This is a genomic window from Salipiger bermudensis (genome assembly GCF_017309175.1).
In the GTDB taxonomy this organism is placed as follows: domain Bacteria; phylum Pseudomonadota; class Alphaproteobacteria; order Rhodobacterales; family Rhodobacteraceae; genus Salipiger; species Salipiger bermudensis.
The window spans coordinates 1-55,155 of record NZ_JAEKJV010000012.1 but is presented as its reverse complement, the minus strand read 5'-3'; the positions used below and the strand labels follow the sequence as shown (position 1 = coordinate 55,155).

Genomic DNA, 55,155 nt, shown 5'->3' with positions numbered 1-55,155 from the left:
CCTCGGGCATTACTCGGCGGCTTCCTTGGCGATCTCGGCCTTCAGCATGTCAAACGCCGCCTGCGCGTCGACGCCGGTCTCGGCCGCCTCGTCGAGCTTTGCTTGCACCAGCGGTGACAGCGCGCCTTCCCAGGCCGAGAGCTGCCCCTCGGTGGCCGGGGTGATGGCAATCTCGCCCTCCATGGCGGCTTTGCCTGCGGCGTCGGCGGCATCCCACATCTGGCCCGCCATGCGCGCCAGCGCCTCTCCGGTGACGGTGTCGATGGCGTCCTGCTGCTCGGGGTCGAGGCTCTCCCACTTGGCCTTGTTCATCACGATGTAGAACGAGGTGTTGTAGAGCCCGCCCGGCACCGAGATCGCCTCGTCGAGCTGCGGGATCAGCTTGAAGAAGTTGACCGACTCGTAGGGAAACAAGATGCCGTCGGCGACGCCCTGGCTCAGCAGCTCGTAGGCCTTGGACGACGGCCCCTCGACCGGCACCGCGCCAAGCGCCGAGGCCACCTCGTGCACGATGCCGCCGCCGACGCGCAGCTTGACGCCCTGCAGCACGTCGGGCTCGGAGACCTCACCGGACTTGAGGAAGATCTCGCCGGGTCCATGGCTGAACACCGCGAGCACCTTCACGTCGTCATATTCGCCCGCGTCACGCAGCATCTCGTCGAACACGCGCCAGTAGGCCACCGAGATATTCTCGGCGCTGTCACCGAGGAACGGCAGTTCGACGATGTTGGTGGTCTTGAAGCGGCCCGGGTTGTAGCCCTGCACGCCGAAGGTGATGTCGGCCACGCCGTTGACGGCAAAATCGAAATGCGCCTGCGGCGGCCCCAGCGGCGCGGGCAGGATATTGGCAGTCACCTCGCCGCCGGTGGCCTCGGCGATCTGTTCGGTCATCGGCACGATCAGCTCGGAAACCAGCGGGTGCGACGGCGGCAGCCAGTTGGCAACGGTGAGCACGGTCTGGGCGGAGGCGGCGCCGGCAAGGCTGCAGACAAGCGCGGTGGCGGTCAGGAGATGTTTCATGGGCTGTCCCTGTCAATTGCTCTTCGGCCGGTCCGACCGCCACGCGGGGCCCGTTGCCGTTGCGCTATCTGTTCCGCATGGGGCTACGGAGCGCAAGAGAGGCGCGGCAAAATATGCCGTGCCGCCCGCGACCGCGGCGCGTTGTTGGGCAGCGGATCGCCCTGCCCTCGCCGCCTTCTCCGGGCACCGCTCTACTCCGGCATCTCGATCTCGAGCTGGACAGCCCCGTACCAGTCGGCCACGGCGCGGATCTCTTCATCGGTCATGTCGGCGGCGATGTCCGACATGATCTCGTGCGTCCGCCTGCCAGTGCGGAACGCCTTGAGCTGGGTATCGATATAGATGTTCACTTCTCCCGCGAGGTTGGGCGCGTCGAGCAACTCGGAGATTCCGGTCGCCCCGTGGCACGAGACGCAGGCCGCCGGCGCATCCTCTACGCTCACGCCCTCCGGCAGCGTCGCGCGGGCCTCGTGCGAGGCGTACCACGCCGCCACATCCGAGATCTGCTGCGCACTCAGCCCGGCTGCCACCACCGACATCATCTCATGCTCGCGCGCGCCGGTCTTGAAGGCCATGAGCTGCGCTTCGAGATACTCTTCCGGCTCGCCGCCGATATGCGGCGCGATGGGAATTTGCGCCAGCCCGTCGAGCCCGTGACAGGTGCGGCACATGTTGGCCACCTTGCGACCGGCGGCGGGATCATCCGCCACCGCCGGCCCTGCCCCGGCGAGCATCAGCCCGCCGAGGAGAACAGCCGCCAGCTTCATTCGCTGGCCGGGGCCGGGTTGTAAGCGATGCGCCAGATCGCGCCGGCGAAATCGTCCGAGACCAGCATCGAGCCGTCCTTGAGGAACGCCACGTCCATCGGGCGACCGCGATACTCGCCAGTGCTCTCATCGAGCCAGCCATCGGCAAAGACCTCGGTGCCGGCGGCGTTGCCTTCTTCATCGAGCGCGGTGAACATCACCCGCGCGCCCACCGGCGTGGTGCGGTTCCACGAGCCGTGCTGGGCCGAGAAGATGCCGCCCTGGTATTTCTCCGGGAAGGACGATCCCTGGTAGAAGCTCATGCCCAGATCCGCCGCATGGGCCTGCATCTCGACCTGCGGCTCGACGAACGCGACCCCCTCCGGGCGCTCCACGTCCTTATAATCGGGGATCTCGACCCGCGCATTGGTCCAGGGAAAGCCGAAATGCTGGCCTGCCTCGGTCTGCCGGTTGAGCTCGCCCGGCGGGATGTCGTCGCCCATGCCGTCGACCTGGTTGTCGGTGAACCACAGATCGCCATTGGCCGGGTTGAAATCATGCCCGACCGAGTTGCGGATGCCACGGGTGTAGACCTCGCGGCCCGAGCCGTCGGTGTTCATCCGGATGATGCCGCCGATGCCGATCTGGTCGTACATCTCGAGCTTGTCCTGAGGCTGCACGTTGTGCGGCTGGCCGAGCGAGATGTAGAGCTTTCCGTCCGGCCCGACGCGACAGACCCGCGCGGTGTGGTTGAAGCTCTCCTCTTCCGCCGGCACCAGCTCGCCCTTGGCGACCACGGTGCCCACCGCCGGGTCCGGACCCTCGAAGAAGAACTCCGCCGCCGGGAAGGTCAGCACCCGGTTGCGCTCGGCGATGTAGAGGAAGCCGTCCGGCGAGAAACACGGGCCGTTCGGCACGTCGAAGGTGATCGACGGCGCGAAGTCGAAGACCTCGTCGGCCACCCGGTCTCGGTCGCGGTCGACCACCGACCAGACCTTGTCCTTGCGGGTGCCCACGAAGGTTACCGTGCCCTGCGGCGCCACCGCCATCGAGCGCGCGTCCGGTACCACCGCGTAAAGGCTCACCTCGAACCCGTCCGGCACGTTGATGTGCTCGAGAATTCCTGTCAGCGCGTCGGCGCGGTCGCCGCTCTGGTCGATATTGGTGAATGTCGCGTCGGTACGCTGCATGTTGGATAGCTTGTCCATGTTGTCCTGCGCCACCGCCGGCACAGCAAGGACGGTTCCGAGCACGAGGCCCGGAAGCAATGTCGTCTTGGTCATGATTTTCCTCCCTAAACCGGTTCCCCACGCAATTTCCGATTGCAATCCTCCCGGAGAACTCAGCCTGAGGATTCAAAATTTATCCGAGACCTGTCAAATCTTTTATCCAATTTTGCGAATTTATCCCCGCGGCACCAAACCGCTCAGGAGAACTGACCGCCGCGCGGCCCTTTGCCTGCCGCCTCCCGCGCAACGAAAACGGCCGCCCGGGATACTCCCGCGCGGCCGTAGAAATGCGATTTATCTGCCCGAAGGCAGGCGGCGCTCAGCCCAGGTCTTGGCCCAGGTGCTTGGCGACGGCGAAGATGTCCTTGTCGCCGCGACCGCACATGTTCATCACGAGGATGTGGTCCTTTGGCAGGGTCGGCGCGATCTTCATCACATGCGCCAGCGCGTGGCTGGGCTCGAGCGCCGGGATGATGCCCTCGGTGCGGCAGGAGAACTGGAACGCCTCCAGCGCCTCCTTGTCGGTGATCGAGACATACTCGGCACGGCCGCTGTCGTGCAGCCAGGCGTGCTCGGGCCCGATGCCGGGGTAGTCGAGCCCGGCGGAGATCGAGAAGCCCTCGAGGATCTGGCCATCGTCGTCCTGCAGCAGGTAGGTGCGGTTGCCGTGCAGCACGCCGGGGCGGCCGCCGGTGAGCGAGGCGCAGTGCTCCATCTTCTCGTTCACGCCCTTGCCCCCGGCCTCGACGCCGATGATCTTGACGGTCGGGTCGTCGAGGAACGGGTGGAACAGGCCCATGGCGTTGGAGCCGCCGCCGATCGCCGCGATGACGCTGTCGGGCAGACGGCCCTCGCCCTCCTGCTCGGCCAGCTGCCAGCGCACTTCCTTGCCGATGACGGCCTGGAAATCGCGCACCATGGCCGGGTACGGGTGCGGGCCCGCCACCGTACCGATGCAGTAGAACGTGTCGCGCACATTGGTCACCCAGTCGCGCAGCGCGTCGTTCATGGCGTCCTTGAGCGTGCCGCGACCGGAGGTGACCGGCACCACCTCGGCGCCCAGCAGGCGCATGCGAAAGACGTTGGGCTGCTGGCGCTCGACGTCATGCGCGCCCATGTAGACGACGCATTTCAGCCCGAACTTGGCGCAGACCGTGGCGGTGGCCACGCCGTGCTGGCCGGCGCCGGTCTCGGCGATGATGCGGGTCTTGCCCATGCGCTTGGCGAGGATGATCTGGCCCAGCACGTTGTTGATCTTGTGCGCGCCGGTGTGGTTCAGCTCGTCCCGCTTGAGGTAGATCTTGGCGCCGCCAAGCTCCTCGGTCATGCGCTGCGCGAAATACAGCGGCGACGGTCGGCCGACATAGTTCTTCCAGAGATCATCCATCTCGGCCCAGAAGCTGTCATCGGTCTTGGCCCGCTCGTACTGCTCCTCGAGCTCGAGGATCAGCGGCATCAGGGTCTCGGACACGAAGCGTCCGCCGTAGATGCCGAAGCGGCCCTTCTCATCGGGGCCGTTCATGAAGGAATTGAACAGATCGTCCATCGCGCCTCTCCGTCTGTCAGTTGGCCTTGTCTAAGGCATATCCCAGCCGCTTGACCAGCCCCGCCTCGCATCTTCTCAGCGACAGTTCCGGTCCTGCCGGTGGCGGGGTTGCAACGGGACGATCCTGCGCCCCGCTTGTGGCACGGGCGGACGCCTCCGGCGGGAGTATTTTTGACGAAGAGAAGCCAGAGGCGCAGCGCTCCTGGCTTCTTTGGTTCAAAAATACCTCGGGGGTGAATTGGCGCACAGCGCCAAGAGGGGGCAGCGCCCCTTCCTGTCGGCTGCCCGTCAAACGCAAGAGGGCGGCACCTTCCGGCACCGCTCCCAAGATCTACCAACAGAGGACGATCAGAAGAACGCCTGGATGCCGGTCTGTGCCCGGCCGAGGATCAGCGCGTGCACGTCATGAGTGCCCTCGTAGGTGTTCACCGTTTCGAGGTTGGCCGCATGGCGCATCACGCCGTACTCGATCTGGATGCCGTTGCCGCCATGCATGTCACGCGCCATGCGGGCGATATCAAGCGCCTTGCCGCAGTTGTTGCGCTTGATCAGCGAGATCATCTCGGGCGCTGCCTGGGCACTGTCCATCAGGCGCCCCACGCGCAGCGCCGCCTGCAGGCCGAGCGCGATCTCGGTCTGCATGTCCGCGAGCTTCTTCTGGAACAGCTGGGTGCCGGCCAGCGGCTTGTCGAACTGCTTGCGGTCGAGGCCATACTGGCGCGCCTGCATCCAGCAGGCCTCCGCCGCGCCCATCACGCCCCAGGCGATGCCGTAGCGTGCCCGGTTGAGACAGCCGAACGGTCCCTTGAGCCCTTCGACATTGGGCAGCAGCGCGTCTTCACCCACCTCCACGTCATCCATGACGATCTCGCCGGTGATCGAGGCGCGCAAGGACAGCTTGCCGCCGATCTTCGGCGCGGTAAGCCCCTTCATGCCCTTCTCGAGCACGAAGCCGCGGATCTTGCCACCATGCGCCTCGGACTTGGCCCAGACCACGAAGACATCCGCGATCGGCGCGTTCGAGATCCACATCTTGGCCCCCTTCAGGCGGTAGCCGCCCTCGGTCTTGATGGCCCGGGTCTTCATGCCCGCGGGATCGGAGCCGGCATCGGGCTCGGTCAGGCCAAAGCAGCCGATCCACTCGCCCGAGGCCAGCTTGGGCAGGTATTTCTGCCGCTGCGCTTCGGAGCCGTAGGCGTAGATCGGGTACATCACCAGGCTCGACTGCACCGACATCATCGAGCGGTAGCCCGAATCCACCCGCTCGACCTCGCGCGCGACAAGGCCATAGCTCACATAGCCCGCGCCGATGCCGCCATACTGCTCGGGCACGGTGACCCCGAGCAGGCCCTGCGCGCCCATCTCGGCAAAGATCTCGGGATCGGTATGCTCTTCCATGTAGGCGTGCTCGACTCGCGGCAGCAGCTTGTCCTGCGCGAAGGCGCGGGCGCTTTCGCCGATCATCCGCTCATCTTCCTCGAGCTGGGCGTCGAACAGGAACGGATCCTCCCACGAGAATCCGGCGAGTGCGGGGTTATCCTTGGGACGAAGGTTGGGGGCGTCGGCCATGGTCGGAATCCTTTTCGCGTTTTGACGCGCACCCTACGCCCGCACGGGCCCGGATGGAAACGATTTAATTTGCGCAAGGAATGAGAATTTCTCATAAACCAGCCCATCACCGTTTGTCCCGGAGCCCCGATGCGCAAAGCTTATATCCCGTCCGTCGCCGAGCTCGAGGCGTTCACCGCCTGCGCCCGTCGCGGCACCACCACCATGGCCGCCGACAGCCTCGGCCTGACGCAGAGCGCGATCTCGCGCTCACTGGCCTCGCTCGAGGACCGGCTGGGCGTGGCGCTGTTCAATCGCGTGCGGCAAAGGCTGGTGCTCTCGCCCGCAGGCCATGCGTTCCTCGACCGCGCCGAGGAGCTGCTCGCAGAGCTCGACGCGGCGGCGATGGGTGTGATGGCCTTCGGTGGGCGCGATGCGGTCCTGCGCATGGCGGTGCTGCCGAGCTTTGCGCGGATCTGGCTGATCCCACGGCTCGCGCGCTTTGCTCAGGTCGCCCCGGAGATCAGCCTCGACCTCTCGGCGCGCCTGCTGCCGGTGGATTTCGGTCGCGAGCCATTCGACCTCGCCATTATGCGCAGCCGGCATGATATGCCCGGGGTCAGCACCGAGCCGGTGATTCCGGAAACGATGGTGATCGTGGCCGCGCCGACGCTCCTGGCCGGGCAGGATGCACTCAGCGATGCCGACCTCCTGGAACTGCCGCTGCTGCAGCAATCGACCCGCCCCACGCTCTGGCTCGACTGGTTCCGCGGCTCAGATACCGACCCCCGTCGCATCCTGCGCGGTGCGCGGCTGGACCATTTCGACATGATCGTCGATGCGGCCATCGCCGGGCTCGGCGTCGGCATCGTGCCCGAGATCGTCGCCCGCCCTGCGCTCGAGCGTGGCGCGCTTGCGCTGGCCGCGCCACGGCGTTTCGAAACCGGTGAGCACTACGCGCTGATCCTGCCGGAGCCGGCACTGGCGAGCCCGCACGTGCAACGCTTCCGGGGCTGGCTGCTCGACGAGATCCGGCGCTGATCCCACCGCACATCGCTCGCCGCCTCGGGGCACTCTGCTCGGACAGCCCCCCAAGCCATCTAGTAAGCCCTCAAGGCGGCTTCGCCCGCGCTGGCCGGGATACATCAAGCGCGACAAGGCCGTATTCGAGCAACACACTCGCGCGAAACGACATTTGCGCACCAACGAACCGACAGCACGCAGCCTCTTGAAAATATCCAATATTCGTATTTCTTGACTCGCCACTCAAGCGCCAAGGCCACGCAAGCCCGCGTTTTTTCCGAAGAATCCCCGACCGCAGCGGGTCTTTTCCAATGGTAAAAAACATTTCAATGATATATCTTTTCGGTAGGCCGCTTCTCATTTAAGCGGATCCTGGGGGCGCCGAAATGCGACCGACGGAATGAGGGAGGGCTGCGTCCTCACCGTCGGCAGGAGGAGGAAAAGGAGCGATCCGCGTGCAACCGCCGCACCGGCCGATCTATCAACTTGGAACTGTTAGATCGGGCGCGCACCTTTGACCAAGAATTAAGGAGCAACCCCTTGGGGCTGAATTCGAAGACCGACGACGACACCCGCACGCCCGACTCCGCGAAGACTCATGCCATTCGGGCCGCAACGCTCTCGGGTATCCTGATTGTCCTGCTGCAATCGCACGCGGCGATCTGTGGCGCGTTCGACTGCAATCGCGACTACGTCATTCTGGGCTTCGGCCTGATCGTGCTGGCCGCCTGGCTCTATGGCTGGAGGTCGATCCCCTACCTTCTCCCGGGCATCGCGCTTCAGGCGATACTGGAAGGATACGCGCCGGCCGAGATTCTGAGCTCCGCAGACGGCCACGCGCTCATGGTAACGCTCTGCGCCCCGTTCGCCTTCACCACGATGCGCTGGGCCGGGATCGACACCGAGGTCGACCTGACCGGCGGGCGCCGGGTCTGGAAGATCATCCTGCTCGCCGGGGTCAAGGCGTCGGCATTCGCGCTCATCCTGCGCAGCCTGCTCGACGACCTCTTTCCGACCCACACGCTCTCTTTCTCGATCGCCTACCCCACAGTGCTCAGCGACATCGCCGGCCTGGCGGTATTCATGCTCATTTTGATCGGAATTTTCAGACTTATGCAGCGATCTGAATAGATTGTCACAATCACAAGTCTGCCTTTGCACAAACCGGTATTGCGCCAAATCTTCTGAAAATTTATCATGGCGATACTTTAGGTCGATTTGGACATACAAGATGAGCGCGCTATCCGGCATCGCAAAGCTACGAGCTGCCCTGTGGCAGATGGAGAAAGACCTCGGACTCGAGGATCTGAACCGCAATGAGCGCGACCTGCTATACGCGTTTCACGCCATTGCCGCGCAAGGCGATGGGACAACCGACATTTCCTCCGACCAGGTACGTCGCGCGACGGCGGTCGAGGAGATGAAGCACGCCACCTTTCACCGTGCCATGAAGCGACTGATCGAGCTTGGCTACATCGAGCATTCGCCGAACCACAAGACCAAGGTCTACAGGCTGGGAGCCAACGCCCAGTCTCTCTGATCGTGAGGGGCGGTATCGCCCCGACAGGCACGAAATTGCCTCAACATCACACCGCAGACATCATTCCGCCCCAATATCGCCCAACTCCATAAATATCAATTTGATATAAACATGGAGGAACGGGGTGATGTCACAGTCAAAGCTTCGAGACCGTGCGGCACGCGCCTGGCGCGATGAGGCTGGCAGCGCGACGGTCGAGTTCGCGATCCTGTTTCCGGTCTTCATGGCGATCCTCACCGGCATGGCGTGGCTCGCCCTCTACCTGCTCACCATCGCCAACGTTCAGCAGCTTACCCACGAGGTCGCGCGGCAATCCCTGCAGCATCACGGTGGCGCCCTGAGCCGCGCCGAGTTGTGCGCGACCATCGAGCAGAGCCTGGTGACGGATCTGACCGAGACCTTCGTCATGATCTCTCCCGAGCGCCTCAGCTCGGTGCACTGCAGTGCCGGGACCCGCGCCGGCTGGAGCGAGATCACCCTGACCTATGACGCCTCCTTCATGGGCTTCAACTCGGTGTTCCGGCGTCTGAATGACGGCTCGGACCAGATCACCGCCAAGGCCATCGTGATGGGAGGCTGAGGTGATGCTGCGTGACGAGTCCGGCTCGGTGACTGCCGCGACAGCGGTCCTGCTACCCGGCATTCTGATCGGCATGGCGATGCTGTTCGACCTGCTCTGGCTCAACAACCATCGCAGCCACCTTCAGGCGCAGGCGGACATGGCCGCGCTCGAGGCCGCGCGCTACACCGGCGAACGCCCTTCGGCAGTCCGACAGGCGCGCGTCTCGGTCGCCGTGAACGACAGCTTTCGGGCCGAACGGCTCGCCTCTCGCCAGATCGAGCTCGGCCGCTGGCAGGATGGCAGCTTCAGCGACATGGATGTCGCCGATCCGCGCCGCCCGAATGCCGCGCGCGTCACCGTGCGCTCGGAGGCCAAGACCAACCTCACCGCCCTGCTCCGGCGCGGCTTCGATGCGCCGTTCGAACGCAAGGCCGTGGCGCGCGCGCAGGAGCGCGTGAGCTTCACGCTCTCGAACTGCCTCGCCTCGCTCGATCTGTTTCAGGGCGCCCTGCGCCCACTGCTCGGAAGCGCCGCCGACCTGCTGTGCTCCGACGGGGCTCTCAGCCTGCGGGCCGACCTGCTGCTTGAAACTCTCGCCCTCGATCTCGAGGCGCCGCTGACCTATGGCGACGTGCTCGACGCCGAGATCGGGCTCGCCCGTCTTTGGTCGCTGGCGCTTGGCGCGGATGTACCGGCACCGCCGGGCACCATCCGGCTTGGCGATGTACTCCAGCTCGACGAGGCCAATCGCGGCCTCCTGCTGGGCGCGGGCCTGCCCGCGGGCCGCGTTTCCCGCGCGGACCTGATCTTTGCCTCGCTCGAGCTGCTCGACGATCACCTGATCGATCTGGATTTCGAAGCCGACCTCGGACCATTCGCCCGGATCCCGGTTTCGCTCACCGTGCTCGAGCCGCGCCGGATCGTCCTCGACGCCGAACCCGGCAGCACCGAGGCCTATGCCGAGACCGCGCAGATCCGTCTTGGCGTCGATGGGCTCAACCTGCTTGGCCTTGTCGAGCTCGACCTCGCGCTCGAGTTGGCGCAGGCCTCGGCGCAACTCGGCACAGGCGGCTCGGTCTGCCGGCCCGTCGGCCCGCACCCGGCGGCGGCCTTCACCCCGGTCGAGGCCGGGCTCGCCACGCTCGACATTGGCCTGAGCGCGCTCGGCCTGACGGTACGGGATCGCATCGCGCTGGTGCAAAGCGGCGCCCAGACGCTGTCCTTCAGCGCAGAAGACGTGCGCGACGGCGTGTCGAAATCGCTGTCGCCGCGCCTCGAAGAGGCGCTGGACCAGGCGAGCCGCAACGCGACGGAGCTGCTTGGGCAGATCGATCCGACAGGCTTGTCCGGACTGGCAGGCGGGCTTCTCGCGGCCGCGTCCTCTCTCACCGCGCCGCCGGAGGCCGCTCTGGCCAGCGTGGTGCACGACTTCGTCGGACTGGCCATTGCGCCGGCATCACTCACGGTCCTTGAAGGGACCTGCAAGGTCCGACTGGTCCAATAACAAAGTCCACCACTCACGCGAGACTGGGGCGGCCACGGCCGCCCCCCCCATTTTGTTTCATGGTGATACTTATTGAAATTCAACCCCGAAAAAGGAGAACGAATCGAAGCGACCATAGGACGCGATTGCGGCAAATCATCACCTTATCGGAAACAGTAAATTACAACACATTCTTTTGGACCAGCAGAGCAAACAATAGACCGAGCCACCGCTCACCCCTAGCCCAAATTAAGTATCATTTAGATATTATTTTTGCGTTCGGAGCCCTCCTTCCCGCAGCCTGATCCCATCGAGGTCGCGCCCGCCACGGGCACGCATCAGAGGAGGAAGACACATGGGATTTCTAAGCGGACTGTCACGAACTGTCGAACACCTCACGCAAGAGCCACCCGAGGAGACCCCCGACAGCAACGTTGCGGTGGTCGAAGGCGCGCTGACGCTCAGCACCGAATTCGCCTTCGGGATGGACCCGGATGCCATCAGCGGCAAGCTTGTGCTCCTCGATGGCGACCTGTCCTTCGGACCGGCATCCAGCACCAGCTATGCCGACGCGTTGTTCGCGGCGAATGAGCACAACCTGACCGCTCAGGCCGGCGCGGAGATCTCGGTCGAGGTCAATCTCGACGGCGACCCGTTCGACATCACCGTCGATCCCGACGATCCGGTGGACGGCATCGAGACAATCAGCGATTGCGATCTCATTTCCTTCACACCGATGGATCCGAGCGGCATCCACCTGCCCCACCCATCCGAGCCAGAGGAGGACCACTCGGTGATCTCGCTCTTCGACGAAGACGGCCTTGTCGACGACCTTGCCGGCGACGGTGGCGCGGTCGACACGCTGCTGGGCAATCACGATGGCCCTGATGGCAGCGAGACAGACGGTCTTGGCGACGATCTCGCCGGCGAGGGCGGCATCCTCGATGAACTCGCGGGCGATGGCGGCGTGCTCGACCGCATCCTCACCGGCGACGACATGGCAGATGGCAGCGAAACCGATGATCTGGTCGACGACCTTCTGGCGGAGGGCGGTCTGGTCGATGAGCTGCTCGGCGATGGCGGGACGGTCGATGACCTGCTCACCGGCGACGATCAGGCAGACAACTCGACCACCGAGGGCGTGATCGACGGGCTGCTGGCCGAGGGCGGGACGCTTGATGAAGTCCTCGGCGACGGCGGCACCGCCGATGATCTCCTCGACGATGGCCTGGTCGATATCAACATCGGCGGTGCGGATCACGAACAGGCCGGGCTTCTGGAGGAAGACGGGCCGATCGACGACCTCCTGGGCGACGGCGGGACGGTCGATGCCCTGCTCACCGGCGACGACATGGCCGACGGCAGTGAGACCCACGGGCTGGTGGACGATCTTCTGGGCGAAGGTGGCACCGTCGACGAGCTTCTTGGCGATGGCGGCACCGTCGATGACCTGCTCACCGGCGACGATCACCCCGATCACAGCGAGACCGACGGCGTCGTGGCTGATCTTCTGGGCGAAGGTGGCACCGTGGACGAGCTGCTTGGCGATGGCGGCACCGTCGATGACCTGCTCACCGACGACAACCATCCCGATCACAGCGAGACCGATGGCGTCGTGGACGATCTTCTGGGCGAAGGTGGCACCGTGGACGAGCTGCTTGGCGATGGCGGCACCGTCGATGACCTGCTCACCGACGACAACAAGCCCGATCACAGCGAAACCGATGGCGTGGTCGAGGACCTTCTTGGCGATGGCGGTACCGTGGACGAGCTTCTGGGGTCCGAGGCATTCGACGTCGGCGATGCGGTACGCCACCTTCTTGGCGACTGGAGCGACGACAGCTCGGAGCATGACCCGCATCACGAGAGCGGCGACGAGGATCACGATGACGGATTGCTGTCGGGCCTGTTCGGCTAACTCCCTCTCCCCCTTGAAGCAGACCAACGGGAGCGACAGCAGGGGATCGGGCGAGAGGCCCGGTCCCCGTATTCGCATCTTCAGCACCGAACGGATGCTCATGTATTGCGTCACTTAATGAGGGCAAAGAACTGCACTAAATGAACAATTTCAGATCTGGATAAGAAATGTCCTCCCCGGGCACTTTCGACGCTTGACCGCAAAGCGTGATTTCCTATCCTGCCGACACGTCAGGGGAGTCCCGCCAGAGGGGACTGAGAGGCTGACACCGGCACATTGATGCCGGGGTGACGCGACCCTTCGAACCTGACCCAGTTGACGCTGGCGTAGGAAGACCGAAGGGCATTCCCCCATCGCATCTCGAGGGGCGGCCTTTTCGGGCCGCATGGCCCTGTTGCGCATTGCCGCAACCTGGGCTGTCCGGCCCCTTTCTGCACTACGTTTCACTTGGGTCTCATCGCGAGAGGAGACCGAAATGAAAGACACCATCCCCACCATCACCACGGGCGCGCTGCCCGCCTCGACCAAGGTTTACGTCCACGGCGAGACCCACGAGCTCCGCGTCCCCCTGCGCGAGATCGCCCTCACCGGCGAGGCGCCGCTGCGCGTCTATGACAGCTCCGGCCCCTATACCGATCCGGCGATCGAGATCGACATCGCCAAGGGCCTGCCCGAGGTCCGTGGCGGCTGGCTGCATGCCCGTGGCGACGTCGAGGAATACGAGGGCCGCGGCGTCACCGACGCCGATAACGGCTTTGCCAAGGGCGACCGACTGGTGCCGGGCTTCCCGGAGCAGCGCAAGCCGTTGCGCGCCACCGGCGACCGGGCCGTGACCCAGCTGGCCTATGCCCGCGCCGGGATCGTCACCCCCGAGATGGAGTTCGTCGCGATCCGCGAAAACGAAGGCCGGCTTGCCGCGCATACCCGCGACGGCGCGCCGATGGGCGCCAATCTGCCGGACCTCGTGACGCCGGACTTCGTGCGCGACGAGATCGCCGCCGGCCGCGCCATCATCCCCGCCAACATCAACCACCGCGAGCTCGAGCCGATGATCATCGGGCGCAACTTCAAGGTGAAGATCAACGCCAATATCGGCAACTCGGCGGTCACCTCCTCGATGGAGGAAGAGGTCGAAAAGATGGTGTGGGCGATCCGCTGGGGCGGTGACACGGTGATGGACCTCTCGACCGGGCGCAACATCCACAACATCCGCGACTGGATCATCCGCAACGCGCCGGTGCCGATCGGCACGGTGCCGCTCTACCAGGCGCTCGAGAAGGTCGGCGGCATCGCCGAGGACCTGACATGGGAGATCTTCCGCGACACGCTGATCGAGCAAGCCGAGCAGGGCGTCGATTACTTCACCATTCATGCCGGCGTGCGCCTGCACATGATCCCGATGACCGCAAAGCGCGTCACCGGCATCGTCAGCCGCGGTGGCTCGATCATGGCCAAGTGGTGCCTGCATCATCACCGCGAGAGCTTTCTATACGAGCATTTCGACGAGATCTGCGACATCTGCCGCCGCTACGACGTCTCGTTCAGCCTTGGCGACGGGCTGCGTCCGGGCTCCATCGCCGATGCCAATGACGAGGCGCAGTTCGCCGAGCTGCGCACGCTGGGCGAGCTGACCAAGATCGCCTGGGCCAAGGATTGCCAGGTGATGATCGAGGGCCCCGGCCACGTGCCGATGCACAAGATCAAGGAGAACATGGACGAGCAGCTCAAGCACTGCCACGAGGCGCCGTTCTACACGCTCGGACCGCTCACCACCGATATCGCGCCGGGCTACGACCACATCACCTCGGCCATCGGGGCGGCGATGATCGGCTGGTTCGGCACCGCGATGCTCTGCTACGTGACGCCGAAAGAGCATCTCGGCCTGCCCGACCGCGACGACGTGAAGACCGGCGTGATCACCTACAAGCTTGCCGCCCACGCAGCCGACCTCGCCAAGGGCCACCCCGGCGCGCAGCTGCGCGACGACGCCATCAGCCGGGCACGGTTCGAGTTCCGCTGGATCGACCAGTTCAACATCGGCCTCGATCCCGACACCGCGCGCGAGATGCATGACGAGACGATGCCCGCCGAGGCCCACAAGGTGGCGCATTTCTGCTCCATGTGCGGGCCGAAATTCTGCTCCATGAAGATCAGCCACGACATCCGAGCCGAAGCCGAAAAGCAGGAGGGCATGGAGAAGATGGCCGAGAAATTCCGCGAGGGCGGCGCGCTCTACGTGCCCGCCGAACCGTCGGAATGATCTCGGTTCTGGGCACCGGGGTGGCGGGGCTTTGCGCCGCCACCGCGCTGGCCGAGCGCGGGCTGCCGGTCGAGGTGATCGCGCCCGGGGACGCGCCCGCGCCCGCCTCCCACCTTGCGGGCGGGATGCTGGCGCCGTTCTGCGAGGGCGAGTCCGCGCCGGCGGTCGTGGTATCGAAAGGTCAGGCGGCGCTTGGCTGGTGGGCGGCGCGGATGCCCGGCGTGGTGCGTCGCGGCACGCTGGTCGTGGCGCCGCCGCGCGACGCCGCCGAGCTCGACCGCTTCGCCCGCGCCACCCAAGGCCACCGAGCGGTGTCGCCTGCCGATCTCGAGCCGGAACTGGCCGGTCGCTTTGCTCGTGGGCTGCACTTCCCGGACGAGGCCCACATGGACCCGCGTGCGGCGCTCGCCCATCTGCGCGAGCGGCTCATGGCGCAGGGCGTGGCCTTCCGCGACGGCGGACCGCGCGGCGGCATCGTCGACTGCCGGGGGCTGGCCGCGGCAAGCCACCTGCCCGACCTGCGCGCCGTGCGGGGCGAGATGCTGGAGCTTTGCGCGCCCGACGTGCAGCTCACGCGTCCCGTGCGGCTGCTGCACCCGCGCTTTCCCTGTTACGTGGTGCCGCGCGGTGGCGGCCGCTACATGATCGGCGCCACCATGGTCGAAAGCGCCCGACCCGGCCCGGTCACCGCCCGCGCGGTGATGGAGCTGCTCTCCGCCGCCTACACGTTGCACCCCGGCTTTGCCGAGGCCGAGGTGATCGCCACAGGTGCGGGCCTGCGCCCCGCCTTCCCAGACAACATTCCGGCGCTGCGCCATGCGCCCGACCGAACGCACCTCAACGGCCTCTACCGGCACGGCTTTCTCATGGCCCCGGTGCTGGCCGAGGAGCTGGCCGAGGCGCTCGCATCGCCCTCTTCAAAGGACCTCACCCATGCGCATTGACCTCAACGGCGCGCCGATCGAGACCCGCGCCCGCACCCTGCAAGACCTGATCGAGGAGCACGGCTTTGCCGCCGCCGCCGTCGCCACCGCGGTGAACGGCAGCTTCATCCCCCGCACCGCCCGCGGGACTGCAACGCTCTCCGAGGGGGCGCGGGTCGAGGTGCTTTCACCGATGCAGGGAGGCTGAGCCGATGTTCTACGGAACCGACCTGAAAAGCCGCCTGATGCTGGGCACCGCGCAATATCCCTCGCCGCAGGTGCTGCGCGAGGCGATCGCCGCCTCGGGCGCCGAGGTGATCACCGTATCACTGCGGCGCGAGGGCAGCGAGGGAGACGCCTTCCGCGAGATCCTGCGCCAGAGCGGCTGCCGCATCCTGCCCAACACCGCCGGGTGTCACTCCGTGCGCGAGGCGGTGACCACGGCGCAGATGGCGCGCGAACTGTTCGGCACTAGCTGGATCAAGCTCGAAGTGATCGGACATGCGGACACGCTGCAGCCCGACCCGTTCGCGCTGGTCGAGGCGGCCCGCATCCTCACCGAGGACGGCTTCGACGTGTTCCCCTACACCACCGAGGACCTGATCGTGGGCGAGCGGCTCATCGAGGCTGGCTGCCGGGTGCTGATGCCCTGGGGCGCGCCGATCGGCTCCGGTCAGGGGCTGCGCCATCGCGAGGCGCTGCGCAGCATGCGCGCACATTTTCCCGACGTGCCTCTGGTGATCGACGCCGGCATCGGCGCGCCGTCGCAGGCCATGGCGGCGATGGAGATGGGCTTTGACGCGGTGCTGCTCAACACCGCGGTGGCCAAGGCGCTGGACCCGGTTGGCATGGCCCGCGCCTTCGGCGCGGCGGTGGAGGCGGGGCGCACGGCGCATGACGCCGGGCTGATGCCCTGCCGCGACATGGCCACGGCCTCGACCCCGGTTTTCGGCATGGCGGAGTTGGCATGATGGGCTGGCTCGATCGTTTTTACCTGATCACCGGCCATGTCGGGCGTCTCGAGCTCTTGGTGCCGCAGGGGGTGCGGCTGGTGCAGCTCCGGCTCAAGGATCTGCCCGAGGCCGAGCTGCGCCGCCAGATCGCCCGCGCCCGCGACATCTGCGCCGTGCACGGGGCGCAGCTCGTGGTCAATGACCACTGGCGGCTGGCGCTGGATCTGAATTGCACCTTCGTCCATCTCGGGCAGGAGGACATGGACGGCGCCGATTTCGACGCTCTGCGCCGGGCGGGCGTCCGCATCGGTCTGTCGACCCATGACGAGGCCGAGCTCGACCGCGCGCTGGCCTGCGCCCCGGACTACGTGGCGCTGGGGCCGGTCTATCCGACGCTTCTGAAGAAGATGAAATGGGCGCCGCAGGGGCTCGACAAGGTGAGGCGCTGGAAGCGTCTGGTGGGAGACACGCCTTTGGTGGGGATCGGCGGGCTGACGCCCGAGCGCCTGCCAGGGCTCTTCGAGGCCGGCGCCGACAGCGCGGCAGTGGTGACCGACATCCAGCAGGCGGCAAGCCCAGAGGCGCGCTGCCGCGAGTGGATCGCAGCGACGCGGGTGCCCGCATGAGCCGCTACGACCGACAGATGCGCCTGCCCGAAATCGGCTCCGAGGGCCAGGCACGTCTGGCGCAGTCCCAGGTGCTGGTGGCCGGTGCGGGCGGGCTCGGCGCGGCCCTGCTGCCGCTTCTTGCAGGCGCGGGCGTCGGGCACATCACGCTCTACGATCCCGATACCGTGGCCGAGAGCAACCTGCACCGGCAGACCCTCTACCGCATGTCCGACCTTGGCCGCCCCAAGGCCGAGGTCGCGGCCGAGACGCTGGCCAGACTGAACCCCGATTGCCACATCGCGCCACGAGCTGAACCGCTGCTCTCCGACAGTGCGGCGGACGCGGTCGGCGAAGCCGATCTGGTGATCGATGCCGCCGACCGGGTCACCGCGACCTACGCGCTGTCGGACCTCTGCCATGCGACGAATACGCCCTTCATCAGCGCCGCCGTGACCGGGCGGGCGGGCCATGTCGGCGGGTTCTGCGGCGGCGCGCCGAGCTATCGCGCGGTGTTCCCGGACATGCCGCCCACGCTCACGAGCTGCGATGCCGCCGGGGTGATGGGGCCCGCCGTGGCGACCCTGGGCGCCCTGCAGGCGCAGATGGCGCTCTCGGTGCTGCTCGGGCTGGCGCCCTCGCCGCTGGGACAGATGCTGACGCTCGATCTCGCGGGCTGGCGCATCGGCGGCTTTCGCTTTGACGAGGCACCCGAGCCGGAAACGAACGGCCCCGCGATCCTCGCGGTCTCGCAGCTCTCGCCTACGGATCTCGTCATCGACCTGCGGTCTCGCGACGAGGCGCCCGTGCCCGCGACGCCGCAAGCGCAAAGGCTGCCGGAGGGCGGGCTTTCCGAATTGAACGGCGAGACCGGACAGCGCGTGGTCTTCGCCTGCGCCACCGGCCTCCGGGCCTGGCGCGCGGCGCAGGACCTGCGCGCGGCGGGTGGCATCGCGGCAATCCTCGCCACATGAGCGCGCGCGTGCTCTGCATCGGCGGGGTCGATTCCAGCGGCGGCGCCGGATTGCTGCGCGATGCCGCCACCCTCGCCGCGATGGGTCTGGAGAGCTGCGCCGCGGTCACCGCCGTGACTGCGCAGAGCGACGCCGCCGTGCGGGAGGTGCAGCTCATGCCACCAGCTCTGGTCGCAAGCCAGATCGTCGCGGCGTGCGAGGGGCCCGTGGATGCGGTGAAGATCGGCATGCTGGGCCACGCCGCCCTTGTCGATGCCATCGCGAGCGCCCTGCCCGACCTGCCGATTGTGCTCGATCCGGTGCTGGTCTCGACCTCGGGCCGGTCGCTGCTCGACGATGCCGGCATCGCCGCGTTGCTCGACCGTCTCGTGCCGCACGCCACGCTCATCACCCCGAACCTGCCGGAGCTTGATGCCCTCGCGGCGGCGCTTGGCGCCTCCTCCGAGCAGGCGATTGGCCTGCTAACGGAGAGAGGTTGCGGCGCGGTGCTGGTCAAGGGGGGCCACGATGCGACGCCGGAGGTTGCCACCGACCGGCTCTATCGCGCCTCGGCGCCGGTGGCAGAGTTCCACGCCCCGCGCCTCGACGGCACACTGCGCGGCACCGGCTGTCAGCTCGCCTCCGCCATCGCGGGCGAGCTCGCGCAACATCTGGACACCGAGCGCGCGGTGCAAAACGCCAAGCACATGCTGACCACGCGCTTCCGCGCGGCCTGCGACATGCCCCGCGACACGGCAATGCCCTCTGCCTCACGAGGAATTATGCCCCGTGCCTGACACGAGGGATTCCCATCCCGAATCGCCTGTGCCATACTGCTTCTAACGCACCCGTCAGAGGTGCCTTCCAAGGCAGAGCAAGAGCGCAGACATGAGCGCAAGGCGCAAACCCGCATTCGGTGTCGTGATCTACACGGCCATCACCCTGAGCCTTTCGGGCTATTTCGTCTTTGCCGCAGTGCAGGGCGATTTCGGCCTGTTCCGTCGCGCCGAGATCGAGGTCGAGGGCGACCGGCTCGCCGGCGAACTCAAGTCGCTCGAGGGAGAGGTCGCCCGGATGGAGAACCTCACCCGCCGCCTGTCGGACGATTACCTCGATCTCGACCTGCTCGACCAGCAGGCGCGCGATGTGCTGGGCGTCATGCGTTCGGACGAGATCGTCGTCCGCTGACGAGGACCTGAACAGCTGCAGCCGCATCGGTCGGGCCTTGCCCGATCAAGGTGCCCTATCTGCCCGTTCCGCGGGCAGTTCAGTCTCACGAAACATTACGGTTTGTCGCGTCCCTCGGCGCCTCTGCGTCGTTCCGCGCGGAAAACCAGCGAAAGCTTGCCACACCGGCAGCTTATCCCGACAAACCCTGAGACAGGATGCTTGAAAACGGGGCCGTCTGCGCTTTCTTCTTTACCTACAAGAAAAAAACAAACCGCAGGCAGACCCATGAACAAGAGCAGGAAAGTCAGAACAATCACGATCATTCAGGCCGGGGCGCTTGCGCTGCTGGCCATCTTCGGCGCCTTCGCGGCGCAGGGCCATCCGCAGCCGGTCCAGCCGAGCTGCAGCAGCCTCGACATGAGCACGCCCTGCGATCTGTGATTGCAGAGCCTCATAGCATCAGGGCGCGGTTCCGACCGCGCCCCTCTCGTGTTGCTCAGCGCCCGAGCGCCTCATAGAGCTTGGGCAGGAACACATCGGTATAGAGCGTGCCGGCAAGCGGGCCCACGTGCTTGTGAAGCACCGTGCCATCGCCCGCGACGATGAAGGTCTCGGGCGGACCGGTGACCCCCCAGTTAATCGCCGCGCGGCCCTGCGGATCGAAGGGCACACCGATGAACGGCGAGCGCTCTTCCGTCAGGTAGCCCGCCGCTGCCCCCGCCTTGTCCTTGAAGTTGACGCCGACGATGCGCACGCCCTCGTCCTGCAGTTCGAGCAGGCGCGGATGCTCGGCCCGGCACGGCGGGCACCACGAGGCCCAGAAGTTCACCACCGTTACCTCGCCCGAGCGCAGAGCGGCATCGCTCACGCCGGGAAAGCCCTCGAGCGTCGTCTCGGGCAGGCCCGGCGCAGGCTGGCCGAGGAAGGTCGAGGGCAGCGTCGTGGTGTCACCGCGCTGCATTCCGAAATAGGCCATCACCGCGAAGGCGAGAAAGATCACCGGCGGCAGGATCATGAGCGGCGAGATGCGCCGCTTGCGGGTCTCGGGATTGGTCTCAGCCATGGGGGCGTTTGCTCCGCTCTTCGATCTGTTCCAGCTCGGCGCGCACGCGGCGCGAGCGGGCGATGCTGGCGATGACCAGCACGGCGAGAAGCCCCAGCCCGACGCCGTAGGAGGCGAGCACCGCGAAGGCGTATTTTCCAAGATCCGGGATCATGCCTGACGCTCCCGTGCCATGAGCGCGCGGGCGCGGCGCGCGCGAATTTCCGTCTGGGTCCGCAGGAAGACCAGCGCGATGAACAGCAGCACGAAGCCGGCGATGCAGACCAGCGCCGGATACCAGAACACGTCGGCCACGTTCTCTTCCTTGTCGAGCGACAGCGACGCGCCCTGGTGCAGGCCCTGGTTCCAGAACAGCACCGCGTAGCGCGACAGGATGGCGAAGACCGAGCCCACGAGACAGAGGATCGAGGTCAGGTCGGCAGCGGTGTCGTCGTTCTCGATCGCGGCCCAGAGCGCCATGTAGCCGAGATAGAACAGGAACAGCACGAGGAACGACGTCAGGCGCGGATCCCACGCCCACCACGTGCCCCACATGGGCTGCCCCCAGAGCGCACCGGTGGCCAGCGCGATGATGGTGAAGGTGGCGCCCACGGGTGCCGCCGCGCGGGCGGCGAGCGCCGAGACGTGGTGGCGGCGGATGATCCAGACCAGCGAGGCCACCAGCATCATCACCCAGGCGTTGATCGCCATCATGGCGGCGGGGACGTGCAGATAGAAGATCTTGACGGTCGAGCCCTGCCGGAAGTCATCCGGCGTGAAGAAGAAGCCCCAGACCAGCCCGGTCACCAGGCACAGCACCGCGCCGACCGAGATCCATGGCAGGACCTTGTCGGTGGTGCGGATGAATTTGACAGGGTTGGCGTATTCCCAGATCGACATGGCTCTCCCCGTAGCGCAAGTGTCGCAATGTTTCACCTGAATTTTCCGTCAGGGGCAAGGGTCGTGGCGCCGCAGGGGCTGCTGCGCGGGGGCGGCGCGGGCCTCGCTCCGCAGGGGATACGCGCGAGGGTTGATCGACGGATTGGGCTATCTTTGAAAACCGGCGTCTGCCTGTCACTCGAGACGCCGGGGCCCGCCGCGCTATCGCCGGCCCGCGGGATGGCGACCGGATCATTGATCCTCTTGGTTTATCCCTGCCAAATCCGAAGGACCTCAACACGCTGCGCCAAGCGTCACCAAATCGCCAGCCCGGGGGGCGGGTCATGCCGGAGGCATGCTTCCAGCATGACGATGGCGCGGCGGCTTCGCCTCGATTCCGCGCAGCGAACGCTCGGATGTCAGGCGAAGGCATTGACCTGCGATCCTCAACGCAGATTGATCCGCAGCACCGCCGCGCTGGCAAACGGCAGCAGCGCGATCACCCCGGCGCTGATCCCGGCCAGCATCAGCAGCGGCGTCTGCACCGCCAGACCCTCTGCCCCGCGCCGCGCCACCTCCGCGCCAAAGATCAGCGTGGGCACGTAGAGCGGCAGCACCAGCAGCGACAGCAGCAGCCCGCCGCGCTTCAGCCCCACGGTCAGCGCCGCCCCGAAGGTGCCGATCACCGACAGCGCCGGCGTGCCTGCCGCCAGCGAGACCAGCACCCAGAGATAGCCCTCGAGCGGCAGGCTCAGCAGCACCCCCAGCACCGGCGCGGCAAGAACCAGCGGCAGCCCGGTGGTGAGCCAGTGCGCCAGGGCCTTGATCGAGACGATGCCCTCCATCGGCAGCGGCGCGGTGGCCAGCAGGTCGAGCGAGCCGTCTTCCCAGTCGAGCGCGAAGATCCGGTCGAGCGACAGCAGGCAGGCCAGCAGCGCCCCGATCCACAGCACGCCCGGGGCGATGCGTGACAGGAGCCCGGTCTCGGGACCGACCCCGAAAGGCACCAGCACCGTGACGATAAGGAAGAAGGCAAGGCCGAGGCCGAAGCCGCCGCCCGCCCGCACCGCGAGCCGCAGGTCCCGTGTCAGCAGCGCGATCACAGGAAAGCCTCGTCCTGCAATGCCGCCCGCGGGCTGGCCTTGAACGGGGTCACGTCGAACACCTCCGCCTCGGGAATGCCGAGATCGATATGGGTCGCCATCAGCGCCGAGCCGCCGCCCTGAAGATGGCGCCGCACCGCCTGCGCGAAGAGCGCCACGGAGGCGGTGTCCAGCGACACGGTGGGCTCATCCAGAACCCAGACCGGGCGGCCCGTGACCATCATCCGGGCCAGCCCCAGCCGGCGCTTCTGCCCGGCGGAAAGATTGCCCGCCAGGCGGTCCTCGAGCCGCTCCAGGTCGAAATCGCGCAGGGCGGCGGAAATATCCGTGGTGCCAAAGACCTGCGCCCAGAAGCGCAGGTTCTCGGTGACGCTCAGCATCGCCTTGAGGCCGTCGGAATGCGCCGCATAGGCGATGCGTTCTCCGGCGCCCTCGACGGTGCCGGCATAGGCCGGCTGCAGCCCGGCGATGGTGCGAAGCAGCGTGGTCTTGCCCGAGCCGTTCGGCCCGCGCAGCACCAGCGCTCGGCCCGGGGCCAGCGCAAAGCTCACCCCTTCGAGCACCGGCACCCCGCCTCGGGACACCGCAAGATCGGTCACGCTCAGCATCATGGAAACGGGAGTAGCGCAGGGATCGCCGGAGCGGAAGCGTCAAAACCGCGCGGGCTGATGCCCGTGCGGCCGCGCCCTGCGCAGAGTGGCGCTCAGACCGGCAGCACCGCGAGCGCCACGCGACGCCCCTCGCCCAGCAGCACGTTGTAGGTGCGGCAGGCGGACGGCGTGCTCATCACCTCGACGCCGACGCCCGCAGCCTCGAGCCTGGCCGTGAGCGCCTTGGGCAGCGGCACCAGTTCGCCCCCGGTGCCGACGAAGAGCACGTCGATGTCGGAGGCCAGATCGAGCAGAGCCGCCTCGTCCTCGAGGCCGCCCCAGCTGCGCGCACCTTCGATCGAGACGCAGAGCGCCCCGTCGAGCGGCTGGCCGCCGATGCGGAAGAAACCCGGGCCGTAGCCATCCACCGGCGTCGCGGCGCCGAAGCTCACATCATTCATCTGCATGGTATTTCCCCTAGTCCCATACCGGCAGCCCAAGAAGGATCGCCGCTGCGATGATCAGGTAGGATACGGTGCGGTATTCCCCTTCCCGCGCCGGATCGAACAAGGCCTGACCAACCTTCGTACCCAGACCATATGGCAAAAACATGAGAAATCCAAGCGGGATGGCCGAGGGGCTCAGCGCGCCCTGCAGCGCCATCAGCGGCAGAAGCAGCGTCGAGGTGATGGTGAGAAAGACAAGGATGGTGGCGCGCGAGCGGGCCACGCTGTCCTGCCCGGCCAACTGGAAAAGGATCAGAACCGGCCCCAGAAGCCCAGTCGAGCCGCCGACGAAGCCGGTGGCCCCGGCCACTGCCGCCCGCGTCGCAGGTCCGGGCGTGGCGCGGTAGCGTAGCCCGCTCACCAGCGCCACAAGCGTGACCGCGGCGACCGCGATCACTGCCCAGCGAAGCAGCGTCACGTCGGCCTGCTTCAGCACCCAGATCCCCAGCGCCACCATCGGCAGCGCGCAGAGCACCATCGCGGCGGTGCCGCGCCGATCGACCAGCGGCAACGCGCGCGGGAGCACCGTGAAGATCGAGACGATGGTCGCAAGGGTTGAACGAAGCGATGGCGGCCTCGACCGGCAGGAAGATCGTCCCCACCGGCATGAAGACCAGCGCCGCGCCGAAGCCGGCAAAGCCGTAGACCAACCCAGCGATGAAGCAGGTGGCCAGCATCACCCAGAGCCCCGGTATGGCGAGGCTCTGGGCAAGGATGTCAGACACTCGCGCCGCCGGCGGCCTTCTTGGCGTCGCCTTCCGCTTCCGGCTTCGACCAGTCGCGCTTGACCCCGAGCCAAAGCAGGATGGCCGAGGCCACGAAGATCGACGAGTAGGTGCCGACGAAGACGCCCCAGATCATTGCGAAGACGAAGCCGCGGATCACGTCGCCGCCAAGCGCGAACAGCGCAAACAGCGCCAGAAGCGTGGTCAGCGAGGTCATGATGGTGCGGCTCAGCGTTTCGTTGATCGACACCACGAGCACCTCTTTCAGCGGGCGCTTCTTGTACTTGATCAGGTTCTCGCGCACCCGGTCGAACACCACCACCGTATCGTTGAGCGAGTAGCCGACGATGGTCAGCAGCGCCGCGATGATCGCGAGGTCGAACTTGATGCCCACTTCCGAGAACACCCCGATGGTCAGCAGCACGTCATGCACCAGCGCCGCCACGGCGCCCACGGCGAACTGCCACTCGAAGCGCAGCCAGATGTAGATCAGCACCGCCGCGATGGCGAGGCCCACGGCAATGAAGGCGGTCTGGATCAGCTCGCCCGACACCTTGGGGCCCACGCTCTCGACCGAGACGAAGCGGATGTCGGGGGCGACCTCCTGCAGGGCCGCCTCGACGGAGGCGACGGTCTCGGCGGTGACCGCCTCCTGCCCGTCCTGCGCCGCGATACGCACCATGGCGACGTTCTCGTCCGGTCCGAAGGTCGGGTCGAACACCTCGGAAATGGTGCTGTCGCCGAGGCCCAGAGCGTTGATCGCATCACGGTAGGCGCCAACGTCGACAGGCTGCGCGCTCTCGGTGCGGATGGTGGTGCCGCCGCGGAAGTCGATGCCGTAGTTCAGGCCGCGCACACCGAAGCTGACCATCGCCAGCACGATCATGAAGGCCGAGATGCCGAGCCACAGCTTCCAGTGCTTGAAGAAATCGAAGGAGGTTCCGTCCTTCACCAGTCTCAGATGGCGCATGTCAGATCTCCAGCGTCTTGGGGCGGCGGCGTTCGAACCACATCACGATCAGCAGGCGGGTGACCCAGATCGCGGTGAACACCGATGTCACGATGCCGATGCCGAGCGTGATGGCGAAGCCGCGCACCGGACCCGAGCCCATGACGTAAAGAATGATGGCGGTGATCACCGTGGTGATGTTGGCGTCGACGATGGCCGACAGCGCCTTCGAATAGCCGAGCTCGATGGCGCGGGCCGGGCCGCGGGCGGATTTGATTTCTTCGCGGATGCGTTCGAAGATCAGCACGTTGGCGTCGACCGCCATGCCCACGGTGAGCACGATGCCGGCGATGCCGGGCAGCGTCAGCGTGGCGCCGATGGCCGAGAGGATGCCCATGATCAGGCCAATGTTGAGGATCAGCGCCACGTTGGCGAAGAGCCCGAACAGGCCGTAGCTGAGGAACATGAAGATCAGCACCGCCGCGAAGGCCACGCCGGTGGCAAGCTTGCCCGCGTCGATGCTGTCCTGACCGAGCTCGGGGCCGATGGTGCGCTCCTCGAGGAATTCCATCCCCGCCGGCAGCGCACCTGCGCGCAGCAGCACCGCGAGGTTGGTGGATTCGGCGATGTCGAAATTGCCGGTGATGATGCCCGAGCCGCCGGGAATGTGGCTCTGGATCACCGGGGCCGAGATCACCTCGTCGTCGAGCACGATGGCGAAGGGCGAGCCGATGTTCTCGGCGGTGTAATCGCCGAACTTGCGCGCGCCGCTCGGGTTGAAGCGGAAGTTGACCGCCGGGCGGCCGTTCTGGTCGTAGCTCGGCTGCGCGTCGACGAGTTCCTCGCCGGTGACAACGGGGGCGGTTTCGAGGATGTAGAAGACGCCCTCTTCGTTCAGGGAGGGCAGCACCTCGTTGCCGACGCCGGCGCTTTCGCCGGCGCTCGAGGCACGCCCGACGACCGGCTGGAAGGTCAGCTGCGCAGTGGTGCCAATGATCTCCTTGAGCTCGGCGGCCGAGCCGATGCCGGGCACCTGGATCAGGATCCGGTCGGAGCCCTGGCGCTGGATCGTCGGCTCGCGGGTGCCGACCTCGTCGATGCGGCGGCGGATGATCTCGAGCGACTGCTGCATGGTGCGCTCGTCGGTGGCGCGCTGTTCGGCCTCCGAGAGTGTCACGATGATGTCGCTGCCATCGCCCGCGACCTGCAGGTCGGTGGCGCCGGCCCCGGTCAGCGAGACCACCGGCTGCGCCAGTCCGCGCACCAACTCGAGCGCGCGGGCCATGCCGTCGGGATTGGAGATCCGCACCCGGAGGATGCCGGGAGCGGAGGGCTGAAGCCGGATCGTGCCGACCTCATCGCGGGCGTCGCGAAGCACGTCGCGCACCTCGGGCCAGAGCGCCTCCATGCGCGCGGCATAGACATCCGAGAGCCGAACCTCGGCCAGCAGGTGCGCACCACCGCGCAGGTCGAGGCCGAGGTTCACGAGGTCCGAGGGCAGCCATGTCGGCCAGACCGAGGCCTGCGCCTCGCGCTCGGCCGTGCTGCCCTGCGCCTCGATGGCCTTCACGGCATCGTTGTGCGATTCAACGCGATTATAGAAGAGGTTCGGCGCCGCCAGCACCAGCCCCGCCACCACCAGCGCCCAGATGAGGACGCGTTTCCAGGTATCGATCTGCAGCATGTCGGCGCCTAGGGGCTCAGCTCTCGGCCGGCTCGGTCTTGGACAGGACCTGCGTGACGGTGTTCTGCACCACGCGGACCTTCACGCCCTCGGCAATCTCGACGTCGATCTCGTTGTTGTCCTTGACCTTGGCCACCTTGCCGATGATGCCGCCCTGGGTGACGACCTGGTCGCCCCGGCGCAGCGCCGCGACCATCTTCTGGTGCTCCTTCATCTTCTTCTGCTGCGGACGGATGAGCAGGAAGTACATGATCGCGAAGATCAGGATGAGCGGAAGGAATTGTCCAAGCGCGGCTGGGTCCATGGGCGGGCTCCTCAGATGGAATGAATGCGGGGGAAGCCCCCGGTCAGGTCGCGCGGAACCTATGTGCGAACGGCAAGGGATGCAAGGAGCGTCACGGGGCCTTGCCCGGGACGCGAGATGCGAGGGGCGGATGCCGTCGGGTGAGCCGCGCAAAGACGGCCCCGGCGCGCTCGAGACCTGCCTCCCCCGCGTTCGATCAGTGCCGCGTCGGCGGCAAACACCGATTGCGTGCCCCTGCGCCCTTGCCGCAACGTCCCCTCGGCGCCTAGGCTGAGGCGAGAGCCCGCTTTCCGGGCGCAAGAAAAGGTTGAGCCCAAATGCGTTTGTTCCTGATCCTCGCCCTTGCGGGCACCGCGCTTGCCGGATGCGAGCGCTGCAGCCCCAAACCCAGCGCCAATGTGAATGTCGGCGTCGGCACCGACGGCGTGCGCACCGGCGTCAATGTCGGGCAACGCTGCGGCCCTCTTTATGTCGGCATGAGCGCCGGGGAGTATTACCACCCCAACTGGTGGTGACCCTCGGCCGCGCCGCCCGAACGCTCGTCACGCTGCTGGCCCTTGCCCTGCCCGGCCCTCTCGCCGCGCAGGATCCCGAGACCCGCATGATGACCCCGCGCGAGGGCGAACTGCCCGCCGTGGCCCGGGACCGGCTCTCCGACTGGGAGGCGGTCGGGCGGCTCAACACCCGCGGCGTCAGCCGGCTCGGCATGTGCAGCGCGGCGCTCATAGCGCCCGACACGCTGCTCACCGCCGCGCATTGCGTCGCCGGCCCCGACGGCAACCCGACCGCGCCCGAGATGCTGCATTTCGCCGCCGGCTGGTACGGCGGCGATCATGCCGCCGACAGCCCCGTCGCCTCCTACGAGGTCCATCCGCAGGCCTATGCGCAGGTCCAGCTCGACGTGGAACATGACATCGCGCTGGTCTACCTTGCCGAGCCGATCACCGAGGTCACGCCCCTCAAGATCGGCAGCACGTTCGCGCCGCCCTATGCGCTGGCGGGCTATCACGATCACCGCCCGCACCGGCTCTCGGCCCGGTTCGACTGCGACGGGAGACCGGTCCACCAGCTGCTTTTCGTCGACTGCCCGGTGCGCCCGGGCAATTCCGGCGGCCCGGCGCTCAGCGGCGGGCCGGACTGGCAGGTGATCGGCGTGGTCTCCGCCTCGGCGCGCGGCAATGCGCTGGTGGTTCCGGTCGATGAATGGGTGCGCGGACGCCTGTTGCAGGGCGCCCCCTACACCTCCGAGTGAAAAGAGGGCATAACCGCCCCGACTCGCACCCGAAAAGAAGGACAAGGGACGATGCACGACATCCGCGCCATCCGAGAAAACCCCGCCGCATTCGACGCGGCGCTGTCTCGCCGCGGGATGGAGCCGCAATCGCCCTCGATCCTGAAGATCGACGAAGAGCGCCGCGCCGCGATCCACGCCGCCGAGACCGCGCAGGCGGATCAGAAGAAGGCCGCCAAGGACGTGGGCGCCGCCAAGGCCTCGGGCAACGAGGCAGAGTTCGAACGGCTGCGCGCGCTCGTAGGCGCCAAGAAGGCCGAGGTCTCCGAGATGCAGGACCGCGCCAAGGCGCTCGACGCGCAGCTCGACGAGCTTCTGATGGGCCTGCCCAACCTGCCCTTCGATGACGTGCCGGACGGTGCCGACGAAGACGACAATGTCGAGATCCACCGCTGGGGCACCCCGGCCACGTTCGATTTCGCGCCGAAGGAGCACTACCAGCTCGCGGCCGTGCAGAAGGGCATGGATTTCGAGACCGCGGCCAAGCTCTCCGGCTCGCGCTTCGTGGTGCTCTCCGGTGGCGTCGTCCGCATCCACCGGGCGCTGGCGCAGTTCATGCTCGACACCCATGTCGAGGAGAACGGCCTCACCGAGACCTGGACCCCGGTGCTGGTGCGCGAAGAGATGATGTACGGCACCGGGCAGCTGCCGAAATTCGGCGAGGACAGCTACCAGACCCGCGAGGGCTGGTGGCTGGTGCCCACCGCCGAGGTCACGCTGACCAACATCGTCAACGGCGAGACCGTCGAGGAAAGCTACCTGCCGCGCCGCTACGTGGCGCACACCCAGTGTTTCCGCTCCGAGGCGGGCTCCGCCGGGCGCGACACCTCGGGTATGCTGCGCCAGCACCAGTTCGAGAAGGTCGAGATGGTCTCGGTCACCCACCCCGACAAATCCCGCGAGGAGCTCGACCGGATGACCGCCTGCGCGCAGGGCATTCTGGAGAAGCTCGGCCTGCCCTACCGCACCGTGGTGCTCTGCACCGGCGACATCGGATTCGGTGCGCGGCGTACCCATGACATCGAGGTCTGGCTGCCGGGACAGAACACCTACCGCGAGATCTCGTCGGTCTCGGTCTGCGGTGATTTCCAGGCCCGCCGGATGAACGCCCGCTTCAAGCCCGCGGGCGGCGGCAAGCCGGATTACGTGCACACGCTGAACGGCTCGGGCCTCGCGGTCGGGCGCTGCCTGATCGCGGTACTGGAGAACGGCCAGCAGGAAGACGGCTCGGTCAAGCTGCCCGAGGCGCTGCATCCGTGGCTCGGCGGCAAGACCACTCTCACCGCCGACGGCGAGCTGGTCTGATCATGCAGGTGCTCTGGGCGGTTCTGGTGTTTCTGGCCGCGGTGGTCTTCGCCGCCGGGCCGGTGCTGTTTCCCGGCTTCAACGGGTTCGACCCGAGCGCCTTTCCCGTGCCGCAGGACAACCCGCCGGTGCAGCCGGCGGGCTATGCCTTCGCGATCTGGGGCCTGATCTATCTCTGGCTCATCGCCGGCACCGGCTTTGGCCTGTTCCGCCGCTCCGACGACCCCGACTGGCAGCCGCACCGCCAGCCGCTCTTCATCAGCCTCGCCGTCGGCGTGGTCTGGCTGCCGGTGGCGCAGCTCTCGCCGATCGCCGCCACCGCGATGATCTGGGTGATGCTGGTCACCGCGCTGGTGGCGCTGTTCCGCACCGGCGACATGGACCGCTGGCTGCAGGTCTCGCCGCTGGCCGTCTACGCCGGCTGGCTGACTGCCGCCTCCTCGGTGTCCATCGGCTTGCTGCTGGCCGGCTACGGGCTGCTCGGGCCGACGCCCTCGGCGCTGGTGGCGCTGGCCATCGCTCTGGCCATAGCGCTGGTGGTGCAATACCGCCTGCACCGCGCGCCGCTCTACGGCATCACGGTGATCTGGGCGCTGGTGGCGGTGATCGTCGCGAACTCCTCGCCGCTCAATATCGCGGTGGTCGGGCTGTCCGTGGTCGGCATCTTCGCCATCCTCGCGTTGCGCGGCACCGACACCGAGTGAGGCCGGCAACTTCGCGCTTGCGCGGCGCGCCGGTTTCGCCACTCTGACCCAGCACCTCCCTGACCGTTCCGCGACGGCATGGCGATGCGACGGAACTTGCACCGCCCCGCCGCCGTTACTGGCAGACGGAACCTCCCGGGTCAGGACCCTCAGATGCAGATCTTTCAGTGCCCCAATTGCGGCGCCCCGCTCTATTTCCACAACACCGGCTGCACCTGCGGCCAGCAGGTGAGCTTCGATCCGGATGCGCAGCGCATGCTGCCGCTGAGCGAGCCCTGCGCGAATCGCGACCTCATCGGCTGCAACTGGATGGCTGAGAACGGCGAGCTCTGCCGTTCCTGCACCATGACCGAGATGCTTCCCGACCTGCGCGAGAACGGAAACCGTCCGCTCTGGGAGACCTCGGAGCTCTCCAAGCGCTGGATGCTCGCCAACCTCGCGCGCTGGGGCTGGTTCACGCCAAGCGATCCCGGCGCCCGGCCGGTGTTCAAGCTGCTTTCTGAGCAGACCGCCGCCGGACAGGCCGACATCATCATGGGCCATGCCAACGGGCTCATCACCATCAACGTGACCGAAGCCAGCGACGCGGTGCTGGCCAAGCGGCAGGAAGAGCTCGGCGAGCTCTACCGCACCATGCTGGGTCACATGCGCCACGAGACGGCACATTTCCTGCACCTGCGCCTCTCCGAGTCCCCCGAGTTCCTAGCGCAGTTCCGCGCCCTGTTCGGCGACGAGCGTGCCGACTACGGCGCTGCGCTCGAGCGTCACTACGCCGACCCGCAACCGGCTGACGAGACCCACATCACCAGCTACGCCACCGCGCACCCGCACGAGGACTGGGCCGAGACCATCGCCCACCTGCTGCACCTGATCGACCTCGTCGACAGCGCCGCCGCCGCCCGGCTGGCGCTCCCGGGGGGCCCGCCCGCGGGACACGACGCCTATGCCGCCTCCGATACCGAGGCAGAGATCACCATGGCCATCGACCTTTCGATCGCGATGAACCACGTCAACCGCGCGATGGATCTGCCTGATCTCTACCCGTTCGTTCTGGCCCAAGGGGTGCGGGACAAGCTCGCCTTCGCGCATGGCTGGCTGCGCCGCAACGGACACGGCTGACCGAGCGCCCGACCGCGATGGTCGGCCTGCCTCCGGCGGGAGTATTTTTGACGAAGAGAAGCCAGGGGCGCTGTGCCTCGGTCTTCTCTGGTTTCAAAATACCTCGGGGGTGAATTGGCCGCAGGCCAAGAGGGGGCAGCGCCCCCTGTCGGCCGGCCAAACCGCGACCTGAGCTTCAGAATCGCCTCGCAACAGACTGATTTTTATAATAAATCAAGCGGCAGCGGCTGTGGTTTGAATGCGCTCCACCATGGCCCGCAGCCCGTTGGAGCGCTGCGCCGAGAGGTGCTCGTTCAATCCCAGCCGGCCAAGCTCGGCGCGTGCGTCCAGCTTCGAGACCTCGCCCACGGGCAGCCCGTCATAGAGCTTGTGCAGGACGGCGATCAGGCCGCGCACGATCATCGCGTCGCTGTCGCCCTCGAAATGGAACACCCCGGCCTCGATCTGAGGATGCAGCCAGACTTGGCTGGCGCAGCCCTCGACCTTGGTGGCGGGCACCTTCAGCGCCTCGGGCAGCGGCGCCATCGCCTTGCCCATCTCGATCACCATCCGGTAGCGGTCTTCCCAGTCCTCGAGAAACTCGAAATCCTCGACCACCTCTTCGAACGCTGCCTGTGCCATGAACCATCTCCTGCTGTCGCCCCACAGGTAGGCAGCACAGGCGCAAAGGTCCAGCCCCGGAACGCGGCGCTTTTCAAGTTCGGCACAATGCGATAACCCCTTTGCCAAGGCAGGCAAGGGGCAGAAACGCCATGAAGAAAACTCTTTCCGTTGTGATCGTCGCGGGCCTCGTCCTGACCGGCTGCAGCAGCAGCTGGAACCCGGTCAACTGGTTCGGTCAGAGCGAATCCGTGCCGGTCAACGTCGATCCCAACGCCACCGGCGCCACCAACCCGCTGATCCCTGCCCGGCGCGCCTCGATCTTCCGCAGCAATACCGCCGAACTCTACCTCGGCAGCCCGATCGAGACCATCTCCGAGCTGCTGATCGAGCGCCGTCCCGGCGGCGCGATCATCCGCGTCACCGGCACCGCCAACCGCGCCGGTCCGTTCGAGGTTCGCCTGATCCCCGACGAAACGCAGACCGACGGCGACACCCTCGCCTACACCATGAACGCCCTGCAATCCGCCGGTCCGGTCAATGTCGACGCCGATGCGCGCAGTGTCACCGCGGCGGTCTGGCTCACAGAGCAGGAGCTCTTCGGCATCCGCGAGGTTCGCGTTGCGGGCCGCAGCAACGTGCTGGTCTCGCGCCGCTGAGGCGCCCGCGCCGCACCCCGCCCAGCCACGGTCCTGTAACGAAACAACGCCCCTCGCGGGGCGTTGCATGGGGACGCGAGGGCAAGTGCCTGCGCCGTCCTCAGATCTCGATGACCTCGACGTCGCGCCCCTTCACCGCGAGGCCGATGCGGCCCTCGCAAAGACGCAGCGCATCCTCGCCGAATACCTCGCGACGCCAGCCGGTCAGCGCCTTCACGTCGCGCTGGCCCGCCGCCATGGCGTCGAGATCCGCCGCCGGAGCGATCAGCCGTGCTGCCACGCCGGAGGCCTCGGTGCGCGCCTTCAGAAGCACCCGCAGAAGATCGGCCAGAGCCGGGTTCACCTGCAGCTGGTCCTTGCTGGTGTCGGGCTTGGGCAACGCGTCCTTGGGACATTCCATCCCGGCCTTGATCGCGGCGAGGATGCCATCGGCGATCGGCCCCTTGCGGGCCTCGCGCAGCAGCAGGCGCGAGCGGCCAAGATCCTCCATCGTCACCGGCTTGGTCGAGGCCAGCTCGGTCAGCGCGTCATCCTTGAACACCCGGTTGCGAGGGATGTTGCGGGACTGGGCGTAGTCCTCGCGGAACGCCGCCAGTTCGCGCACGATGGCGAGGAAACGCGGGCTTGAGGAGCGCGTCTTGACCCGCTGCCAGGCGTCTTGGGGTCGGGTGATGTAGGTCTCGGGATCGGTCAGAACACCCAGCTCCTCGGCGACCCAGCGAGCACGTCCGGTGCGCTCGAGCTCGGCGGCGAGGTATTCGTAGATCACCCGCAGGTGGGTCACGTCGGCGAGCGCGTATTTCTTCTGCGCGTCGGTCAGCGGACGGCGCGACCAGTCGGTAAAGCGCGAGGACTTGTCGAGCCCCTGCTTTGCGATACGCTTGACCAGCGTCTCGTAGCCGACCTGCTCGCCGAAGCCGCAGACCATCGCCGCGACCTGGGTGTCGAAGAGCGGGTCGGGGATCACCCCGTGATCGATGAAGAAGATCTCGAGATCCTGCCGCGCGGCATGGAACACCTTGACCACGTTCGTGTTGCGGAACAGCTCGAGCAGCGGCTCGAGCGACAGCTCACCGGCCAGCGGATCGACCAGCACCGCATTCTCGTCTCCCTGCCCCGGATAGGCCAGCTGGATCAGGCAGAGCTTCGAGTAATAGGTGCGCTCGCGCAGGAATTCCGTGTCGACCGTGACATAGGGTGCCGTGGCTGCCTCGCTGCAGAAGGCGGCGAGATCTTCGGTCGAGGTGATGGTCTTCATGCGGGCTCCGGGCGCTTTGTGATCTTGTTGCTTCGCTCTTGCGGGTTGGCCTGTCCTACACCCGCCACGGCGCGGAGCAAAGCCCCCGGACCAGAAAGCGTCGCCGGCATGACCGCCCCGCGTCCACGCTGCATCATTCCATCACGTTTCGTGAAGGTGCGCGCATCAAACATTCATTTCAAAGATGATCACGCAGGGGCTATCTCCGGCTCATCCCAAAGCCAACCCGGAGTTCCAGACATGACCTGCCTCGACACAACGCCCCTGCCCGCGCGCCGCAGCGCGCAGATCCCGCTTGCACCGCTCGCCGCGGCACTCGCCCTGCTTCTGATGATGGGGGTTCCGGCGCTGCTGGCGCCACCGGCCACGCTCAACCTTGGCGACTGGCACGGCAATGCCGCGCCGTCACTGGTCACTCGGCGCTGAGCCGCAGCGTCTCGCGGTTGCCCTCGGCAAAGCGCCGCAGCACCGCCGGGTAAAGCCTGTGCTCCTGCACCAGCACCCGGGCCGCCAGATCGTCGGGCGTGTCGCCCGCGCGCACCGGAACCACCGCCTGGCCGAGGATCGGCCCCTCGTCGAGCTCGGGGGTCACCTCGTGCACGGTGCAGCCATGCTCAGCGTCGCCCGCCTCGAGGGCACGGGCATGGGTGTGCAGTCCGCGATACTTGGGCAAGAGCGAGGGGTGGATGTTGAGCATCCGCCCCTGCCAGTTTTGCACGAAGCTCGCGGTCAGCACCCGCATGAAACCGGCCAGGCACAGAATGTCCGGCGCGGCCTTCACCAGCTCCGCCTGCAACGCCTCCTGGAAGGCCTCGCGGTCGCCCTTGAACGGACGGTGATCGACCACCGCCGTCGGGACACCCATCTCGGCGGCCTTGGCGAGGCCACCCGCCGCGGCATTGTTCGACAGCACCAGCACCGGGCGCGCCGGGTGATCGCCGGTCATGCTCTCGACCAGCTTCACCATGTTCGAGCCGCCGCCCGAGATGAAGATGGCGACCCGTTTCAAGACAGCGTGCCCTCGTAGGACATGCCAGCCTCTCCGGTGACGGTGCCGAGCATGTAGACGGTCTCGCCCTCGGCGCGCAGCAGCTCGGCGATCGCCTCGGCGCGGGACGCATCCACCGCCAGCACCATGCCGACGCCGCAGTTGAAGGTCTTGAGCATCTCGGCGGGCGCGATGCCGCCGGTCTCGGCCATCCACTTGAACACCGGGGGCAGTTCCCAGGCGTCGAGGCTGATCTCGGCGCCCATGCCCTCGGGCAGGACGCGCGGCAGGTTCTCGGTCAGGCCGCCGCCGGTGATGTGGGCCAGCGCATGCACGCCGCCGGCACGCACCGCCGCAAGCGCCTGCTTCACGTAGAGCCGGGTCGGCGTCAGGAGCGCGGCGCCGAGCGATCCCTCGGCCCAGGGGCAATCGGCGTCCCAGCCGAGGCCAGAGACCTCGACCAGCTTGCGCACGAGGCTGTAGCCGTTGGAATGCACGCCGTCCGAGGCGAGGCCAAGCAGCACATCGCCCTCGGTGACGCCGGCGGGCAGGTCGCTGCCGCGTTCCATGGCGCCGACGGCAAAGCCCGCGAGGTCGAAATCGCCCGCCGGGTACATGCCGGGCATCTCGGCGGTCTCGCCGCCGATCAGAGCCGCACCCGAGCGCACGCAGCCCTCGGCAATGCCCTCGATGACGCGTGCCGCGCTCTCGGTGTCGAGCTTGCCGGTGGCGAAGTAGTCCAGGAAGAACAGAGGCTCGGCGCCTTGGCAGACCAGGTCGTTGACGCACATCGCAACGAGATCGATGCCGACGCCATCAAGGTGCCCGGTGTCGATGGCGATGCGCAGCTTGGTGCCCACGCCGTCGGTCGCGGCAACCAGCACCGGGTCGGTATAGCCCGCCGCCTTGAGGTCGAAGAGCGCGCCGAAGCCGCCGAGGCCGGACATGGTGCCGGCCCGGTTGGTGCGCTTTGCCGCCGGTTTGATGCGGTCCACAAGGGCATTGCCCGCGTCGATGTCCACGCCCGCATCCGCGTAGGTAATGCCGTTCTTGCCGTCGCTCATATCGCCCTCCGGGTTCGTTGCGCGCGGGCTTAGCGCAAGCGCGCCGCGAAGAAAAGCGCCAAGCAGCAGCAGCTTTCCGCCTCCTTGAACCGCTCGCATCTTCTCTTCGTCGAAAATACTCCCGCCGGAGGCGTGTCCCGCCCTCTCGGACCGCGCGACGCAGGAAATTTCGCATCGCCCGGCTGCACCCCCTTTGAATCCGCCCGCAACCTGCCTATATTCAGATCGTTCCCTCGGGAACTATGGGCATAAACGCGCATGTAATAAGCGGATCGGACCCGGGGGCGGTACCCGGCGGCTCCACCAAATCACCCTTCGTTGGGGGGAGGCATGGGGCCGAAACAGGATCGACGAACGTGTAAAGATGTAGCTTTGTCCCGGTGAGATACCACCGTTATCGGTTCACATTGCATAATTGCCAACGACAATCGTGCTCCGGTCGCTCTGGCTGCGTAAGCAGTCCGAAAGATCGAAATCTAAGTCCTTGCGCCTAGCAGCGTAAGGCGGGGTTCGCAGGCACCTGGCAACAGAAGCCTGCACTTCCAGACATCTTGCGGATCGCTCCTCACGTCTTCCAAGAGGCGCACTCACCGCGATTGACCCGGCACCGGCCTGCTGCCAGCATCGCGCCATGCTGCGCGCCTTGCCCCTCTGCCTTTCGCTTCTCGCCCCGAACTCGGCATCGGCCTGCGAGACCGCGCTGCTTCTGGCGATGGACGTGTCGAACTCCGTCGACGTGGCCGAGTACCGCATTCAGGCCGAGGGCCTCGCCGTCGCGCTCACGGATCCGCTGATCGCCGAGATCCTCGTGCAGGACCGGGTCGCCATCGCGGTGATGCAGTGGGCCGGCGAAGAGCGACAGCAGCTCAGCATCGGCTGGACCCGGATGACCGACCCCGCGGCCGTGGCCGGCCTCTCGGCCCGGGCGATGACGATGGAGCGCGCCTTCGTGCTCTCCGACACCGCTCCCGGCCCTGCCCTGCACGCCGCCATCGATGCCTTTGTCGGCGCGCCTGACTGCCGCCGCAAGGTGATCGACGTTTCGGGCGACGGCACCCCAAATTCCGGCGGGTCGCCCGCCGCCGCGCGGCAGCGCGCCGAGCGCGCGGGAATCACCGTCAACGCGCTGGCGATCGAGGCGCCGGGCCACGGGCTCGCGGTGAGCAATTTCTTTCGCCGCGCACTGATCACCCGCGATGGCTTTGTCATGACCGCGCGCGGCCACCGCGCTTATGCCGAGACGCTGCGCCGCAAGATCCTGCGCGAGATCTCCCGCGTGACCGGCTGAGACGGATCGCCCGGATGCGTCATGACACCGTTACAAAGCCCGATCAAAGCACGCCCATGCCCACGTTTTCCCTTCTCTTCAGCGCGTTCGGCCGGATCGGCCTGCTCAGCTTCGGCGGCCCCGCCGCGCAGATCGGTCTCATGCATCGCGTCCTCGTCGAAGAGCGCGGCTGGCTCACCGAGAAGCAGTTCCTCTCGGCGCTGAGCTTTTGCATGCTGCTGCCGGGGCCGGAAGCCATGCAGCTCGCCACCTATGCCGGCTGGCGCCTGCGCGGCACGCCGGGCGGACTGCTTGCCGGGGCGCTCTTCGTCCTGCCCGGCGCGCTGGTGATCGCGGCGCTGGCGGCGCTCTATGCCGCGTTCGGGACCGCGCCGCAAACCGAGGCGCTGTTGCTCGGTGTGAAGGCCACGGTGATCGTGATCGTGGTGCAGGCGCTGATGCGGCTCTGGGCCAAGGCGCTTTCGGGGCGCGCCGCGATGGGTCTCGCCGGGTTCGCCTTCGCCGCGCTCTACCTCTTTGCCACGCCCTTCCCGGTGGTCATCGCGGCGGCCGGTCTCTGGGGCTGGCTTACCGGTCGGGCCGCGGCAGAGGAGTCCGCTCCGCCGCCCGCACATGCCGCGCCCCCCCTGCCCCGGATCGCGCTCTGGGGCGCGCTCTGGCTGCTGCCTTTGCCGCTGCTGTGGCTGGCGGGCGAGACCCTGCTCTTCGATCTGGGCCTGTTCTTCGCCAAGCTCGCGGTGGTCTCCTTTGGTGGCGCCTACGCGGTGCTGGCATGGATGGCGCAGGAGGTGGTGCAGATTCGCGGCTGGCTGACGCCCGAGCAGATGGTCGACGCGCTGGGGCTTGCCGAGACCACGCCGGGGCCGCTGATCCTCGTCACCCAGTTCACCGGGCAGCTGATCGGCCACGAGGCGGGCGGCTGGGGGCTGGCGCTGGCGGCGTCCCTGCTGACCCTTTGGATGACCTTCCTGCCCTGCTTCCTGTGGATCTTCGCCTTTGCCCCGCATCTCGAGCGGCTCCTGGCCCGGCCGCGCCTGCAGGGCGCGCTTTCGGCGATCACCGCCGCGGTGCTCGGCGTCATCGCCAACCTGTCGCTTTGGTTCGCCCTGCACGTCCTGTTTTCCGACACGGTCACCGCACCCGCACCGCTCACCGCGACACTGCCCGTCCCCTCGAGCCTGCGCCCCGAGGCGGTTTTTCTCGTCGCCCTCGCCGCGCTGCTGATGCTGAAACTCAAGCGCTCCGTGCCGCTCACGCTGGCGCTCACCGCCCTTACGGGCTGGGCCCTCGGCCAGCTGCTGCCCTGACGTGCAGCGCCGCTGCAGAGCGGGCGCCAGCGCTGCAACTCGGAAGACCTGCTTGCATTTTCCTGCCGCAGAGGCTTTTCCTCGCTGCCAGATCGAATAAGGTACCCTGAAAGACCACAAGGAATTGTGCCATGTCCGGCGGCATCGACTACGGCAATCTCATGCATCGCGCCATGCGCGGCCTGATTCACGACGTCCTCACGGATGTCGCCGAGCGAGGGCTTCCCGGCGAACATCATTTCTTCATCACCTTCGACACCCAGTACCCGGATGTCGAACTAGCCGACTGGCTGTCGGACCGCTATCCCGGCGAGATGACCGTGGTGCTGCAGCACCGCTTCGACGATCTCGAGGTCGGCGAGGATGGCTTTGCCGTGACGCTGAGCTTCGGCGAGGCGCCCGAGCGACTCTATATCCCCTATCACGCGATCAAGACCTTCGTGGATCCGTCCGTCGAGTTTGGCCTGCGTTTCGAGACCCAGGATGACGACGAGGATGACGAGGACGAGGATGATCCGACCCCGCCCGAGGGCGGCCCGGAGCGTCCCTCGGATGGGCAGCATGACGCCGAGGTCGTGCGACTCGATTCCTTCCGCAAGCAGTGATCCCGGCGGCCGGGTCCGCTCGCGACCCGGATGTTAACGGTATCCCTTGGTATGCAGCCTTGCCTTTCCCGAGCCACGGGGTAAGAGATTGCGCGACCGCGTTCCAAAGGAGGTTCCCGTGACCCAGACCCGCACCGAAACCGACAGCTTCGGCCCGCTCGAGGTTCCCGCAGACAAGTACTGGGGCGCGCAGACCCAGCGCTCGATCATGAACTTCCCGATCGGCTGGGAAAAGCAGCCGGTGCCGATCATCCGCGCGCTCGGCGTGGTGAAGAAGGCCTGCGCCATGGCCAACAAGGCCAACGGCGCGATGGAGGCCGAGATCGCCGACGCCATCATCGCCGCCGCCGGCGAGGTGATCGACGGCAAGTTCGACGACAACTTCCCCCTCGTTGTCTGGCAGACCGGCTCGGGCACCCAGTCGAACATGAACGCCAACGAGGTGATCTCGAACCGTGCCATCGAGATGCTGGACGGCGAGATGGGCTCGAAAAAGCCCGTCCACCCGAACGATCACTGCAACATGGGCCAGTCGTCGAACGACACCTTCCCGACGGCCATGCATGTGGGCATCGCCATGCAGGCGCGCGACGTGCTGCTGCCGGGGCTGGAGAAGCTCGCCGCCGCGCTGGAAGCCAAGCGAGACGCGTTCCAGGACATCATCAAGATCGGCCGCACCCACACCCAGGACGCCACGCCGCTGACGCTCGGCCAGGAGTTCTCGGGCTACGCGCACCAGGTCCGCAAGGGCATCGCCCGCATCGAGGCCTGCCTGCCCGACATCTACGAGCTGGCGCAGGGCGGCACCGCCGTGGGCACCGGGCTCAACACCAAGAAGGGCTGGGGCGAGGCCGTGGCCGCGAACATGGCCGAGATCACCGGCCTGCCCTTCGTCACCGCGCCCAACAAGTTCGAGGCCCTCGCCGCGCATGACGCCATGGTGATGTTCTCGGGCGCGCTCAAGACCGTCGCCGCGTCGCTGTTCAAGATCGCCAACGACATCCGCCTGCTGGGCTCCGGCCCGCGCTCGGGCCTTGGTGAGCTGATCCTGCCGGAGAACGAGCCCGGCTCCTCGATCATGCCCGGCAAGGTGAACCCGACCCAGGCCGAGGCTCTGACCATGGTCTGCGCCCATGTCATGGGCAACGACGCCGCCGTCGGCATGGCAGGCTCGCAAGGCCACTTCGAGCTCAACGTCTACAACCCGATGATGAGCTACAACGTGCTGCAATCGATGCAGCTTCTGGGCGACAGCGCCTCGGCCTTCACCGACAACATGGTGGTGGGCATCCAGGCCAACGAGGCCCGGATCGAGAAGCTGATGAAGGAATCGCTGATGCTGGTGACGGCGCTGGCGCCGACCATCGGCTACGACAACGCCACCAAGGTCGCCAAGACCGCGCACAAGAACGGCACCACCCTGCGCGAGGAGGCCATCAACCTGGGCTTCGTCGACGAGGAGACCTTCGACCGCGTGGTGCGTCCCGAGCAGATGATCGGCCCCAAGGACTGATCCTCGGCAGCAGCCAAGACACTATTGAAGAGCGGGCTCCCGGGCCCGCTTTTTTTCGTGCGCGCCACGGCACCGACCGAGGCGCAAAAATTTTATCTAAAATTTTTCCGCACCTGGCGACGGGAGGCGCGCGTCCCTGCGTATCACCTGTGAGGCGCGCCCCACCAGACCATCGGCATCACCCTGAAGGCCACCACTCACGGACACGTCCCGCCGCGCTCCCGCCACGACCTGTCCCCTTGGAGTGGCGGGAGCTGGCAAATTCCCCCGAAGTTGCAGGATCGCCCGTTGCGAAACCCACATGCCGCGCTAAGTTTCGCAGCATGAGCAAAGTGATAAACCTCAACAAGGCCCGCAAGGCCCGTGACAAGGCCGACAAGCGCGCGACGGCGGACCGCAACGCCGCGCTGCACGGTCGCAGCAAGGCCGACAAGGCGCTCGACAAGAGCGCGACGGAGAGAGCCGAGCGGGATCTGGACGGGCACAGGCGCGACGAATGACCGGACGGCCGATCAAGCATTCGCTCAGCCTGCGCGGTCACCGCACCTCGGTCTCCCTTGAAGAGGCGTTCTGGAACGAATTCCGCGCCATCGCAAAGGCCGAGGGCAAGGCGCTCAACGCGCTCGCCGCCGAGATCGACGAGACCCGTGGACTAGAGGCCGGGTTGGCCTCGGCAATCCGGGTCTACGTGTTGAAATACGTGAAAGCCCGCACCAACGGATGAGCTGGGCAAATTTCTTAGTATAAGAAATTTGTCACGGTGAGACAGTTGCCGCCGCGGAATGAAGAAGGGCGCTCGATATCGGAGCGCCCTTTTTTCATTACACCGATCGGTTGTGCGCCCGTCAGGCCTCCGCCAGCCTGTGCTCGCGCGCCTCGCGCAGCCGGGCGAAATCGTCGCCGGCGTGGTAGCTCGAGCGGGTCAGCGGCGTGGCAGAGACCATTAGGAAGCCCTTGCCATAGGCGTTCTTCTCGTAGGTCGCGAACTCGTCCGGCGTGACAAAACGATCGACCGCGTGGTGCTTTGGCGTCGGCTGCAGGTATTGGCCGATGGTCAGAAAATCGACGTCAGCCGCGCGCATGTCGTCCATCACCTGTCGCACGGACTGCGCGTCCTCGCCAAGGCCCACCATGATCCCCGACTTGGTGAAGATCGACGGGTCGATCTCCTTCACCCGCTGCAAGAGCCGCAGCGAATGGAAATACCGCGCGCCCGGGCGAACCTCGGGATAGAGCCCCGGAACGGTCTCGAGATTGTGGTTGAACACGTCCGGCTTGGCGCGCACCACCGTCTCGAGCACCTCGGGGGCGCATTTCAGGAAGTCCGGCGTCAGGATCTCGATCGTGGTGGCGGGCGAGCGGTGGCGGATCGCGCGAATGGTCTGGGCGAAATGCTCCGCCCCGCCATCCTCGAGATCGTCACGGTCGACCGAGGTGATCACCACGTGGTTCAGTCCCAGTTTCTGCACCGCATCGGCCACGCGCCCCGGTTCGAACACGTCGAGCGCGTCGGGCCGGCCGGTGGCGATGTTGCAGAAAGAACAGCCACGGGTGCAGATATCCCCCATGATCATCATGGTGGCATGGCCCTGGTTCCAGCATTCGCCGGCATTCGGACATCCCGCCTCTTCGCAGACCGTGACGAGCTTGTGCTCGCGCATGATGCGATGGGTTTCCTGGTAGCCCTTGCCGGTCGGTGCCTTGACGCGGATCCAGTCCGGTTTCTTGGGCTGCGGATTGTCCTTGCGGTGCGCCTTTTCCGGGTGACGCTCGGTCGGGATCTTGATGTCGCGCAACGGTTCTTCCCCGCAATATCTTAAGACTTGTCGGGCAACATACAGCACTGCAGGGGGAGTTGCCAGTGCAGCCGGCGCACGCGCCGGTCTCGTATCCCCCTAGGTGCCGAGTGTTCCCCCTGCACCCCTGTGTCGTCGCGCGACCGGACAACGCGATTTCGGGCTGGACGGGCTTCGCGGCCTTGGATAGATCGGATCTCAGTGCGGGCGTGGCGGAATGGTAGACGCGTCGGATTCAAAATCCGATTTCCGAGAGGAAGTGTGGGTTCGAGCCCCACCGCCCGTACCACCTCTCTTACGATCAGCTTCGGCGATCACCTCGCCAAAACGTGACAGCGCTTGTCCCGGCACGACGCCCTGCCGAACGGTGAAAAACGCGCCCCGAAAGGCGCGCCTGACTGGCCAGATGTCTACTCGCTGGTCTCGACGATCAGCAGTTCGCGCTCCGAGGCGCCGCGCGCATGGCTCAGCGCTTCCTGGTAGTCCGGCGAGTGGTAGCATGCCTCGGCGGCCTCGACGCTGTCGAACCTCGCCACAACGTTGCGCGGGCGCTCCTTGCCCTCGAGTTGGACGTAGCGGCCTGCACGCGCAATGAATTGCCCGCCGTGCTTGGCGATGGCAGGCCCGGCGAGCTTGGCGTAGCGGCCATAGGCCTCTTCATCGGTGACCGTCACATGCGCGATCCACAGTGCAGGCATCTCAGACTCCTTCGACGATGACCACATCCCGCGTCGACGCCCGAAGGGCGATCGGCAGGATGCGCTGATATTCCGGAGAGTTGAACCAGCGCTCCGCGGCAGCGCGGCTCGGGAACTCGACGATGACATGGCGGCTCGGCGCCTCGCCCTCGATCACCTCCTGCGGTCCGCCCTTGACCAGGAACCGCCCGCCGAATTTCTCGGCGAGCGCCACGGTCTGGCCGGCATAGATGGCGTATTCCTCGGGATCGGTCACGTCGATGCGGGCGATCATGTAAGCGCTCATGCGATCACCCCGCCAGCACGGCTTCCGCCGCCTTGATCGCCGCATCGGCCTCGGAGGCATCCTTTGCCCCGCCCTGCGCCATGTCGGGCCGGCCACCGCCGCCCTTGCCGCCAAGCGCCTCGACCGCCGCCTTCACCAGGTCGACCGCCGAGTGGCTGCCGGTGAGGTCCTCGGTGACACCTGCCGCCACGGCGACCTTGCCACCGGTATCGGCGATCAGCAGCACCGCGCCGGAGCCGAGCCGCGCCTTGTGCTCATCGATCAGCGGCGGCAGGTCCTTGCCCGAGACGCCGCTCAGCACCTGCGCCACGAAGGAGACACCGCCCACCTCGCGCGCCTCGGCCCCTCCGCCCTGCCCGGCGCCGCCGGCCATGGCGAGATCCCGCCGCAGTTGTGCCACCTCGTTCTCGAGCTTGCGGCGCTCGTCGAGCAGCGCTCCAACGCGCGAGACAGCCTCGGCGCCATGCGCCTTGAGCAGGCCCTCGATCTCGCCAAGCGCCTTGTCACGGCCACGCAGCTCGGCCATCGCGGCCTCGCCGGTCAGCGCCTCGATCCTGCGCACGCCGGCCGCCGAGGCGGTTTCCGAGGTCAGCGCGAAGGTGCCGATATCGCCGGTCTGCGCCACGTGGGTTCCGCCGCAAAGCTCGATTGAGTAGGTCTGCCCATCGGCGCCCTTGCCGGAGCCTGCCTCGGTGCCCATCGACACCACCCGAACCTCGTCGCCATACTTCTCGCCGAAGAGCGCCTGGGCGCCGAGAGCGCGGGCATCGTCGGGCGTCATGATGCGGGTGTTGACCGCCGAGTTCTGCCGGATGAAGGCGTTCACCTCGCGCTCGACCCGCGAGATCTCCTCGGGTGTCAGCGCCTTGGCATGGCTGAAGTCGAAGCGCAGCCGCTCCGGCGCGTTCAGCGAGCCGCGCTGCGCGACGTGATCGCCAAGCGCCCGGCGCAGCGCCTCGTGCAGCAGGTGCGTGGCCGAGTGGTTGGCGCGGATCTTGCCGCGGCGCGCATGATCGACCTCGAGCGCCACCGCCTCGCCCTTGGCAAAGCGGCCCTGTTTGATGGTCACCTGGTGGGCGAAAACCTTGCCGCCGCCCATCTTCTGGGTGTCGGTGACCTCGGCGAGGTCATGCTCGTCCTCGAGCCGGCGCATCCAGCCACTGTCGCCGACCTGGCCGCCGCTCTCACCGTAGAACGGCGTCTGGTTCATCACCACCCAACCGCTCTCACCGGCCTCGAGCGCCTCGACCTCGGCGCCATCCTTGACCAGCGCCAGCATCTGGCCCTCGGCGGTCTCGGTGTCGTAGCCGAGGAAATCCGTGGCGCCGTTGGCGTCGGCGATCTCGAACCAGATCGCAAGGTCCGCCGCCTCGCCCGAGCCCGACCACGCGGCGCGCGCCTTGGCCTTCTGCTCGGCCATGGCCTCGTCGAAACCGCCGGTGTCGACCTCGCGACCGCGCTCGCGCAGCGCATCCTGCGTCAGGTCGAGAGGGAAGCCATAGGTGTCGTAGAGCTTGAACGCCGCCTGACCGGGCAGCTTGGCGCCCTCGCCCAGCCCCACCAGCTCGTCATCGAGCAGCTTGAGGCCGCGATCGAGGGTCTGCTTGAAACGCGTCTCCTCGAGCTTCAGCGTCTCCTCGATCAGCGGCTGGGCACGCACCAGCTCCGGGTAGGCCTGCCCCATCTGGCGCACCAGCGCCGGCACCAGCCGGTGCATGACTGGGTCCTTGGCACCCAGCATGTGGGCATGGCGCATGGCGCGGCGCATGATCCGGCGCAGCACGTAGCCGCGGCCATCGTTCGAGGGCATCACGCCGTCGGCGATCAGGAACGAGGTCGAACGCAGGTGGTCTGCGATGACACGGTGATGGGTCTTGCCCGGCCCGTCGGGATCGCTCGAGGTGGCGTCTGCCGAGGCCTCGATCAACGCCCGGATCAGGTCGGTGGAATAATTGTCGTTGGTGCCCTGCAGCAACGCCGCGACCCGCTCGATGCCCATGCCGGTGTCGATCGACTGCATGTCGAGCGCCCGCATCGAGCCGTCCTCGAACTGCTCGTTCTGCATGAAGACGAGGTTCCAGATCTCGACGAAGCGGTCGCCATCCTCTTCCGGCGAGCCCGGAGGGCCACCCCAGTACTTGTCGCCGTGATCGAAGAAGATCTCGGTGCAGGGGCCACAGGGGCCGGTCGGCCCCATCATCCAGAAGTTGTCGGTGGTGTCGATGCGGATGATCCGGTCGTCCGGGACACCGGTCTTCTTCCAGATCTCGGCCGCCTCGTCGTCGGTGTGGTAGATCGTCACCAAGAGCCGCTCGGCGGGAATGTCGAGCTCGCGCGTCACCAGTTCCCAGGCGAAAGGGATGGCTTCCTTCTTGAAGTAATCCCCGAAGGAGAAGTTCCCCATCATCTCGAAGAAGGTGTGGTGGCGGGCGGTGTAGCCCACGTTGTCGAGATCGTTGTGCTTGCCGCCGGCACGGACGCATTTCTGCGCCGTGGTGGCGCGCTTGTAATCGCGCGTCTCGACCCCGGTGAAGAGGTTCTTGAACTGCACCATGCCCGAGTTGGTAAACATGAGCGTAGGGTCGTTGCGCGGCACGAGCGGGCTCGAGGGCACCACCTGGTGGCCCTGCTTCTCGAAATAGCCCAGAAAGGTTGAGCGGATATCGTTCAGGCTCGGCATGGTCGTCCTTGTCTGGCTGGCATCTCAGAGGTTCGCGCAGGTGTATCGCCACGCCCGCCCCCTGTCCATAAGCCGCGACAGAAAAGCCGCCACCCCGCCCCGACCATCGGCTTCCGTCCCCCCCCGCGCCGGCCACCGCCTCCCGTCCCGGGCGCGCCGCCCCTCTCTCCCGCACCGCGCCCCCATCTTCTCCGGTTCGAAAAATACCTCGGGGTGAATGCCGCGCGCCCCGCGCGGCAGAGGGGCAGCGCCCCTCATCACAAACAAAAAAAGAGGCGCTCCCGCAGGAGCGCCCCCGTTTGAAAACCGCATGCCCGAGGGCATGTGCCTGACCTCAGCTTTCCATCACGTCGTCGCCACCGTCCTCTTCGGACATGTGGAAATCGAGCCCGTGGGCGGCGCGGATCTTGTCCTCGATCTCGAGCGAAACGCGGCTGTTCTCGCGCAGGAAGGTCTTTGCGTTCTCGCGCCCCTGCCCGATGCGCTCGTCGCCGTAAGAGTACCAGGCGCCGGACTTGTCGACCACGCCGGCCTTGACGCCGAGGTCGAGCAGCTCGCCCATCTTCGAGATGCCCTCGCCATACATGATGTCGAACTCGACCTGCTTGAACGGCGGCGCCACCTTGTTCTTCACCACCTTGACGCGGGTCTGGTTGCCGACCACCTCGTCGCGGTCCTTGATGGCGCCGATGCGGCGGATGTCGAGGCGCACCGAGCTGTAGAACTTCAGCGCGTTGCCGCCGGTGGTGGTTTCCGGCGAGCCGAACATCACGCCGATCTTCATCCGGATCTGGTTGATGAAGATCACCATGCAATTCGAGCGGCTGATCGAGCCGGTGAGCTTGCGCATCGCCTGACTCATCAGGCGGGCCTGCACGCCGACATTCGAATCTCCCATGTCGCCCTCGAGCTCGGATTTCGGCGTCAGCGCCGCCACCGAGTCGACCACCACCAGGCTGACCGCGCCCGAGCGCACCAGCGTGTCGGTGATTTCGAGCGCCTGCTCGCCAGTGTCGGGCTGCGAGATCAGCAGCTCGTCGAGATCGACGCCAAGCTTCTTGGCGTATTGCGGATCGAGCGCGTGCTCGGCGTCGACAAAGGCACACACGCCGCCTTTTTTCTGCTCTTCCGCCACCACGTGCAGCGTGAGCGTGGTCTTGCCCGAGCTTTCCGGGCCATAGACCTCGATGATCCGGCCCTTGGGCAGGCCGCCGATGCCAAGCGCGATATCCAGACCGAGCGAGCCGGTCGAGGTCGCCTCGATGTCCTTCATGGCGTTGTCGCCACCGAGCTTCATGATAGAGCCCTTGCCGAACTGCCGTTCGATCTGCGCCAGGGCGGAATCGAGGGCTTTCTGCCGGTTTGCGTCTTTCTTGCTGTCCATTGTCAGAAGATCTGCCGTTGCCATGCGTTTCGGTCCTTATTCCACACCCGTGCGAGGGCGGCAATCGCTGCTTTGTTCGCCTCTTGTTCTCATGCCGTTATGAGACCAAAAGTAGAACATTTCAAGATCTTTTCCGTGGACCACTCTTCTCTCTCAAGGTTAAAGAGTGGTTTACAGGCAGAAGATCCGGGGAGATTTCATCGATGCTGGTATTCTGGAAGGCGCGGCTGGTGCTGCTGGCGGTGCCCAAGACGGGCAGCTCGGCCTACGAATCCGCGCTGGCGCCGCATGCCTCTATGACGGTGCTCGACCCGCCCGAGCTCAAGCATGCGCCGGTCTATCGCTACAACCGCTTCTTCCGACCGATGTTCGAGAAGATGGGCACCCCGCACATGGAGCTGATGGCGGTGATCCGCGAGCCGGTCTCTTGGCTTGGCTCGTGGTATCGCTACCGCCAGCGCGGCTTTCTCGACGGCAAGCCGACCTCGACCCGCGGGATCAGTTTCGACGACTTCGTGGACGCCTACACGCGCGGCGAGCGTCCACCCTTCGCCAATGTCGGCAGCCAGGCCAAGTTCGTGGAGCCGCGGCCCAACGGCACCGACGTGAGCCAGCTCTTCCGCTACGAGAACCAGTCCGGTATCATCGCCTTCCTCGAGGATCGGCTCGGCGTCGCGCTCGACCTGCCGCGCGAGAATGTCTCGCCCCGCGGCGATCTCGCGCTGTCGCCCGAACTCGAGACCAAGCTGCGCCGCAAATGTGCCGCCGACTTCGAGGTCTGGGAGCGCGCCCAGGGCTGAGCCGGCCAGGGTTGAGCCGGCCAGGGTTGAGCCGGCCAACTAGGCCAACTGGCGATTCACCGTCTCGGTGAGTTCGGTCAGCGAGAACGGCTTGGGCAGGAACACTGAGTTCGGCACCACCTCCCCGCCTTCGGCAAAAACGTCCTCGGCATAGCCCGAAACGAAGATCACCGGGGTGTCGGGCCGTGTGCGGCGCGCCTCGCGGACCCAGCTCGGACCGTCCAGTCCGGGCATCACCACGTCGGTGACGATGATGTCGACCGCCATCTTATCATCCGCCAGCAGGGTCAGCGCCTCTTCCCCGTTGCCCGCCTCGGTGACGCTGTAGCCGCGCATCTCGAGCGCGCGCGCCGCGAAGGCCCGTACCGGCGCCTCGTCCTCGACCAACAGCACAACGCCCGAGCCGCCATCCGGCAGCGCCCGCGCCGGCGGCTCGCGCGGCCCCTCCACCACCGGTTCGGGGGCCTCGTAGGCCGGGAACATCAGCGTAAAGCAGCTGCCCTCGCCCTGCACGCTGTCGACAAAGATGAAGCCTCCGGTCTGCTTGACGATGCCATAGACAGTGGACAGGCCAAGCCCGGTGCCCTCGCCGGTGCGCTTGGTGGTGAAGAACGGCTCGAACACCTTTTGCAGCTTGTCCGTCGGAATGCCCCGACCGCGGTCCCTGACCCGGACCGCGGCGTATTCCCCAGGCTCGACCAGCGCCCGTTCGCGCTGAAGCGGCTCCATCAGGGCGATGCGTTCGGTCTCGATGCGGATCTCTCCGCCGTCGGGCATGGCGTCGCGGGCATTGACCACAAGATTCATCATCACATGTTCGAGCTGCCGCCGGTCGCCCCGGATCTTCGGCAGAACCGGATCATGCTGCAGCACAAGCTCGACCCGCTCGCCCACCAGCCGGTTCAGCAGGTGGGTCAGATCCGACAGCGTCTCGCGCAGGTCGAGCAGCTCGGGCCGCAGGGTCTGCTTGCGCGAGAACGCCAGCAGCTGACTGACCAGCGCGGCCGCCCGGTTGGCGTTCTGGCTGATCTGCACAAGATCGCTGTAATCGGGATCACCCTGATCGTGGCGCAGCATCAGCAAGTCGCAATGACCCGAGATCGCGGTCAGCAAGTTGTTGAAATCATGCGCGACGCCGCCGGCGAGCTGGCCGATGGCCTGCATCTTCTGGCTCTGCACGAACTGTGCCTCGAGCGTCTTGAGTTCGGTCGCGTCGTTCAGCACCGCCACCAGTTCGGTCGCACCCGAGACCCGCACCCGGTTGAGCGTGACCTGCACGAAGATCTCCCGGTCCGGGCGGATCAGGCGCAGGAATTCGGATCGGTGCAGCCCGCGGCCGGCCGCCGCCTCGCTGATCCAGAGCCGGATCGATCGCCCGAGCCCCTCCATGAATTCCGCGAGGTTCCGCCCATCCGCACGCTCGGTGTCGAGCAGCTTGCAGGCCGAGGCGTTGGCGCGCAGAATTCGCCCGTCCGGCGCGAGGCGCAGCAGGGGAACCGGCAGGTCGTCGACACCGTCCGGTGCGGCCCCCTCGGACAGGGCGGAGTCTTCGATCGTGTGCAGCACCACCTCGCGCCGGCCGATGCCGGCATCGACGCAGCGCACCTCGAAACTTTCAGGCCCCTCGGGCGTGAGCACCCGCTGGATCGCGCCGGGCCTGAGCGGCGGATCCTCGAGCGCGTCGTCGATGCGCTTGACGCGCCGCCCAAGCACGGCCCGCGCACGGGTGTTCATGTAGAGGACAGCGCCGCTGCGCCCCAGCGTCAGCACCGGCGGGTCCTCGGACCCGGCCCCGGCATGGGCACTCGCCTCGGACTCGGCGCGGTCCGGAAGGCGATCGAGCCGCCAGACCCAGCGCGCACTGTCAAGCACCCGCAACGCCAGCACACGCCGCCCGCCGCGCGCCGCAACCTCCTCCCTCGCATGACCGCGATCATGGGCCTGAAGCCAGAGCCGGCGGCTCACACCCTCGGCCCCGGCGACCTGCGACGCCAGGATCTCGGGCAGGTCATCGCCGGGGGCGGCCTCGAAGTCACGCCGGGCGGTGGGGTTGGCATAGATCAGGCGCAGCGCGGGATCGGTGACGAGAATGGGAGCCGGGTCGCCTTCGGCAAAGGCGCAGACCGCGGCAAAGCTGCGCGCGTCGCGGCGCCGCCCGAGCGCATAGCTCACCAGCGCCAGCCCGGCGGTGGTGGCAAAGGCGGCGGCGGCGGCGAGCATGCCGGTCCGCAGCACCGGCTGCGCGCTCAGAAGCGCCGCAAGCCCGCTGGCCAATGCCAGCGCGACCAGAACCCCGGTGCTGCGCAAGATACTGCGTGCCCCGCGCGCCTTCAGCCGCTCTGCCGCCGTGCCCTCGGTCACCTGGCCCCCTTTCGCCGGTCGCGGCACCCCGTGCGGGATGCCTCGGAACCGGTCTTAGTCACCGGGCATTAACCAAAGGTAAACCACGCCCCGGAGACACCCCCCGGTTGCACAGCTTGCCGGGGAACACGCTCCCGCGTCAAGCGGGCCAGGTCAGTCCGGCGCGGTGAGGCAGGCGACGTAGAACCCGTCCCCGCCGTCGGAGGGCAGGAACTGTCGCTCCCGGGCCAGGCTCCAGCCGGGATGACCGGCGAGGAATGCCGCCACCCGAGCGCCGTTCTCGGTCGCAAGCATCGAACAGGTGGCATAGGCCAGCGTGCCGCCGCGGGCGACAAGCGGGGCCACGGTGTCGAGGATCCGGCCCTGGATGGCGGTGAGCTCGGCCAGACCGTCTGCGGTCAGGCGCCACTTCCCCTCCGGCGCGCGTCGCCATGAGCCGCTGCCGGAACAGGGCACGTCGCAGAGGACAAGATCATACGGGCCGCGTGGCTCTTGCGTGATCGCGATCTCGGCTCCGGCACGGATCGCGCGCGCAGGCAGATCGGACATGCGGGCGGGGTTGGCGTCATGCGCCTCGACCGGCCCCGAGAGCCGGGACGCCATGGCCAGCGCCTTGCCGCCGCCGCCAGCGCAATAATCGAGCACGCGCTGCCCCGGGGCCAACGGCAGCGCCGCGACCACGGCCTGGCTGGCAGCATCCTGCAACTCGACGAGGCCATCCGTGAAGGCCTTCGAGCGCGCCACCTTCCGGGCGCCCTCGATGACCTCCAGCGCGGTGTCGGCCAGAGGCGCGGGCCGCGTGGCGATCCCGTCTGCGGAGAGCGCCGCGATGGCCGCGGCCGGGGTTGCGCGCAGGGTGTTGATGCGCAGGAAGACCGGCGCCCGATGGCGCAATTGCTCGGCTGTCGGCGCCGCCTCCGCGCCGAGGCTCGCCTGCCAGTCGGACCAGAGCCAGTCGGGCAGATCCAGCGCCTCGGCCCCCTCCGGCACCCGGCCCGCGGCGCGCTCGGCGTCGCCGAGCGGCTTGGGCGCATGGCCCTGTCCGGTGAACAGCGTGTCGGGATCGGTGTCTTGCTGGCGCAGCAGGCCAAGCATCCGCGCGCGCCCGCTCTCGCCGCCGCCCGAGGCCGCGGTCGAGCGCCAGCGGCGCATCACGTCGAAGACATGGTCGCGCACCGCGGCACGATCCTTGGAGCCCGCGAAGCGCGAGGCCCGTGACCAGCCGAGCAGAGCCTGCTCGGCCGGTGTGCCCGCGGCGATGCGGTCGAGGACCTCCGCCGCGGCCTGTACCCGTGCCGCCGGCGTCATCCGATGCGGTAGTTCGGGCTTTCGCGGGTGATCTGCACGTCGTGCACGTGGCTCTCGCTGAGGCCCGCATTGGTGATCTTCACGAAATTGCAGTTCTTGCGCATCTCGTCGACGGTGCCGTTGCCGGTATAGCCCATCGCCGCGCGCAGGCCGCCCACCAGCTGGTGGATCACTGCGCCGGCCGAGCCCTTGTAGGGCACCTGACCCTCGATGCCCTCGGGCACCAGCTTGTCCGAGGCCGCGTCCTTCTGGAAGTAGCGGTCAGCGGAGCCGCGCGCCATGGCGCCGAGCGAGCCCATGCCGCGATAGGCCTTGAACGAGCGGCCCTGGTAGAGGATCACCTCGCCCGGGCTTTCGTCGGTGCCGGCGATCATGCTGCCCACCATGGCGCAGGAGGCCCCCGCTGCGATCGCCTTGGCGAAATCGCCCGAGAACTTGATGCCGCCATCGGCGATCACCGGGACGTCGCCTGCGGCCTTGGCGCAATCCATCACCGCGGTAAGCTGCGGCACGCCGACGCCCGCGACCATGCGGGTGGTGCAGATCGAGCCCGGCCCGATGCCGACCTTGACCGCATCGGCCCCGGCCTCGATCAGTGCGCGGGTGGCATCGGCGGTGGCCACGTTGCCGGCAATCACCTGCAGCTCGTTCGAGAGTTGCTTGGCGCGGGACACGGCCTCGAGCACGCCCTGCGAATGGCCGTGGGCCGTGTCGATCACCACGATGTCGACGCCGGCATCGACCAGCGCCTCGGTGCGCTCGAACCCGGACTCGCCGACACCGCTGGCCGCGGCGCAGAGCAGACGGCCGAGCCGGTCCTTGCTGGCCGAGGGGTTGACCACGGCCTTCTCGGTGTCCTTCAGCGTCAGGAGGCCGGTGAGCTTTCCGGCAGCGTCGGTGACCAGAAGCTTCTCGATGCGGCGCGCGCGCATCAGGCTGATCGCCTCGTCGCGGTCGGCCGGTTCCTGCAGGATGGCGAGGTTCTCGGAGGTCATCATGACCCGAACGGGCGTGTCGTCCTTCTGGGCGAAGCGCATGTCGCGGTTGGTCACGATGCCGACCACGTGCTTCTTCTCGTCGACCACCGGGAAGCCGGTAAAGCCGTAGCGCTCGGTGAGCGCCTTGGCGTCCGCCAGCGTCTGGTCCGGCGTCAGGGTCACCGGGTTGTAGACGATGCCGCTCTCGAAGCGCTTGACGCGGCGCACCTGCTGGGCCTGCTCCTCGACGGTGAGGTTCTTGTGGATCACCCCGATGCCGCCGGCCTGCGCCATGGTAATGGCCATGCGGGCCTCGGTCACGGTGTCCATCGCCGAGCTCAAGAGCGGGATGTTGAGGGCGATGGATTTGGTCACGCGGGTGCGGGTGTCAGCGGTGCTGGGCAGCACGCTGGACGCCGCGGGAACGAGAAGAACGTCGTCGAAGGTGAGCGCCTCGCGAATCTCCATGGGGTGGCTCCTTGGGAGGGGATCGGTTGGCACGTCCCTATTGCACGGATGCGCGGGAGGCGAAAGCCCCCTTCCTCGGGTCCTGCGACATCCGCCGGCCCGGCCCTGCGCCGGCATGATGGGCGTAGAAGGACACTGCGCCTTTGTTCACAGCGCCGGTCTTTCGGTCCCGGCCTCTCATGAGCGGAGGCAGGAAGGGCCCGCGTTCATTTGCCGGTCGGCTTGACTGGCAGATGGGCCGACAGGACGCCGCTGGAGGCAGGCCGCTCGGCCCCCTTCCCCGAGCTGTCGCAGAGCGACCAAAATTTGCTTGCCTGGAGCCGCTGACCGATCTCCGCCCGGCCCGAGCATCGGCCTGCGCCTTGCCTGTCGCGCCGCGGCACGTTGCAGCGGCCATTGGTGCGCTGCCGGGTTTGGGGTCAGAAAGGCCATGCCGCGTCGCCCCCCGGCCGGGTTTCGGACTTGGCCCGCCGTCGTATCCGCCGGATCGCGTGGCCAAACAGACGACATTCCGCTGCACGTCCAGCGTCGCCCTGACGCTCTCGGGAACGCGGACGTTCAGCGCGCCAAGGGCAACCCTTGGTGCTGCGCCTCTTTCGGACGCTCCGGTTCTTCGGTAAGTACTTATTTTATATATACATTCAATATGATCCTGCCTCCGTCATGACGTGAAGAGACGATCCGAGGCCGGAGGGTGTGAATCGGCAGGCAATCTTGGGTCCGACCCAATTTCTGTGACGCCTTCATGCCGAATTCTGAAGACGTGCAAGAAGGAGGTCGATAACCAGCTGCACCATACATCTGGCGTTTCAGCATCTTCAGCCTGTTGATCTGGCCTTCAGTCTGGCCGTCCTCCTCGCCGTTGCGGACCATGGAGGTGAAGGCATCAAGGAGCCGACGGTTCTGCGCCAGTTGCGCCAGTTGCGGCAGAGCGTGCTCGACCTGCGTGACGAATATGCTGTCGGCCTTCGAGAGATGCTGCAGACCAGAGGCCATCATGCGGGCAATCTTGCGACTCGGAGGACACTTGCCTGAGCCATGGGGGATGGCGGCCTCGGCGCGGCGTTGACGCGTGGCCCATTCACCGACGACGCGGAGACTTCCTTGGAAACCGTTCGACCGCAGTCGGCGCCAGAGTTCAGCGCCATTGCGACAACCGTCCAGCCAATGCTTCTCCAACAGCGGGCACCAGGGAGTAAGGCTGCTTTGTCGCAACCCAGCGGAGAAAGGTATCCTTGCTCAGGCCGAACCGCAGTCGCCGCCCCAGTGCCTGGGCTGGCCGACCGCCCACCGCACGGCCGAGGTCGGCGACGAGGGATAGTGCCCCACGGCATGGTGTAGGAGCGTCGACCTTCGGAGAGGTCCGGGCCTGATCAGGATGCCACTGCGGGCAGCCTGACGGTTGGATTGTCGGTGACGCGGGCCAAGGTTTCAA

At 66.9% G+C, this 55,155-nt stretch carries 57 protein-coding genes, 1 tRNA gene, 1 other RNA gene and 1 pseudogene (1 of these 60 only partly in view); 31 read left to right on the top strand and 29 right to left on the bottom strand.

The window, feature by feature from the left end; genetic code table 11:
- The 6 genes from JF542_RS16240 to JF542_RS16215 all read right to left on the bottom strand — a co-directional run.
- On the bottom strand, positions 1–10 hold the start of the coding sequence (locus JF542_RS16240) for a TRAP transporter small permease (RefSeq protein ID WP_207076604.1). Its footprint begins 500 nt before the window's first position; 10 of the gene's 510 nt are visible here — the first part of the coding sequence; it begins with the start codon at positions 8–10; its stop codon lies beyond the left edge, outside the window.
- Positions 10–1,020 (bottom strand): TRAP transporter substrate-binding protein, encoded by a 1,011-nt coding sequence (locus tag JF542_RS16235; protein WP_207076603.1) that lies wholly within the window; start codon positions 1,018–1,020, stop codon positions 10–12. The genes JF542_RS16240 and JF542_RS16235 overlap by 1 nt, the downstream gene beginning before the upstream one ends.
- 191 nt (positions 1,021–1,211) lie before the next feature.
- Complete coding sequence (locus JF542_RS16230) at positions 1,212–1,787, bottom strand: c-type cytochrome (protein WP_207076602.1); 576 nt, start codon at positions 1,785–1,787, stop codon at positions 1,212–1,214.
- Positions 1,784–3,049, bottom strand: a complete 1,266-nt coding sequence (locus tag JF542_RS16225; RefSeq protein WP_207076601.1) for a PQQ-dependent sugar dehydrogenase — start codon at positions 3,047–3,049, stop codon at positions 1,784–1,786. Before JF542_RS16225 ends, JF542_RS16230 begins: the two co-directional genes overlap by 4 nt.
- A gap of 265 nt (positions 3,050–3,314) precedes the next feature.
- Complete coding sequence (trpB, locus tag JF542_RS16220; RefSeq protein ID WP_207076600.1) at positions 3,315–4,541, bottom strand: tryptophan synthase subunit beta; 1,227 nt, start codon at positions 4,539–4,541, stop codon at positions 3,315–3,317.
- Between the two features lie 348 nt (positions 4,542–4,889).
- Positions 4,890–6,110 carry an acyl-CoA dehydrogenase gene (locus tag JF542_RS16215; protein ID WP_207076599.1) on the bottom strand — a complete coding sequence of 407 codons (1,221 nt, stop codon included), beginning with the start codon at positions 6,108–6,110 and terminating at the stop codon, positions 4,890–4,892.
- A 129-nt stretch (positions 6,111–6,239) separates the two neighbouring features.
- Between JF542_RS16215 and JF542_RS16210 the strand changes: the two genes are divergently transcribed.
- The 15 genes from JF542_RS16210 (at position 6,240) to JF542_RS16140 (ending at position 19,920) form a co-directional block, all read left to right on the top strand.
- Complete coding sequence (locus tag JF542_RS16210) at positions 6,240–7,130, top strand: LysR substrate-binding domain-containing protein (protein ID WP_007800026.1); 891 nt, start codon at positions 6,240–6,242, stop codon at positions 7,128–7,130.
- A gap of 522 nt (positions 7,131–7,652) precedes the next feature.
- Positions 7,653–8,243 (top strand): hypothetical protein, encoded by a 591-nt coding sequence (locus JF542_RS16205; protein WP_007800024.1) that lies wholly within the window; start codon positions 7,653–7,655, stop codon positions 8,241–8,243.
- Between the two features lie 100 nt (positions 8,244–8,343).
- Positions 8,344–8,652, top strand: coding sequence for a hypothetical protein (locus tag JF542_RS16200; protein ID WP_040544786.1), 309 nt, complete (start codon positions 8,344–8,346; stop codon positions 8,650–8,652).
- A 127-nt stretch (positions 8,653–8,779) separates the two neighbouring features.
- Complete coding sequence (locus JF542_RS16195; RefSeq protein ID WP_207076598.1) at positions 8,780–9,232, top strand: TadE/TadG family type IV pilus assembly protein; 453 nt, start codon at positions 8,780–8,782, stop codon at positions 9,230–9,232.
- Between the two features lie 4 nt (positions 9,233–9,236).
- Entirely contained in the window at positions 9,237–10,718 is a 1,482-nt protein-coding gene (locus JF542_RS16190; protein WP_207076597.1) for a pilus assembly protein TadG-related protein, read from the top strand.
- Positions 10,719–11,052: 334 nt separating this feature from the next.
- Positions 11,053–12,615: an autotransporter outer membrane beta-barrel domain-containing protein gene (locus JF542_RS16185; protein ID WP_207076596.1), complete on the top strand. Its 1,563-nt coding sequence runs from the start codon at positions 11,053–11,055 to the stop codon at positions 12,613–12,615.
- 475 nt (positions 12,616–13,090) lie between these two features.
- Positions 13,091–14,875, top strand: a complete 1,785-nt coding sequence (gene thiC, locus JF542_RS16180) for a phosphomethylpyrimidine synthase ThiC (protein ID WP_207076595.1) — start codon at positions 13,091–13,093, stop codon at positions 14,873–14,875.
- Complete coding sequence (locus JF542_RS16175; RefSeq protein ID WP_207076594.1) at positions 14,872–15,819, top strand: FAD-dependent oxidoreductase; 948 nt, start codon at positions 14,872–14,874, stop codon at positions 15,817–15,819. Before thiC ends, JF542_RS16175 begins: the two co-directional genes overlap by 4 nt.
- Positions 15,809–16,006 (top strand): sulfur carrier protein ThiS, encoded by a 198-nt coding sequence (gene thiS / locus JF542_RS16170; protein WP_207076593.1) that lies wholly within the window; start codon positions 15,809–15,811, stop codon positions 16,004–16,006. The genes JF542_RS16175 and thiS overlap by 11 nt, the downstream gene beginning before the upstream one ends.
- Positions 16,007–16,010: 4 nt before the next feature.
- The gene (locus JF542_RS16165) at positions 16,011–16,769 is read left to right on the top strand and encodes a thiazole synthase (RefSeq protein WP_207076592.1); all 759 of its coding nucleotides are present in this window, start codon (positions 16,011–16,013) and stop codon (positions 16,767–16,769) included.
- The gene (locus JF542_RS16160) at positions 16,769–17,377 is read left to right on the top strand and encodes a thiamine phosphate synthase (protein WP_207076668.1); all 609 of its coding nucleotides are present in this window, start codon (positions 16,769–16,771) and stop codon (positions 17,375–17,377) included. The genes JF542_RS16165 and JF542_RS16160 overlap by 1 nt, the downstream gene beginning before the upstream one ends.
- A complete protein-coding gene (locus tag JF542_RS16155; protein ID WP_207076591.1) occupies positions 17,374–18,330 on the top strand; it encodes a HesA/MoeB/ThiF family protein in 957 nt (318 codons plus the stop codon). The genes JF542_RS16160 and JF542_RS16155 overlap by 4 nt, the downstream gene beginning before the upstream one ends.
- Positions 18,327–19,106 (top strand): hydroxymethylpyrimidine/phosphomethylpyrimidine kinase, encoded by a 780-nt coding sequence (locus tag JF542_RS16150; protein ID WP_207076590.1) that lies wholly within the window; start codon positions 18,327–18,329, stop codon positions 19,104–19,106. The genes JF542_RS16155 and JF542_RS16150 overlap by 4 nt, the downstream gene beginning before the upstream one ends.
- Before the next feature lie 91 nt (positions 19,107–19,197).
- A complete protein-coding gene (locus tag JF542_RS16145) occupies positions 19,198–19,497 on the top strand; it encodes an FtsB family cell division protein (RefSeq protein ID WP_007800002.1) in 300 nt (99 codons plus the stop codon).
- Between the two features lie 267 nt (positions 19,498–19,764).
- Positions 19,765–19,920 (top strand): hypothetical protein, encoded by a 156-nt coding sequence (locus JF542_RS16140; protein WP_007800003.1) that lies wholly within the window; start codon positions 19,765–19,767, stop codon positions 19,918–19,920.
- A gap of 55 nt (positions 19,921–19,975) precedes the next feature.
- On the opposite strand, the gene JF542_RS16135 is transcribed toward JF542_RS16140, so the two are convergent.
- From JF542_RS16135 to yajC, 10 genes are all read right to left on the bottom strand, one after another.
- Entirely contained in the window at positions 19,976–20,542 is a 567-nt protein-coding gene (locus tag JF542_RS16135; protein WP_224888089.1) for a DsbE family thiol:disulfide interchange protein, read from the bottom strand.
- Positions 20,535–20,696 carry a heme exporter protein CcmD gene (gene ccmD / locus JF542_RS16130; RefSeq protein WP_007800007.1) on the bottom strand — a complete coding sequence of 54 codons (162 nt, stop codon included), beginning with the start codon at positions 20,694–20,696 and terminating at the stop codon, positions 20,535–20,537. The genes JF542_RS16135 and ccmD overlap by 8 nt, the downstream gene beginning before the upstream one ends.
- A complete protein-coding gene (locus tag JF542_RS16125) occupies positions 20,693–21,421 on the bottom strand; it encodes a heme ABC transporter permease (RefSeq protein WP_007800009.1) in 729 nt (242 codons plus the stop codon). Before JF542_RS16125 ends, ccmD begins: the two co-directional genes overlap by 4 nt.
- A gap of 425 nt (positions 21,422–21,846) precedes the next feature.
- Complete coding sequence (gene ccmB / locus JF542_RS16120; RefSeq protein ID WP_007800011.1) at positions 21,847–22,503, bottom strand: heme exporter protein CcmB; 657 nt, start codon at positions 22,501–22,503, stop codon at positions 21,847–21,849.
- A complete protein-coding gene (gene ccmA / locus JF542_RS16115; protein ID WP_207076589.1) occupies positions 22,500–23,114 on the bottom strand; it encodes a heme ABC exporter ATP-binding protein CcmA in 615 nt (204 codons plus the stop codon). Before ccmA ends, ccmB begins: the two co-directional genes overlap by 4 nt.
- A 92-nt stretch (positions 23,115–23,206) precedes the next feature.
- Positions 23,207–23,560, bottom strand: coding sequence for an Mth938-like domain-containing protein (locus JF542_RS16110; RefSeq protein ID WP_007800015.1), 354 nt, complete (start codon positions 23,558–23,560; stop codon positions 23,207–23,209).
- A 10-nt stretch (positions 23,561–23,570) separates the two neighbouring features.
- On the bottom strand, positions 23,571–24,110 hold the full coding sequence (locus tag JF542_RS16105; RefSeq protein ID WP_242533795.1) for a TSUP family transporter: 540 nt from the start codon (positions 24,108–24,110) through the stop codon (positions 23,571–23,573).
- 206 nt (positions 24,111–24,316) lie between these two features.
- Entirely contained in the window at positions 24,317–25,294 is a 978-nt protein-coding gene (secF, locus tag JF542_RS16100; RefSeq protein WP_207076588.1) for a protein translocase subunit SecF, read from the bottom strand.
- 1 nt (position 25,295) lies between these two features.
- Positions 25,296–26,957, bottom strand: a complete 1,662-nt coding sequence (secD, locus tag JF542_RS16095; protein WP_207076587.1) for a protein translocase subunit SecD — start codon at positions 26,955–26,957, stop codon at positions 25,296–25,298.
- A gap of 16 nt (positions 26,958–26,973) precedes the next feature.
- Positions 26,974–27,261 carry a preprotein translocase subunit YajC gene (gene yajC / locus JF542_RS16090; RefSeq protein WP_007799984.1) on the bottom strand — a complete coding sequence of 96 codons (288 nt, stop codon included), beginning with the start codon at positions 27,259–27,261 and terminating at the stop codon, positions 26,974–26,976.
- A 317-nt stretch (positions 27,262–27,578) separates the two neighbouring features.
- On the opposite strand from yajC, the gene JF542_RS16085 reads away from it, so the two are divergent.
- From JF542_RS16085 to JF542_RS16065, 5 genes are all read left to right on the top strand, one after another.
- Positions 27,579–27,776, top strand: a complete 198-nt coding sequence (locus JF542_RS16085; RefSeq protein ID WP_007799982.1) for a hypothetical protein — start codon at positions 27,579–27,581, stop codon at positions 27,774–27,776.
- Entirely contained in the window at positions 27,770–28,513 is a 744-nt protein-coding gene (locus tag JF542_RS16080) for a trypsin-like serine protease (RefSeq protein WP_207076586.1), read from the top strand. Before JF542_RS16085 ends, JF542_RS16080 begins: the two co-directional genes overlap by 7 nt.
- Positions 28,514–28,564: 51 nt before the next feature.
- Entirely contained in the window at positions 28,565–29,857 is a 1,293-nt protein-coding gene (gene serS, locus JF542_RS16075) for a serine--tRNA ligase (protein WP_007799979.1), read from the top strand.
- Positions 29,858–29,859: 2 nt separating this feature from the next.
- A complete protein-coding gene (locus tag JF542_RS16070; protein WP_207076585.1) occupies positions 29,860–30,561 on the top strand; it encodes a hypothetical protein in 702 nt (233 codons plus the stop codon).
- Between the two features lie 153 nt (positions 30,562–30,714).
- Entirely contained in the window at positions 30,715–31,680 is a 966-nt protein-coding gene (locus JF542_RS16065; protein ID WP_207076584.1) for a zinc-binding metallopeptidase family protein, read from the top strand.
- A 213-nt stretch (positions 31,681–31,893) separates the two neighbouring features.
- Here JF542_RS16065 and JF542_RS16060 read toward each other — a convergent pair whose 3' ends face one another.
- Positions 31,894–32,301 (bottom strand): SufE family protein, encoded by a 408-nt coding sequence (locus JF542_RS16060; protein WP_207076583.1) that lies wholly within the window; start codon positions 32,299–32,301, stop codon positions 31,894–31,896.
- 131 nt (positions 32,302–32,432) lie between these two features.
- On the opposite strand from JF542_RS16060, the gene JF542_RS16055 reads away from it, so the two are divergent.
- A complete protein-coding gene (locus tag JF542_RS16055; RefSeq protein WP_207076582.1) occupies positions 32,433–32,939 on the top strand; it encodes a hypothetical protein in 507 nt (168 codons plus the stop codon).
- A 100-nt stretch (positions 32,940–33,039) separates the two neighbouring features.
- Here JF542_RS16055 and rnd read toward each other — a convergent pair whose 3' ends face one another.
- On the bottom strand, positions 33,040–34,197 hold the full coding sequence (gene rnd / locus JF542_RS16050) for a ribonuclease D (protein WP_007799969.1): 1,158 nt from the start codon (positions 34,195–34,197) through the stop codon (positions 33,040–33,042).
- A gap of 240 nt (positions 34,198–34,437) precedes the next feature.
- On the opposite strand from rnd, the gene JF542_RS16045 reads away from it, so the two are divergent.
- Positions 34,438–34,623 (top strand): hypothetical protein, encoded by a 186-nt coding sequence (locus JF542_RS16045; RefSeq protein ID WP_207076581.1) that lies wholly within the window; start codon positions 34,438–34,440, stop codon positions 34,621–34,623.
- On the opposite strand, the gene purN is transcribed toward JF542_RS16045, so the two are convergent.
- Both purN and purM read right to left on the bottom strand, forming a co-directional pair.
- Positions 34,610–35,206: a phosphoribosylglycinamide formyltransferase gene (gene purN / locus JF542_RS16040; RefSeq protein ID WP_207076580.1), complete on the bottom strand. Its 597-nt coding sequence runs from the start codon at positions 35,204–35,206 to the stop codon at positions 34,610–34,612. The genes JF542_RS16045 and purN overlap by 14 nt on opposite strands.
- On the bottom strand, positions 35,203–36,249 hold the full coding sequence (gene purM, locus JF542_RS16035; RefSeq protein WP_207076579.1) for a phosphoribosylformylglycinamidine cyclo-ligase: 1,047 nt from the start codon (positions 36,247–36,249) through the stop codon (positions 35,203–35,205). The genes purN and purM overlap by 4 nt, the downstream gene beginning before the upstream one ends.
- A gap of 188 nt (positions 36,250–36,437) precedes the next feature.
- Between purM and ssrA the strand changes: the two genes are divergently transcribed.
- The 7 genes from ssrA (at position 36,438) to JF542_RS16000 (ending at position 41,686) form a co-directional block, all read left to right on the top strand.
- Positions 36,438–36,790: a transfer-messenger RNA gene (ssrA, locus tag JF542_RS16030) on the top strand.
- 90 nt (positions 36,791–36,880) lie between these two features.
- On the top strand, positions 36,881–37,537 hold the full coding sequence (locus JF542_RS16025) for a DUF1194 domain-containing protein (RefSeq protein ID WP_207076578.1): 657 nt from the start codon (positions 36,881–36,883) through the stop codon (positions 37,535–37,537).
- 56 nt (positions 37,538–37,593) lie between these two features.
- The gene (gene chrA, locus JF542_RS16020; protein WP_207076577.1) at positions 37,594–38,844 is read left to right on the top strand and encodes a chromate efflux transporter; all 1,251 of its coding nucleotides are present in this window, start codon (positions 37,594–37,596) and stop codon (positions 38,842–38,844) included.
- Between the two features lie 131 nt (positions 38,845–38,975).
- Positions 38,976–39,449, top strand: a complete 474-nt coding sequence (locus JF542_RS16015; protein ID WP_207076576.1) for an SspB family protein — start codon at positions 38,976–38,978, stop codon at positions 39,447–39,449.
- Between the two features lie 118 nt (positions 39,450–39,567).
- Positions 39,568–40,962, top strand: a complete 1,395-nt coding sequence (gene fumC / locus JF542_RS16010; protein ID WP_207076575.1) for a class II fumarate hydratase — start codon at positions 39,568–39,570, stop codon at positions 40,960–40,962.
- Positions 40,963–41,285: 323 nt separating this feature from the next.
- Entirely contained in the window at positions 41,286–41,462 is a 177-nt protein-coding gene (locus tag JF542_RS16005; protein ID WP_207076574.1) for a DUF4169 family protein, read from the top strand.
- The gene (locus JF542_RS16000; RefSeq protein ID WP_007799946.1) at positions 41,459–41,686 is read left to right on the top strand and encodes a ribbon-helix-helix domain-containing protein; all 228 of its coding nucleotides are present in this window, start codon (positions 41,459–41,461) and stop codon (positions 41,684–41,686) included. Before JF542_RS16005 ends, JF542_RS16000 begins: the two co-directional genes overlap by 4 nt.
- 121 nt (positions 41,687–41,807) lie before the next feature.
- Here the strand turns inward: JF542_RS16000 and lipA are convergent, their stop codons facing one another.
- Positions 41,808–42,758, bottom strand: coding sequence for a lipoyl synthase (gene lipA, locus JF542_RS15995; protein ID WP_207076573.1), 951 nt, complete (start codon positions 42,756–42,758; stop codon positions 41,808–41,810).
- 203 nt (positions 42,759–42,961) lie between these two features.
- Here lipA and JF542_RS15990 point away from each other — a divergent pair.
- A tRNA-Leu gene (locus JF542_RS15990) sits at positions 42,962–43,047 on the top strand.
- A 121-nt stretch (positions 43,048–43,168) separates the two neighbouring features.
- Here the strand turns inward: JF542_RS15990 and JF542_RS15985 are convergent.
- The 4 genes from JF542_RS15985 to recA form a co-directional block, all read right to left on the bottom strand.
- Positions 43,169–43,456 carry a DUF1330 domain-containing protein gene (locus JF542_RS15985; RefSeq protein WP_007799943.1) on the bottom strand — a complete coding sequence of 96 codons (288 nt, stop codon included), beginning with the start codon at positions 43,454–43,456 and terminating at the stop codon, positions 43,169–43,171.
- Between the two features lies 1 nt (position 43,457).
- The gene (locus tag JF542_RS15980) at positions 43,458–43,742 is read right to left on the bottom strand and encodes a DUF1330 domain-containing protein (protein ID WP_040544781.1); all 285 of its coding nucleotides are present in this window, start codon (positions 43,740–43,742) and stop codon (positions 43,458–43,460) included.
- Positions 43,743–43,746: 4 nt separating this feature from the next.
- Positions 43,747–46,422, bottom strand: coding sequence for an alanine--tRNA ligase (gene alaS / locus JF542_RS15975; protein WP_207076572.1), 2,676 nt, complete (start codon positions 46,420–46,422; stop codon positions 43,747–43,749).
- A 334-nt stretch (positions 46,423–46,756) separates the two neighbouring features.
- A complete protein-coding gene (recA, locus tag JF542_RS15970) occupies positions 46,757–47,830 on the bottom strand; it encodes a recombinase RecA (RefSeq protein ID WP_207076571.1) in 1,074 nt (357 codons plus the stop codon).
- Positions 47,831–48,009: 179 nt separating this feature from the next.
- Here recA and JF542_RS15965 point away from each other — a divergent pair, with 179 nt between their 5' ends.
- Complete coding sequence (locus tag JF542_RS15965; protein WP_207076570.1) at positions 48,010–48,606, top strand: gamma-glutamyl kinase; 597 nt, start codon at positions 48,010–48,012, stop codon at positions 48,604–48,606.
- Positions 48,607–48,645: 39 nt separating this feature from the next.
- Here the strand turns inward: JF542_RS15965 and JF542_RS15960 are convergent, their stop codons facing one another.
- The 4 genes and pseudogenes from JF542_RS15960 to JF542_RS24605 form a co-directional block, all read right to left on the bottom strand.
- Positions 48,646–50,967: a hybrid sensor histidine kinase/response regulator gene (locus JF542_RS15960; protein ID WP_340689163.1), complete on the bottom strand. Its 2,322-nt coding sequence runs from the start codon at positions 50,965–50,967 to the stop codon at positions 48,646–48,648.
- Positions 50,968–51,120: 153 nt separating this feature from the next.
- Positions 51,121–52,275 (bottom strand): RsmB/NOP family class I SAM-dependent RNA methyltransferase, encoded by a 1,155-nt coding sequence (locus JF542_RS15955; protein ID WP_207076569.1) that lies wholly within the window; start codon positions 52,273–52,275, stop codon positions 51,121–51,123.
- Complete coding sequence (gene guaB / locus JF542_RS15950; protein WP_007799928.1) at positions 52,272–53,720, bottom strand: IMP dehydrogenase; 1,449 nt, start codon at positions 53,718–53,720, stop codon at positions 52,272–52,274. The genes JF542_RS15955 and guaB overlap by 4 nt, the downstream gene beginning before the upstream one ends.
- A gap of 743 nt (positions 53,721–54,463) precedes the next feature.
- Positions 54,464–54,935: pseudogene (locus tag JF542_RS24605) on the bottom strand (ISL3 family transposase); the annotation flags it as partial.
- Positions 54,936–55,155: the final 220 nt, after the last annotated feature.

What these genes read in the sequence shown, in the direction of transcription:
- JF542_RS16230 (WP_207076602.1), bottom strand. Translation starts at nt 1,787, where the DNA reads ATGAAGCTGGCGGCTGTTCTCCTCGGCGGGCTGATGCTCGCCGGGGCA.
- ccmD (WP_007800007.1), bottom strand. Translation starts at nt 20,696, where the DNA reads ATGATCCCGGATCTTGGAAAATACGCCTTCGCGGTGCTCGCCTCCTAC.
- JF542_RS16215 (WP_207076599.1), bottom strand. Translation starts at nt 6,110, where the DNA reads ATGGCCGACGCCCCCAACCTTCGTCCCAAGGATAACCCCGCACTCGCC.
- JF542_RS16225 (WP_207076601.1), bottom strand. Translation starts at nt 3,049, where the DNA reads ATGACCAAGACGACATTGCTTCCGGGCCTCGTGCTCGGAACCGTCCTT.
- JF542_RS16060 (WP_207076583.1), bottom strand. Translation starts at nt 32,301, where the DNA reads ATGGCACAGGCAGCGTTCGAAGAGGTGGTCGAGGATTTCGAGTTTCTC.
- JF542_RS16235 (WP_207076603.1), bottom strand. Translation starts at nt 1,020, where the DNA reads ATGAAACATCTCCTGACCGCCACCGCGCTTGTCTGCAGCCTTGCCGGC.
- JF542_RS16125 (WP_007800009.1), bottom strand. Translation starts at nt 21,421, where the DNA reads ATGTCGATCTGGGAATACGCCAACCCTGTCAAATTCATCCGCACCACC.
- JF542_RS16005 (WP_207076574.1), top strand. Translation starts at nt 41,286, where the DNA reads ATGAGCAAAGTGATAAACCTCAACAAGGCCCGCAAGGCCCGTGACAAG.
- JF542_RS16175 (WP_207076594.1), top strand. Translation starts at nt 14,872, where the DNA reads ATGATCTCGGTTCTGGGCACCGGGGTGGCGGGGCTTTGCGCCGCCACC.
- JF542_RS16045 (WP_207076581.1), top strand. Translation starts at nt 34,438, where the DNA reads ATGACCTGCCTCGACACAACGCCCCTGCCCGCGCGCCGCAGCGCGCAG.
- thiS (WP_207076593.1), top strand. Translation starts at nt 15,809, where the DNA reads ATGCGCATTGACCTCAACGGCGCGCCGATCGAGACCCGCGCCCGCACC.
- serS (WP_007799979.1), top strand. Translation starts at nt 28,565, where the DNA reads ATGCACGACATCCGCGCCATCCGAGAAAACCCCGCCGCATTCGACGCG.
- JF542_RS16015 (WP_207076576.1), top strand. Translation starts at nt 38,976, where the DNA reads ATGTCCGGCGGCATCGACTACGGCAATCTCATGCATCGCGCCATGCGC.
- JF542_RS16065 (WP_207076584.1), top strand. Translation starts at nt 30,715, where the DNA reads ATGCAGATCTTTCAGTGCCCCAATTGCGGCGCCCCGCTCTATTTCCAC.
- JF542_RS16210 (WP_007800026.1), top strand. Translation starts at nt 6,240, where the DNA reads ATGCGCAAAGCTTATATCCCGTCCGTCGCCGAGCTCGAGGCGTTCACC.
- JF542_RS16145 (WP_007800002.1), top strand. Translation starts at nt 19,198, where the DNA reads ATGAGCGCAAGGCGCAAACCCGCATTCGGTGTCGTGATCTACACGGCC.
- JF542_RS15985 (WP_007799943.1), bottom strand. Translation starts at nt 43,456, where the DNA reads ATGCCTGCACTGTGGATCGCGCATGTGACGGTCACCGATGAAGAGGCC.
- JF542_RS16085 (WP_007799982.1), top strand. Translation starts at nt 27,579, where the DNA reads ATGCGTTTGTTCCTGATCCTCGCCCTTGCGGGCACCGCGCTTGCCGGA.
- JF542_RS15980 (WP_040544781.1), bottom strand. Translation starts at nt 43,742, where the DNA reads ATGAGCGCTTACATGATCGCCCGCATCGACGTGACCGATCCCGAGGAA.
- JF542_RS16055 (WP_207076582.1), top strand. Translation starts at nt 32,433, where the DNA reads ATGAAGAAAACTCTTTCCGTTGTGATCGTCGCGGGCCTCGTCCTGACC.
- JF542_RS16000 (WP_007799946.1), top strand. Translation starts at nt 41,459, where the DNA reads ATGACCGGACGGCCGATCAAGCATTCGCTCAGCCTGCGCGGTCACCGC.
- JF542_RS16150 (WP_207076590.1), top strand. Translation starts at nt 18,327, where the DNA reads ATGAGCGCGCGCGTGCTCTGCATCGGCGGGGTCGATTCCAGCGGCGGC.
- rnd (WP_007799969.1), bottom strand. Translation starts at nt 34,197, where the DNA reads ATGAAGACCATCACCTCGACCGAAGATCTCGCCGCCTTCTGCAGCGAG.
- thiC (WP_207076595.1), top strand. Translation starts at nt 13,091, where the DNA reads ATGAAAGACACCATCCCCACCATCACCACGGGCGCGCTGCCCGCCTCG.
- JF542_RS16070 (WP_207076585.1), top strand. Translation starts at nt 29,860, where the DNA reads ATGCAGGTGCTCTGGGCGGTTCTGGTGTTTCTGGCCGCGGTGGTCTTC.
- ccmA (WP_207076589.1), bottom strand. Translation starts at nt 23,114, where the DNA reads ATGATGCTGAGCGTGACCGATCTTGCGGTGTCCCGAGGCGGGGTGCCG.
- guaB (WP_007799928.1), bottom strand. Translation starts at nt 53,720, where the DNA reads ATGGAGATTCGCGAGGCGCTCACCTTCGACGACGTTCTTCTCGTTCCC.
- recA (WP_207076571.1), bottom strand. Translation starts at nt 47,830, where the DNA reads ATGGCAACGGCAGATCTTCTGACAATGGACAGCAAGAAAGACGCAAAC.
- secF (WP_207076588.1), bottom strand. Translation starts at nt 25,294, where the DNA reads ATGCGCCATCTGAGACTGGTGAAGGACGGAACCTCCTTCGATTTCTTC.
- JF542_RS16110 (WP_007800015.1), bottom strand. Translation starts at nt 23,560, where the DNA reads ATGCAGATGAATGATGTGAGCTTCGGCGCCGCGACGCCGGTGGATGGC.
- JF542_RS16160 (WP_207076668.1), top strand. Translation starts at nt 16,769, where the DNA reads ATGGGCTGGCTCGATCGTTTTTACCTGATCACCGGCCATGTCGGGCGT.
- JF542_RS16025 (WP_207076578.1), top strand. Translation starts at nt 36,881, where the DNA reads ATGCTGCGCGCCTTGCCCCTCTGCCTTTCGCTTCTCGCCCCGAACTCG.
- JF542_RS16190 (WP_207076597.1), top strand. Translation starts at nt 9,237, where the DNA reads ATGCTGCGTGACGAGTCCGGCTCGGTGACTGCCGCGACAGCGGTCCTG.
- JF542_RS16155 (WP_207076591.1), top strand. Translation starts at nt 17,374, where the DNA reads ATGAGCCGCTACGACCGACAGATGCGCCTGCCCGAAATCGGCTCCGAG.
- JF542_RS16195 (WP_207076598.1), top strand. Translation starts at nt 8,780, where the DNA reads ATGTCACAGTCAAAGCTTCGAGACCGTGCGGCACGCGCCTGGCGCGAT.
- alaS (WP_207076572.1), bottom strand. Translation starts at nt 46,422, where the DNA reads ATGCCGAGCCTGAACGATATCCGCTCAACCTTTCTGGGCTATTTCGAG.
- trpB (WP_207076600.1), bottom strand. Translation starts at nt 4,541, where the DNA reads ATGGACGATCTGTTCAATTCCTTCATGAACGGCCCCGATGAGAAGGGC.
- purM (WP_207076579.1), bottom strand. Translation starts at nt 36,249, where the DNA reads ATGAGCGACGGCAAGAACGGCATTACCTACGCGGATGCGGGCGTGGAC.
- JF542_RS16185 (WP_207076596.1), top strand. Translation starts at nt 11,053, where the DNA reads ATGGGATTTCTAAGCGGACTGTCACGAACTGTCGAACACCTCACGCAA.
- yajC (WP_007799984.1), bottom strand. Translation starts at nt 27,261, where the DNA reads ATGGACCCAGCCGCGCTTGGACAATTCCTTCCGCTCATCCTGATCTTC.
- secD (WP_207076587.1), bottom strand. Translation starts at nt 26,957, where the DNA reads ATGCTGCAGATCGATACCTGGAAACGCGTCCTCATCTGGGCGCTGGTG.
- chrA (WP_207076577.1), top strand. Translation starts at nt 37,594, where the DNA reads ATGCCCACGTTTTCCCTTCTCTTCAGCGCGTTCGGCCGGATCGGCCTG.
- JF542_RS16200 (WP_040544786.1), top strand. Translation starts at nt 8,344, where the DNA reads ATGAGCGCGCTATCCGGCATCGCAAAGCTACGAGCTGCCCTGTGGCAG.
- JF542_RS16135 (WP_224888089.1), bottom strand. Translation starts at nt 20,542, where the DNA reads ATGGCTGAGACCAATCCCGAGACCCGCAAGCGGCGCATCTCGCCGCTC.
- JF542_RS16140 (WP_007800003.1), top strand. Translation starts at nt 19,765, where the DNA reads ATGAACAAGAGCAGGAAAGTCAGAACAATCACGATCATTCAGGCCGGG.
- JF542_RS15955 (WP_207076569.1), bottom strand. Translation starts at nt 52,275, where the DNA reads ATGACGCCGGCGGCACGGGTACAGGCCGCGGCGGAGGTCCTCGACCGC.
- JF542_RS15965 (WP_207076570.1), top strand. Translation starts at nt 48,010, where the DNA reads ATGCTGGTATTCTGGAAGGCGCGGCTGGTGCTGCTGGCGGTGCCCAAG.
- JF542_RS16165 (WP_207076592.1), top strand. Translation starts at nt 16,011, where the DNA reads ATGTTCTACGGAACCGACCTGAAAAGCCGCCTGATGCTGGGCACCGCG.